The sequence below is a fragment of the Paraburkholderia sp. SEWSISQ10-3 4 genome (assembly GCF_030464785.1).
GTDB lineage: Bacteria > Pseudomonadota > Gammaproteobacteria > Burkholderiales > Burkholderiaceae > Paraburkholderia > Paraburkholderia aspalathi.
This window is the reverse complement of record NZ_JALPRI010000015.1, coordinates 1-56,595: the sequence shown is the minus strand read 5'-3', so window position 1 is coordinate 56,595 and position 56,595 is coordinate 1. Positions and strand designations below refer to the sequence as shown.

The window sequence follows — 56,595 nt, the reverse complement described above, 5'->3', positions numbered from 1 at the left end:
GCCTGCGTCAGCCGCCGAACCGCACCGCGCGTGCTGAAGACGAAGCACTCAAGCTTGCTGAAGAAATCGGCTACCCGCTGGTGGTGCGTCCGTCGTACGTGCTGGGTGGCCGCGCCATGGAAATCGTCCACGAGCCGCGTGACCTCGAGCGCTATATGCGCGAGGCCGTGAAGGTCTCGAACGATTCACCGGTGCTGCTCGACCGCTTCCTGAACGACGCGATCGAATGCGACGTGGATTGCATCTCGGATGGCGAAGCCGTGTTCATCGGCGGCGTGATGGAGCACATCGAACAGGCAGGCGTTCACTCGGGCGACTCGGCTTGCTCGCTGCCGCCGTACTCGCTGTCGAAGGAAACGATTGCCGAGCTGAAGCGTCAGACCGGCGCAATGGCCAAGGCGCTGAACGTGATTGGCCTGATGAACGTGCAGTTCGCGATTCAACAAGTGCCGCAGGCGGATGGTTCGAAAGAGGACGTGATCTACGTGCTCGAAGTAAATCCGCGTGCTTCGCGTACCGTGCCGTATGTCTCGAAGGCGACCAGCCTGCCGCTCGCCAAGATCGCCGCGCGCGCGATGGTCGGCCAGACGCTCGCGCAACAGGGCGTGACAAAGGAAATCGATCCGCCGTACTTCAGCGTGAAGGAAGCCGTATTCCCGTTCGTCAAGTTCCCGGCAGTCGATCCGGTGCTCGGACCGGAAATGCGCTCCACCGGTGAAGTGATGGGCGTGGGTCAAACGTTCGGCGAAGCGCTGTTCAAGTCGCAGCTCGCCGCAGGGTCGCGTCTGCCGGAGTCGGGCACGGTGCTCCTGACCGTGATGGATGCCGACAAGCCGAAGGCCGTCGAAGTCGCGCGCATGCTGCACGAACTCGGCTATCCGATCGTCGCGACCAAGGGCACGGCAGCCGCAATCGAAGCGGCCGGTGTGCCGGTCAAGGTCGTCAACAAGGTGAAGGACGGCCGGCCGCACATCGTCGACATGATCAAGAACGGTGAAATCGCGCTGGTCTTCACGACCGTCGACGAAACCCGTGCCGCGATCGCCGACTCGCGTTCGATCCGCATGAGCGCGCAGGCGAACAAGGTCACGTACTACACGACGATGTCGGGCGCACGGGCCGCGGTTGAAGGTTTGCGCTATTTGAAGGACCTGGAAGTCTATGATTTACAAGGTCTTCACGCTCGCCTAAACTAAGGCTTCGAATACCTGTCCAAGATGTAAGTGCCGCGGTTAAGCGGCGTTCCGCAGGTGCTGGGTCCCGGGCTTTGTCCGGCGCTCTGGCCCCCGCGGAATGCACTTAACCGCGGTGATTTTTTTTACGGCTGTTTTTTGCATAGAGTTGTTTATGAGCACTGTTCCATTGACTAAGCGCGGCGCGGAAATGTTGCGCGATGAATTGCAGCGCCTGAAATCGGTTGAGCGTCCCTCGGTGATCAATTCGATCGCGGAAGCGCGTGCCCAGGGCGATCTGTCGGAAAACGCGGAATACGACGCGGCGAAGGAAAAGCAGGGCTTCATCGAAGGCCGTATTGCCGAAATCGAATCGAAGCTGGCCGGAGCGCAGGTGATCGACCCGGCGGCGGTCGAAGCGGACGGGCGCGTGGTGTTCGGCGCGACGCTCGAACTCGAAGACCTCGATTCGGGTGCAAAGGTCAAATACCAGATCGTCGGCGACGATGAAGCGGACATCGACCACGGTCTGATCTCGATCAGCTCGCCGATCGCGCGCGCATTGATCGGCAAGTCGGAAGGCGACGTTGCATCGGTGCAGGCGCCGGGCGGCGTGCGCGAGTACGAAATCATCGCGGTTAGCTACGTTTGAAGGCGGCCCCGGTGTCCTTGATGCCGCATCGACTGTTCCGTCTGCTGACGGTTGTTTGGGTCGGTAGTCTGTTGACTATCGGCTATGCCGTCGCGCCGGTGTTGTTCACGTCGCTCGATCGCATGACGGCGGGCGCCGTGGCGGCGCAACTGTTTCGTATCGAGGGCGTGCTGGGTGCGGTGTGCGGCATTTTGCTGCTGGGCCTCGCGAACGTACTGGTACGCCGGGGCAGCGACGCTTATCGCCGTTTGCGCTGGTTGATCGTCGGCATGCTGGTGTGCGTGCTGGTGGGTTACTTTGCGCTGCAGCCGTTCATGAATGCAATGCGCATTGCCGCGCTGGAAGCGGGCAGTGATGTCGGACATTCGGCTTATGCGACGCGCTTCGGCATCCTGCATGGCGTATCGAGTCTGTTTTACCTGATCGAGAGCCTGCTGGGTGTGGCGCTGGTGTGGAAACTGCCGGCGAGCCTCGGTGTCGTGAGCACGGAGCAGGGCGCTCGCAGCGCTGCGGGGAAAGTAACCAGTTGAGTGGTATGGTTCTACCTTGCTTGAGCGGGTCTGCCCATTGCGTTACCCAGATGGGCATCAAATAGTCATCACCCGGGCCCGCTGAGCAGTTCACCCCAAGGTGCGGACACCGCCCGCACCCTCATCATTCGCTTACTTCGACGACTGATGCGCGCGCTTCGCGCTGGTCTGGCGCTTCTTGGCGCGTTTGATATTGCCGCCTTGCGTGACGCGTTCATTGCCGCGCACCACGACCGCTTTTGCCTTCGGCTTGCGCATCGGGATTTCGCTGGGCTTCACCACCGTGACCACGCGCGGTGCGCGGCCTTTGCCCGGTTTGGCTTCGACAGCCGCTTCGCGGGCGCTCGGCAGGGCGCCGCGCTTGGCCTTGACAGCCGGTTGCACCGCGGCTTCCGGCTTCCAGATCACCAGCAGCTTGCCGATATGCTGGATCGGCGCGGCGTTCAGCGTGTCGCAGATCTGTTCGTAGATGGCAATGCGTTCTTCGCGTTCGTCGCCGAACACGCGGATCTTGATCAGTTGATGCGCGCCAAGGTGGACCTTGATTTCCGACAGCACAGCGTCGGTCAAGCCTTCGGCGCCGACGAGCACGACCGGTTTGAGCGCATGTGCCTGGGAGCGCAACTCGGCGCGTTGGTCGGAAGAGACTTTAAGGGCTGGCATGGAAAGTGGGAGACTCGACTAAAATGGCGGCACCTGCATTTCCGAGAGATTCGGCCAATAGCGCAGGGCGGCGCGTCAGAACAACAGAATCGCGGATGACTGCCAGTTTTGGCGGTGGCCGCGCGAATTAACCGCGTATTATCCCCTAAAGCGCCACATTTCGCAGCAAGAGTTCACCTTTAATGGCAAAAAACAAGTTCAACACGGCGTGGTTGCATGATCACATCAACGACCCGTACGTCAAAATGGCGCAGCGGGAGGGCTATCGCGCCCGCGCAGCCTACAAGCTGAAGGAAATCGACGAGCAGGACAAGCTGATCCGGCCAGGCCAGGTAATTGTCGACCTCGGCTCGGTGCCGGGCAGCTGGAGCCAGTACGCCCGCAACAAACTCGCCAAGGGCTCGCAGCGCGACGCCGAGCGCGAGGGCGGCATCGACGGCACGATCATCGCGCTGGACATGCTGCCGATGGAGCCAATCGCCGACGTGCATTTCATCCAAGGCGACTTCCGCGAAGACTCGGTTCTCGAGCAACTCGAAGAATTAGTCGGAGAACGCCAGGTTGATCTTGTAATTTCGGATATGGCGCCCAACCTGTCGGGAGTGGCGGTGGCGGATGCCGCGCGAATCGAGCATCTGTGCGATATCGCGATGGAATTTTCGCAAAACCACCTGAAGCCGGATGGCGCCCTTTTAGTCAAATGTTTTCATGGCAGCGGTTATAGCCAGATTGTCGAAAAGTTCAAGCGCCAGTTCAAGGTGGTGGCGGCCCGCAAGCCGAAAGCCTCGCGGGACAAATCGTCAGAAACGTTTATTTTGGGTAAGCATCTGAAGCGCCCCGCGTAGGTGCGCTGCAGGAAGGTTCCGCATCTGCCGATAATGTGCCGACAGCACCGGAAATTGGCGCTGAAATGGCCCGCTGCGCTATTTGTGTGGTAGCGAAACCTTATGGCAGGGGTCTGCGGACTGGATTAGAATGCTTTCGTGGTGCCGCAAGGCAAATGTAGGCGCCCGTCTAAGTGAAGGAGTGGTGCTTTGAACAACAATATGTTTTCGAAAGCAGCAGTGTGGCTGGTTATCGCACTGGTGCTGTTTACGGTGTTCAAGCAGTTCGACAAGCCCCGTGTCCAGGAAGGCGTTTCCTATTCGCAGTTCATGGACGACGCGAAGAACGGCAAAGTCAAGAACGTCATTGTCCAGGGGCGGAACCTCACGGTCACTCCAGCAGACGGCCAGAAGTACCAGATCGTGTCGCCCGGCGACATCTGGATGGTCGGCGATCTGATGAAGTATGGCGTTCAGGTGAGCGGCAAGGCTGATGACGAACCGAATGCGCTGGTGTCCGCGCTGTACTACCTCGGACCAACGATCCTGATCATCGGCTTCTGGTTCTACATGATGCGACAGATGCAGGGAGGCGGGAAAGGCGGTGCGTTCTCGTTCGGTAAATCCCGTGCACGTCTGATCGACGAAAATAACAACGCTATCAATTTCACCGACGTCGCCGGTTGCGACGAAGCCAAGGAAGAAGTCTCCGAACTGGTCGACTTCCTGCGCGATCCGCAGAAATTCCAGAAGCTGGGCGGACGCATTCCGCGCGGCGTGCTGCTGGTGGGCCCTCCGGGAACGGGTAAGACCTTGCTGGCGCGCGCTATCGCCGGTGAGGCGAAGGTGCCGTTCTTCAGCATTTCGGGTTCGGACTTCGTGGAAATGTTTGTGGGTGTTGGTGCGGCTCGTGTGCGCGACATGTTCGAGCAGGCCAAGAAGCATGCACCGTGTATCGTGTTTATCGACGAAATCGACGCGGTCGGCCGTCATCGCGGCGCCGGCATGGGTGGCGGTAACGACGAACGCGAACAGACCTTGAACCAGATGCTGGTCGAGATGGACGGCTTCGAAGCGAACTCGGGCGTGATCGTGATCGCTGCCACGAACCGTTCGGACGTGCTCGACAAGGCGCTGCTGCGTCCGGGCCGTTTCGACCGTCAGGTGTACGTCGGTCTGCCGGACATCCGTGGTCGCGAGCACATCATGAAGGTTCACCTGCGCAAGGTGCCGATTTCGAACGACGTCGACGCAGCGGTGATCGCACGCGGCACACCGGGCTTCTCGGGCGCCGATCTGGCGAACCTGGTCAACGAAGCAGCCTTGTTCGCGGCTCGCCGCGGCAAGCGCATCGTCGAGATGAACGACTTCGAAGACGCGAAAGACAAGATCTTCATGGGTCCGGAGCGCAAGTCGGCCGTGATTCGCGAAGAATCGAAGCGTGCTACTGCGTATCACGAGTCGGGTCACGCGGTCATCGCCAAGCTGTTGCCGAAGGCCGATCCTGTGCACAAGGTCACGATCATCCCGCGCGGCCGTGCGCTGGGCGTCACGTGGCAGTTGCCGGAGCATGACAACGAAACGTATTCGAAAGACTATCTGCTGGACCGCCTCGCGATCCTGTTCGGTGGCCGTGTCGCGGAAGAGCTGTTCCTGAACCTGATCAGCACCGGCGCATCGGACGACTTCAACAAGGCAACGGCTACGGCCCGCGCCATGGTGGCTCGCTTCGGTATGACGGACGCACTCGGACCGATGGTCTACGTCGACGACGAAAACGACGCAACGCCGTTTGGCCGTGGCTTCACGCGCACCATTTCGGAAGCGACGCAACAGAAGGTCGACGCGGAAATCCGCCGCGTGCTCGACGAGCAGTACAACCTCGCCAAGCGCCTGCTGGACGAGAACCGCGACAAGGTCGAAGCGATGACCGCCGCACTGATGGAGTGGGAAACGATCGACGCCGATCAGATCAACGACATCATGGCAGGCCGTCCGCCGCGTTCGCCGAAGAGCTCGCCGCCGTCGGCAAGCGACGCCTCGTCGGGCGGCAGCCCGGGCACCGAGGTCAAGCCGGGCAGCGCGACCGCGCCGGCCTGATCGGCGACCAGTAGAAAGTGCGGGCCGGTGTGATTCACACCGGCCCGTTTTGCATTTATTCGTTTTACGTGATTGACCGCTACGTGTCGAAAGTCGAATTTCCCTCTCTTCCCATTCCCGAACCGCTGCAATGCGGCCGCTTCAAGCTGACCTTTGAACGCCCGTTAGTCATGGGCATCCTGAACGTCACGCCCGATTCGTTTTCCGATGGCGGCCAGTACGCGATGCGCGGCGACGCGTTACGCCAGGCCGAGCGCATGCTGCTTGATGGCGCGGACATCATCGACATCGGCGGCGAGTCGACCCGTCCGGGTGCGCCGCCCGTGCCGCTCGACGAAGAGCTGGAGCGGGTGATCCCGCTGGTCGAACTACTGCATGGCGCGAACGTGCCGCTGTCGGTCGACACGTACAAGCCGGAAGTGATGCGTCACGCACTGACCGCGGGTGCGGACCTGATCAACGATATCTGGGGCTTCCGGATGCCCGGTGCGATCGACGCCGTTCGCGACAGCGAGTGCGGTCTGTGCGTGATGCATATGCTCGGCGAACCGCAGACCATGCAGCTCGGTGAGCCTGCCTATGACGACGTGGTGGGCGAAGTTCGGCAGTTTCTTGAAGAACGGGTGGCCACCCTGAAGCAGGCGGGCATCGCTCGTGCTCGTATCAGCGTGGACCCGGGCTTTGGTTTCGGCAAGGCGGTGATCGAACACAATTACGCACTGCTCGCGCATCTGCCGGACACGGCGCCGCGGGCCGAGCCGCCGTACCCCATTCTGGCCGGCATGTCGCGCAAGTCGATGGTCGGCGCGGTCGTCGGACGCCCGGCGCCGGAGCGCGTCGCGGGCAGCATCGCCGCCGCGGTGTGTGCCGCCGGGCGCGGTGCGGCAATTCTGCGCGTGCACGACGTCGCGCAAACAGTGGATGCATTGAAAGTATGGGCGGCCATGCGCGACGCGGCGAATCACAGCCGCGCGCGCGGCTGAACCCACAAGCCAAGGAGGAACATAAAACATGGCACGTCGTTATTTCGGAACAGACGGGATTCGGGGCAAGGTCGGCGAAGGGCCGATCACGCCGGAGTTTGTATTGCGGCTCGGCTACGCGGCCGGCAAGGTACTCGCGGGCGCGGACCGCTGGGCGAGAACGGGCGCACGGCCCACGGTGCTGATCGGCAAAGACACCCGGGTGTCGGGCTATATGCTCGAAGCCGCGCTCGAAGCGGGCTTTTCCGCGGCAGGCGTCGACGTCATGCTGGCCGGGCCGATGCCGACCCCGGGTATCGCCTATCTGACGCGTGCACTGCGGCTCGCCGCGGGCGTCGTGATCAGTGCGTCGCACAATCCGTACTACGACAACGGCATCAAATTCTTCTCCGCCGACGGCAACAAGCTGCCCGACGAAGTGGAATTGCAGATCGAAGAACAACTCGATCTGCCGCTCGCATGCGCCGCCTCCGAGCAACTCGGCAAGGCGCGGCGCCTCGACGACGCAGCCGGCCGCTATATCGAGTTCTGCAAGAGCACGTTCCCGGCGGCGTTCGACTTGCGCGGCCTGAAGCTGGTGGTCGATTGCGCGCACGGTGCCGCGTACGACGTCGCACCGCACGTGTTCCATGAACTCGGTGCCGACGTGATTCCGATCGGCGTCGCACCGAACGGTTTCAATATCAACGACGGCGTCGGCGCGACCGCGCCGGACGCGCTGGTGCGCGCGGTGCGCGCAAATCACGCGGACCTCGGCATCGCGCTCGACGGCGACGCCGACCGGCTGCAGGTCGTGGACGCGGCAGGCCGCCTGTATAACGGCGACGAGCTGCTCTACGTGCTGGTCAAGGACCGGATGGCGACCGACGGCAAAGTGGAAGGCGCGGTCGGCACCTTGATGACCAACATGGCGGTCGAAGTCGCGCTGCAGGAAGCCGGCGTGAAGTTCGTCCGCGCGGCGGTGGGCGACCGCTACGTGCTCGAGCAATTGCGCGAACACGGCTGGCAGCTGGGCGCAGAAGGCTCGGGCCATATTCTGTCCCTTGACCGCCATTCGACCGGCGACGGCATCGTGTCGGCCCTGCTGGTGCTGGCAGCAATGAAGCGCAGCGACAAAACGCTCGCCGAGCTGCTCCACGGAGTGACGCTGTTCCCGCAGAAGCTGATCAACGTACGGATGCAGCCCGGCGCGGATTGGAAGGGCAGCGACGCGATCCGCCGAGCCATCAGCACGGCCGAGGCAGCGCTGAACGGCCGCGGCCGCGTGCTGATCCGGGCCTCGGGCACCGAGCCCGTTCTGCGCGTGATGGTGGAGGCGGAAAAAGTCGACGACGCCATTCGCCATTCCGAAGCGATCGCCAACGCGGTCAAGCTGGCCACTGCCTAAACTGCGCCTTGCCCACGGCGGCGAGGGACGACAATGAGCGCGTCCCCGCCGCCGCACCCCTTCGCCGTACCCCCTCGAAGCACACGCAAACGTTCGCGTCCCATTTTTTTCGCCTAATCTGTAGAACGGCGCCCGCGACGCCGCCAAAGAGGCGATTTGTCCGCGCTGACGCCTTTCACCTTAGTAATCTCACTGTCACATCCGTTTCACGGTTAGTCACGTTACTGTCACAAAGAGACCCTAAGCTTCGCGGTGTTCGTGTTATTCGCTTACACCGCTCACACCCTTGGAGGTCTCATGAAATTGATGCAAACCGTGTTCGCTGGCGTCGCTGGCGCGCTTTTCGCGATCGCAGCGCAAGCCGCAGACATCACCGGCGCGGGCAGCACCTTCGCAGCACCGATCTACACGAAGTGGGCCGATGCCTACCAGAAGTCGGGTGGCGGCAAGGTCAACTATCAAGGTATCGGTTCGTCGGGTGGCGTGAAGCAGATCGTCGCGAAGACTGTTGACTTCGCTGGTTCGGACGCTCCGCTGAAGGACGAAGAGCTCGCGAAGGAAGGCCTGTTCCAGTTCCCGACGGTTGTCGGCGGCGTGGTGCCGGTTGTTAATGTGCCGGGCGTGACGCCGGGTGAACTGACGCTGTCGGGCGAAGTGCTCGGCGACATCTACCTGGGCAAGATCAAGAAGTGGAACGATCCGGCGATCGTTGCACTGAACCCGAAGGCTAAGCTGCCTGATACCGACATCGCCGTGGTTCGCCGCGCCGACGGTTCGGGCACCAGCTTCATCTGGACGAACTACCTGTCGAAGGTCAACGCAGACTGGAAGTCGAAGGTGGGTGAAGGTTCGACGGTCAACTGGCCGACGGGTACGGGCGGCAAGGGCAACGACGGCGTCGCAGCTTTCGTGCAACGTCTGCCGGGCGCAATCGGCTACGTCGAATGGGCGTACGCGAAGCAGAACAAGATGACGTATGTCGGCCTGAAGAATTCGTCGGGCACGGTGGTCGAGCCGAAGACGGAAACGTTCAAGGCAGCGGCAGCGGGCGCGGACTGGTCGAAGTCGTTCTACCAGATCCTGACGAACGAGCCGGGCAAGAACGCATGGCCGATCGTCGGCGCAACGTTCGTGCTGCTGCACACGGCGCAGGACAAGCCGGCACAAGGCACCGAAACGCTGAAGTTCTTCGACTGGGCGTTCAAGAATGGCTCGCAAGCTGCGAACGATCTGGACTACATTTCGCTGCCGGATTCGGTTGTGTCGGAAATCCGCACGCAGTGGAAGTCGAAGGTGAAGGACGCTGCAGGCAAGCCGATCGCTGACTAAGCGACGTAGCATGCAGTAAGCAGCAATACATTGGCCGTCCTCATTCGAGGACGGCCAATGGCGTTACCCCGGCATTAGCCAGCATTGTCCGCCGCGCGACAAGTGTCGTACGGCAACTGGAAACAGGTCCATCAGGCTCTCATGTCCGATATCCAATTAGCGTCTGGCGCGGCGAAATCGACACCGCCCGGCAGCACGTCGCAGCAGAAAGCGCCCAGCCGCGCCGGCGACGTCATCTTCGGCGGCCTTGCCCGTCTCTCCGCCATCATCACCTTGTTGCTGCTCGGCGGCATCATCGTTTCGCTGATCGTCGCTTCGCTGCCGTCGATCAAGCAGTTCGGCCTCGCGTTCCTATGGACCGCCGACTGGGATCCACCAAGCAAGCAATTCGGCGCATTGGTGCCTATCTACGGCACGATCGCGACCTCGCTTATTGCACTCATCATCGCGGTGCCGGTCAGCTTCGGCATTGCGCTTTTCCTGACCGAACTCGCTCCCGCCTGGCTGCGCCGTCCGCTCGGCGTCGCCATCGAACTGCTTGCCGCGATTCCGTCGATCGTCTACGGCATGTGGGGTCTGCTGGTGTTCGCGCCGATCTTCGCGACCTGGTTCGAAAAGCCGCTTGGCACGCTCCTCGGCGGTATTCCTATCGTCGGCGCGTTGTTTCAGGGGGCGCCGATCGGCATCGGCATCCTGTGCGCCGGGGTCATCCTCGCCATCATGATCATTCCGTACATCGCTTCAGTGATGCGCGACGTGTTCGAAGTCACGCCGGTCCTGTTGAAGGAATCGGCCTACGGCATCGGCTGCACGACGTGGGAAGTGATGTGGAAGATCGTGCTGCCCTTCACCAAGAGCGGCGTGATCGGCGGCGTGATGCTCGGCCTCGGCCGCGCGCTCGGCGAGACCATGGCAGTCACGTTCGTGATCGGCAACACCAATCTGCTCGATAACGTCTCGCTGTTTTCGCCGGGCAACAGTATTACCTCGGCGCTCGCCAACGAATTCGCGGAAGCGGATCCGGGCCTGCATACGTCGGCGCTGATGGAACTCGGGTTGATCCTCTTTGTGATTACTTTCATCGTGTTGGCGATCTCGAAGGTCATGCTGCTTCGCCTCGAAAAAGGGGAGGGCGCGAAATGAGCCAGCCCACTTTGAATATGCCGGGTTCGAACGACGCCGTCGCGCTCGAAGCAATGCGCGTGCGCCTGCAAGGTCGCCGCCGCGCGAAGAATGCCGTTGCGCTGACCATGTCGCTCGCGGCTATGGCGTTCGGTCTGCTGTGGCTTGTGTGGATTCTTTATACGACGCTGCGCCTTGGCATCGGCGGGCTGTCGGTCGAATTGTTCACGCAGTCGACGCCGCCGCCGAATACCGATGGCGGTGGTCTCGCCAATGCGATCGTCGGCAGCGTGATGCTGGTTGCGCTCGCAACTTTCGTCGGCACGCCGATCGGTATTCTGGCGGGCGTGTATCTCGCCGAGTATGGTCAGAAGGGCTGGCTCGCCAGTCTCACGCGTTTCATCAACGACATTCTGTTGTCGGCGCCGTCGATCGTCGTCGGTCTGTTCGTCTACGCGCTCGTCGTGGCGAAGATGGGCCACTTCAGCGGCTGGGCCGGCGTATTCGCGCTCGCGTTGCTGCAGATTCCGATCGTGATCCGCACCACCGAGAACATGCTGAAGCTGGTGCCGAATGCGCTGCGTGAAGCCGCTTTCGCACTCGGCACGCCGAAGTGGAAGATGGTGATGTCGATCACGCTGAAAGCTTCGATCGCGGGCATTATCACCGGCGTGCTGCTCGGCGTCGCGCGCATTGCCGGTGAAACGGCGCCGCTGCTCTTCACCGCGTTGTCGAACCAGTTCTTCTCGTGGAACATGGACCAGCCGGTTGCGAACCTGCCGGTCACGATCTACAAGTTCGCGATGAGCCCGTTTGCGCAGTGGCAATCGCTCGCATGGGCCGGCGTCTTCCTGATCACGCTCGCGGTGCTGGGATTGAACATCCTCGCGCGCACGATCTTTTCGAATAAGTAAGGGCGGAGTGTAATCCGATGAATATGGCAGAAACTCAACTCAATCCGGGCACGCGTCCCACGGCGCCGGCCGGTTTCGATCCCGCCCAAAGCGGCCAGGCGCAAGCCCAGTCGCGTCCGAAGATCGAAATCAACGACCTGAACTTCTTCTACGGCAAGTATCACGCGCTGAAGAACATCAATCTGCGGATTCCTGAAGGCAAGGTCACGGCCTTCATCGGCCCGTCGGGTTGCGGCAAGTCGACCTTGCTGCGCACGCTCAACAAGATGTACGCGCTGTATCCGGAGCAACGCGCCGAAGGCGAGATTCTGATGGACGGCGAAAACCTGCTGACCTCCAAGCGCGATATTTCGCTGCTGCGCGCGCGGATCGGCATGGTGTTCCAGAAGCCGACGCCGTTCCCGATGTCGATCTACGACAACATCGCGTTCGGCGTGAAGATGTTCGAAACGCTGCCGCGCTCGGAAATGGACGACCGCGTGGAATGGGCGCTGACCAAGGCCGCACTGTGGAACGAAGTCAAGGATAAACTGGGCCAGAGCGGCTACGGTTTGTCCGGCGGCCAGCAACAGCGTCTGTGTATCGCGCGCGGTATTGCGATCCGCCCTGAAGTGCTGCTGCTCGACGAGCCGTGTTCCGCGCTCGACCCGATTTCCACGGGCCGCATCGAAGAACTGATCGCCGAGTTGAAGAGCGATTACACGGTTGTAATCGTGACGCACAACATGCAACAGGCCGCGCGCTGTTCGGACTACACTGCCTATATGTACCTCGGTGAACTGATCGAATTCGGCGACACCGAAAAGATCTTCATCAAGCCGGTCCGCAAGGAAACCGAGGACTACATCACTGGCCGCTTCGGCTAAGCCGCCGCGCAAAACAACGGAGTACGACATGTCCGATAAACATCTGTCCAGCCAGTTCGACGCCGACCTGAACCTCGTTTCCTCGAAGGTGCTCGAAATGGGCGGCCTGGTCGAGTCGCAGATCGTCAACGCGATGATCGCGCTCAACAACTTCGACCTCGATGTATGCGAGCAGGTGATCGCCGCTGAAGACCGTCTGAACACGATGGAAGTCGAGATCGACGAAGAGTGCAGCAACATCATCGCGCGCCGTCAACCGGCCGCGCGCGACTTGCGCCTCCTGATCGCGATTTCGAAGACCATCACGAATCTCGAGCGCGCCGGCGACGAAGCTGAAAAAATCGCCAAGCGCACCAAGCGTCTGATGGAAGACGGTGCTTCGCGCAGCATCAATATCGCCGAGATCAAATTGTCGGGCGAAATGGCGGTGTCGATCCTGCGCCGCGCGCTGGACGCCTTTGCGCGTCTGGACACGGTTGCCGCCGCGCAGATCATGCGTGACGATAAGGCGATCGACGAAGAATTCCGCGCTTTCGTTCGCAAGCTGATTTCGTACATGACTGAAGATCCGCGTTCGATTTCGGTGGGCCTCGATTTTCTGTTCATCGCCAAGGCGATCGAACGGATCGGTGATCACGCGAAAAACATCGCTGAATTCATTATCTACATCGTCAAGGGCACCGACGTGCGGCACAAGTCGCGCGACGCGCTCGAACGCGAAGCACTCAGTTAACCAGTCATAAGGACCAGAGGTGCCGATGCCCAGCAGCATTCTCGTCATTGAAGATGAGCCCGCCATTTCCGAACTGATTTCGGTCAATCTTCAACACGCCGGACACTGCCCGATTCGCGCGTACAACGCGGAGCAGGCGCAGAACCTGATCAGCGACGTATTGCCCGACCTCGTGCTGCTCGACTGGATGTTGCCGGGCAAGTCGGGCATCGCGTTCGCTCGCGATCTGCGCAACAACGAGCGCACCAAGCACATCCCGATCATCATGCTGACCGCACGTGGCGATGAGCAGGACAAGGTGCTCGGCCTCGAAATCGGCGCGGACGACTACGTCACCAAGCCGTTTTCGCCGAAGGAACTGATGGCGCGTATCAAGGCGGTGTTGCGCCGCCGTGCGCCGCAGTTGACCGAAGACCTGGTCGCGATCAACGGCCTGAAGCTCGATCCGGCAACGCACCGCGTCGCCGCACACGCCGAAGGCAGCGAGATCAAGCTCGATCTCGGCCCGACGGAATTTCGTCTGCTGCACTTCTTCATGACGCACCCGGAGCGCGTGCACAGCCGTACGCAGTTGCTCGATCAGGTGTGGGGCGACCACGTGTTCGTCGAAGAGCGCACGGTGGATGTGCACATCAAGCGTCTGCGCGCGGCACTGAAGCCGGCCGGGTGCGATGCTATGATTGAGACGGTACGCGGCAGCGGCTACCGTCTCGCGAAGAGCGCGTGACTTTGCGGTAGCACTTTTCTCTTCGATCGCTAGAACATGAACATCATCTGGGCGCGCTCCATCGTGTCGGTCGTGCTGCTGGCTGTTCTGTGCGTGGTGGTCGGCGCACTTCTGAACGTCAAGGCAGGGCTGGCCCTCGCGATCGTCATGCTGCTCGCGCAGAGCTTCTTTAGCACCTTCCACAAGCAGCGTTTGTGGCGCCTGCTCGACGCGCCGGTCTACGGCGAAGTGCCGAGCGCCCCCGGCATCTGGGGCGAAATCTACTACCGTCTGCATAAGCTCGCGAAGCGCTGGCATGCGCAGGTGCGTCAGGTCGAGCAGCAGCATTCGCGTTTCATCCAGGCGATCCAGGCGTCGCCGAACGGCGTGGCGATGCTCGACGACCACGATCAGATCGAGTGGTGCAACGCGATCTCCGAACTCCATTTCGGGCTCGATGCGAAACGAGATCTGCGTCAGCACATCACGCATCTCGTGCGTCAGCCCGATTTCGTGCGCTATCTGAATTCGCAACGCTACGAGCAGATGCTGATCATGCGCGGCATGGGCGAGAAGCGCCAGAACGTGCTGTCGGTGCAAGTGTTTCCGTATGGCGAGAATCGCAAGCTGGTGCTGTCGCAGGACATCACCGAGCTGGAGCGTACCGACGCGATGCGGCGCGACTTCGTCGCGAACGTGTCGCATGAATTGAAGACACCGTTGACCGTGTTGTCGGGTTTTCTCGAGACGATGCGGGAACTGCCGCTAAGCGAAGCCGAGCGCGGACGCTACCTTGAGTTGATGGAGCAACAGGCCTCGCGCATGCGCCATATCGTCAACGACTTGCTGGTGCTCGCGAAGCTCGAAGGCGACAACAAGCCGCCGAGCGATCAGATGATCGATATGCGCGCGGTGCTGCGGCATCTGAAGGACGACGCGCAAAGCCTGTCGAGCGACCATCACAAGATCGTGTTCGACGCCGACGAAGGGCTCACTGTCACCGGCGTCGAAACGGAAATTCTCAGCGCGCTGGGCAACCTCGTGACCAATGCGATCCGCTATACGCCGGATGGTGGTGCGATCAAGGTAAGTTGGCAGGCCAACGGCGGTTGTGCAGTGTTTTCGGTTACGGACAGCGGCCTGGGCATTCCAGCCGCGGACATTCCACGTCTGACTGAGCGCTTCTATCGCGTCGACCGCAGCCGCTCGCGCGATACGGGTGGGACGGGTCTCGGGCTCGCCATCGTCAAGCATGTGCTGCAACGGCACGATGCGCAGCTCGACGTGAAGAGCGAAGAGGGGCGTGGCAGCACGTTCACTGTGCGCTTCCCGGTGTTTCGCACGGCGCGTCGGCAACCGGCACCGGTTTGAAAACGTTGGTCTGAAAAAAAGCCCGCCTGGAGCAAGACAAGGCGGGCTTTTTTATGCGCAGCGCCGCTTGCTTCAGCGGAGCGTGAACGCAATCAGGCAATCACAAACTCACGAACAGAATTTCCCTAGCAGACTCATCTGCGCATTGCGCGAGGATTTGCCCGGCCGGCGGCGCCGATAGTGGCCGTCGCTTTGCATCAGCCACGCGGACTGGTTGTCGCCGAGAAAGGCCGACAGCCCTTCAGCAATCACACGCCGCTTCAAGCGACGGTTGTTGACCGGAAACGCCACTTCCACACGGCGGAAGAAGTTACGGTCCATCCAGTCGGCGCTCGACAGATACACCTGTTCCTTGCCGCCGTCGTAGAAGTAGAAGATGCGGTGATGCTCGAGGAAACGCCCGACGATCGAGCGCACCGTGATGTTCTCCGACAAACCTGGCACACCCGGTTGCAACGAACACACGCCACGTACGATCAGATCGATCTTCACGCCCGCCTGTGACGCTTCGTACAGCTCGGCAATCACGGTCGGTTCGAGCAGCGCGTTCATCTTCGCGACGATGCGCGCTTTCTTGCCGGCGCGCGCATGCTCGGCTTCCGCGCGAATCGCTTCGACCAGTTTCGGATGCAGCGTGAACGGCGACTGCCACAACTCGTGCAGCGACAGTTCACCACCGATACCGGTTAGTTGCTGAAACACGTGGTGCACGTCTTCGCAGATCTTCTGATCCGCGGTCATCAGCGCGAAGTCAGTGTAAAGACGTGCGGTGCGCGGGTGATAGTTGCCGGTGCCCAGGTGCACGTAACGCTTGAGCGTGGTCCTGCCGCCCGACGAGACACGCCGCACGATCAGCATCATCTTCGCGTGGCACTTGTGGCCCACCACGCCGTACACGACGTGCGCGCCCACCGCTTCAAGCTGCGACGCCCAGTTGATGTTGGTTTCTTCGTCGAAGCGCGCGAGCAGTTCGACCACCACCGTCACTTCCTTGCCGTTGCGCGCCGCTTGCATCAGCGCATCCATCAGCGGCGAGTCGGTGCCGGTGCGATAGATGGTCTGCTTGATGGCCATCACGTTCGGGTCTTTAGCTGCCTGCAGCAGCAACTCGAGCACCGGTTGAAAGCTCTCATAAGGATGATGCAGCAGCACGTCCCCCTGATCGATCACGTCGAACATGCTGGTGCTGTTGGCGATCTGCGGCGGGATCGCTGGAATATGCGGAACGAATTTCAGGTCGGGCCGGTCCACCATCTCCGGCAATTGCATCAGCCGCACGAGATTGACGGGGCCGTCGGCGAAATAGCAATCCTTGGTGGTGAGGCCGCTTTCGTCGAGCAGGCGCCGCACGACATGCGTGGGCGTCTCCGCCGACACTTCGAGCCGCACCGCGTTGCCCAGATGGCGCGCCGGCAGTTCGCCCTGCAGCGCGACACGCAGATTGGTGATTTCGTCTTCGTCGACGAACAGTTCGCTATTGCGTGTGATGCGAAACTGGTTGCAGGTGCGCACCACCAGATTCGGGAACAGCTCGCCGACAAAGCGTTGCAGCAACGAGCTCAGCAGCACGAAACCATGCGGATAGCCCGACAGTTCCTGCGGCATGCGCACGAGCCGGGGCAAGGCACGCGGCGCCTGCACGATGCCCATCATCGCCTGGCGGCCGAACGCATCCTTGCCTTCGAGTTCGACGACGAAGTTCAGGCTCTTGTTGAGCACGCGCGGAAACGGGTGAGCCGGATCGAGGCCGATCGGCGTGAGCACCGGCAGCAGTTCGTCGAAGAAGTAATTGCGCGCCCATTCGGTCTGCGCTTCGTTCCACGCTTCAGTGCCGTGAAAATAGATGCCTTCGGCTTCGAGCGCGGTGAGCACCGTGTCGTGCAGCATGGTGTACTGGCGATGCACGAGCCTCTGCGCTCGCTCGACCACGAGGTCGTACACGTGCTGCAGCGACATGCCGTCCGGCGACAGCGCGCCCGGGTTGTCGCGCATCTGTTCCTGCAGTCCGGCCATGCGGACTTCGAAGAATTCGTCGAGGTTGCTACTGGTGATGCAGATGAAACGCAGGCGTTCGAGCAAAGGGACGGCAGGGTCGGCAGCTTGTGCCAACACACGCTCGTTGAAACCCAGAATGCCCAGCTCGCGATTCAATAAGGGGTAGCGGATGGACATCGGCAGCGAGAATGGAATGTCAGGAAGGGAGACGTAAAGACGCTCGGAAATTCTCACAGTATGATGACGTTGTTATGACATTCTCGAAGTTATAAATTCTACGCCGTATTCATTGCGTGTCGTAATTATGACGCAGTGTGTGTGGGACCATAGGGCACCCCCATTACTGCGAGGCGACATCGTGAGGTCCGGTACGCTTAGAATGGCGTCTTTGAACAGCGCGGCCGGCCACAAGGCGCCCAAGGCATCGGGTGGGCATCCGGCACCTTTCGCATCCACCGCCGCCGCGCTCGCGCGCATGGAGTCCGCTTACTCGATGGTCACTACTCCACAACTCCTCGCTGCAGTCGATCTCGGCTCGAACAGCTTCCGCCTGATCGTGGGCCGGGTCGAGGAAACCGACGCGGGCAGCCAGATTTATCAGGTCGACGCCTTGCGCGAGCCGGTGCGCCTTGCGGCCGGCCTGTCGCGCGACAAGATGCTCGACCGCGCCTCGCAAGTGCGCGGCTGGGACGCGCTCAAGCGCTTCGGCGAACGCCTGCGCGACTTTCATCCCGATCATGTTCGCGCCGTCGCCACCAACACGCTGCGCATCGCCAAGAATGCGGGCGAGTTTCTCGGCGAGGCGCAAGCCGCGCTGGGTTTTCCGATCGAAGTGATCGCCGGGCGTGAAGAAGCGCGCCTGATTTATGCAGGGGCTGCACACTCCGTGCCCGCGAGCGCAGGCAAGCGTCTCGTGGTGGATATCGGCGGCGGCTCGACGGAATTCATCATCGGTTCGCACTACACGCCGATCAAGATGGAGAGCCTGTATATCGGCTGCGTGAGCCACAGCCGCGCATTCTTCCCGGCGGGCAATGTCGACGAATACACGATGCGCCAGGCCGAACTTGCCGCGAGCCGTGAAATTCAGATCATTTCCGCCGAATACAAGAAAACCGGGTGGGAGCAGGCGATTGGCTCGTCCGGCACTGCGCGGGCGCTCGCCGAGCTCGTCGAGGCCAATGGCTTCAACGATCCGGGCGTCACGCACGGCATCTCGCGCGGTGGGCTGGAGCGCCTCAAGCGCGCGCTGATCAAGGCGGAAAACGTCAATCGTCTGAAGCTGGTCGCGTTGAAGGGCGATCGTATTCCGGTGCTGGCCGGTGGCCTGTCGATCATGATCGCGGTGTTCGACGAACTCGGCGTCGACTACGTCGATACGACAGACGGTGCGCTGCGCCTCGGCGTGCTGTACGACTTGCTGGGCCGTTCGCAACACGAGGACATGCGCACGGTGACGGTGGAAGGCTTCATGCGCCGTTACGGTGTGGACCGCGCGCAGGCCGGGCGTATCGGTGAACTCGCGGTGCGTTTTTACGACCAGTTTGCCGAACCGGATGAAGAACGCCGCGCCGAGAACCGCATGTTCCTCGGCTGGGCCGCGGCCTTGCATGAAATCGGCCTGTCGATTTCGCACAGCGCCTATCACAAGCATTCCGCCTATATCGCCAGCAACGCCGACATGCCGGGCTTTTCGCGCACCGACCAGGCGCGGCTCGCCGCGCTGGTGCTCGGCCACGCGGGGAAACTCGGCAAGCTGTCGCAAACGCGCGAAGTGGAATGGCCGCTGCTGTTCTGCCTGCGGCTCGCGGCGCTGCTGTGCCGCCGGCGTGCGGATGTCGGCTTGCCGGGTATCGCGGTTGCGCAGGTCAACGGCGGCTACGAAGTGCGTTTGCCGAACGAGTGGGTGGCTAACAATCCGCTGACGGATTACAGCCTGATCCAGGAAGCCGCGGAATGGGAGAAGGTCGGCATTCCCTATCGCGTGGTTTATACGGACGATTGAGCATCATGCGCGGTAAATGAAAAAGCCCGGCGGATTAGCCGGGCTTTTTTTATGCGCTTCGGTTTTCAGTCGCTCAGCCGCCGGTTGAATCTGCCGGGCGGCTCGCGTGTGCCACTCAGTTCAATTCAGCGCGGTGTTGCGTCGCCGAGGAAGTGCCGCGCATAACGCGCGTTGATATCCGTCAGACGCAACAGCGTCAGAAAGTCGGCCGTGTTGAAGTCAGGATCCCAGGCCGGTGCGCCGCAAATCTTCGCGCCGAGGCGCAGATAGCCCTTCACCAGCGGCGGCGGCGCGACGTCGGCGCCCGTTTGCAATTCTTCCACCGGCAGCGGCGTGTGCGGGAACGCGCGATATTCCGGCGCCGTCATCGCGTTGTCGCGCAGCGAGCAGTAAAGATTCGCCGCGTAGTGGCCGCCGTCGACCATCGCGACGCTCGCGCAGCCGAGCATCGTCTCGTAGCCGTTGTGCTTCATGTACGCGGCGAGCCCTGCCCACAACGACATGATCACCGAGCCGCTGCGATAGTCAGGGTGCACGCACGAGCGGCCCACTTCGACCATCTTGGCGCGCAGGTGCGTGAGACGTGACACGTCGAATTCGCTTTCGGCATACAGGCGGCCGATACGGGCGGCCTGGTGCGGCGGCAGCGCGCGATAAGTGCCGACCACCTTCAGCGTGTCGAGATCGCGCACCAGCAGGTGATCGCAGTACGAATCGAACACATCGACGTCGAGGCCGGCCGGACCCGTCAGACGGGCGCCCATTTCATCGGCGAATACACGGTAGCGCAGACGCTGGGCTTCGCGCAGTTGCTCGTCGGTGCGTGCCCACGTCACTTGCAGGCGATGCTGGGCGGTGACTGTCTCTTCGGCGCGCGGCAGGCGGCGCGTTTCGAAGATCGAAGCCAGGGGCAGGGTGGGCGTCGGCAGTTCTCGCATGTGGCGTCCTGGTCGAAAAAAGGGAGATTTCTTTTTTCGCCAATGTAGTAACGCCTGGTGACGCTCGCATGGCAAAGCTGTGACGATTGGATGACTGCCCGTAAGCTGCGTGCGCGCGGCTTGTAATGTCGTGGGTAGGGCAGGTCATGTGTTGTTTCCGCGCGACCCGTGGGACTGGCGGGCGCAACGGGGCCTCTTTGAGTACCAGGTTGCGTGAGCTGATCGCCTCAGTTCAGCTCAGATCAGATCGGGGCTCATCGCCGCGCGCAGCACGGCCTGGTCGTCGCCGTCGCGCTCACGGCTTTCGATCCACCACAGGCCGGCTTTCTTCAATGGCCAACTCGCCCCGCTGTTGCCGAGCAAACGTGCCGCCACGTGGCCGAGCGTCGGTTGATGGCCGACGATCACGACAGTCGGTGCGATACCTTTTGACCAGCCAGCGGCCTCGAGCACATCGTCTGCGCTGGCGTTAGGCGCGAGCTCGCGCACCACGCGATATTGGTCGCTCAAGGTTTCCGCGGTCTGGATGGTGCGCACCGCAGGACTCGCGAGGACCACAGCGTCTTCGGGCAGGCGGGTGCGCAGCCATTTGGCGACGTTTTGCGCCTGTTTGCGGCCCCGCGTGGTGAGTGCGCGGGCGAGATCGCTAGCGGCGAAATCTTCGGCTTCGGCGTGACGCCAGAGGATCAGATTCATGTGTGTCTCCTTGACTCTGGTTGCGGCGTGGATAACAGCGCCGGGTTTTCAATCACTGTCGCATGCGAGCTTGTGAGGGCGCAAGGCGATGGCGCGTGCCGAACGGTCACATCAGTTCGCGTGAACCTCTCGCGCCCAAAAAGCAAAAACCCGCGAAGCCGAAGGCTACGCGGGTCTCGTATTGCTTTTCGTGGTCGGAGCGAAAGGATTCGAACCTTCGACCCTCTGATCCCAAATCAGATGCGCTACCAGGCTGCGCTACGCTCCGACGAATCCGAGATTCTACGTGGCATTGGGTGCCAGAGTCAATCACGAATTGCGTCGGGGTGAAAAAAGGTGCCAGTGTGGCGCGCCGGTTTATCTGTTCAATGCCGGCGACGCATCCAGTGCGGCATGTGCTGGTGCGTGATCCAGTGATGCAGCATGCCTTCGCCGTCATGTTCGCGCCGGTAGGTTCTCGATTCGAAAATCGACAGTGCGAGCAGCACGAGCAGGCCTATTGCAAGTCCGACCAGACCTGCGATCGATTCAGCGTCCATGGCAGTCTCCTATGACACGCAAGCTGTGCCTCTATAGTAGGACACGCGTAACAAAATGGCAGGGATAGCAGGTTGACGCGGCCTGCCGCGACATCGTCGAATGCGAATTGCAGGTAGACTCTCGGCGCTTCGTTGCCGTTATTGTCATTCTGTTTCGAGAGTCTATGAACCGCGTTTTGTTGATTGTATTGATGCTGGCTGCAGGGCTCGCCGGCTGTGCCAACGATCCTTCCGGCCATCATGGTGGCCCGCCGCCGAAAGATCCTGTCGACTATCACGGTGTGCCTACCGACGACCGTCCGCCCGTCATGGCGCCCGCGCCCTGAGCGCTTGTAGGGAATGAAAGCGAAGCACCGGCGCGGGCACGTCGGCGCTTCTGACCCGCGCAGAGAATTCGCGCGAACGGCGCGGGCTGCAATCATTCTAGGGCGACGCGCACGCGTGATATGTGTGCGCTTGTTTCAAGCCGTAACGATGTGCTGCGTGTGCGGCGTTGTCGTTCAGACCGCCGCCACCGCCATGCCCCGCATGACACCCGGCAAAAAGCGCGCGAGCGTCACACCGCGCGCGGCCATGAAGATCAGCATCGCGGCCCACAAACCGTGGTTGCCGTACAGCGCCAGCAAGGCCCACGAGGCCGCCACGAACACCGCGAACGAGACCACCATCGACGTCATCAACTCATGCGTGCGCGTCGCGCCGATGAACACGCCGTCGAGCAGAAAGCCCCACACTGAAATCACCGGCAAGAGCGAGGCCCATGGCAGATAAGTTTCGGCCGTGGTGCGCACAAGGGCCTGATTGGTCAGACCTTCGATGATCCATGAGCCCGCGCCCCAGTACACCAGCGAGAAGCCCAGCGCGCCGAGCGCGGACCACAGTGCCGTCACCTTGATGGCCTGCGCGAAAGCGTGCCGGTCGCGCGCGCCGATCGCAGCGCCTACCAGCGCCTCCGCCGCGTGAGCGAAGCCGTCGAGTCCATAAGCCATGAAGGTCTGAAAGTTGAGCAGCAGCGCGTTGGCGGCGAGCGTGGCGTCGCCTTGCTTCGCACCGAGATGCGCGAACCAACCGAACGACGACAGCAGACAGAGCGTGCGTACGAAGATATCGCGATTCAACACCACGAGGCGCTTGAGGGCGGCAGCGTCGAAGAGGGCCGCGCGGTTCAGCGCAGGCAAACCGCGCGGCCGGCCGTGCCACAACAACGCGGCGCCGAGCAGGAAGCCGAGTGCGTCGGCGGTGGCCGTGGCCGCGCCGATGCCGGCCACGCCCCAATCGAATACGTACACGTACAACAGCACCGCCGCGATGTTCACACTGTTGATGAACACTTGCGACAGCAGCGCAAGCCGCACCTGCTGCGTACCGAGCAGCCAGCCGAGCACTACGTAGTTGCCGAGCGCGAGCGGCGCGGCCCAGATACGCGCGTGGCAGTAGATTTGCGCGTGGCGCTGCACCGCGTCGCTGCCGCCGATCACGCGCAATGCGTAATCGATCAACGGCGCCTGCAGCAGAAGCACCGCAGCGCCGATCGCCGCCGCCAGCAACAATGCACGTACGACGTTATTGCGCAGCTCGGCTTGGTCTCTCGCGCCGTGCGCCTGCGCGACGAGGCCGGTGGTGCCCATGCGCAGGAAGCCGAAGCCCCAGAACACGAAGTTGAAGAACAGGCCGCCAAGCGCGACGCCGCCGAGATAGGACGCGCCGTCCAGATGACCGGCGACGGCGGTGTCGACTGCGCCGAGAATCGGCTGGGTGAGATTGGCGAGGACGATGGGAAACGCCAGCGTCATCACCCGGCGGTGCCAGTGCACCGGGACGGCGGGAGCCGTCGCGCTCGCACCGTTCCCCGAGGGGACTTCCTTCGGGGCGTGCGCGGGGTCGCTCAATTACGTTCCTGCACACACACCCATGGCGAGACGACTACTGCCCAGAGGTCGGGATCGCGCGCGGCGAAATCGGCGGCGGTTTCCGCCTGCACGCGTTCGACGAGGCCCGACGACAGCCATTGCGTGACCTGCGTGGTGTCGTCGCTGGCGATGGCTTCGGCGACGCTCACCAGATCGAGGTCGCGTGCGACGCGCAGCAGCATGCCGCGCGCGAAAAAGCGTTCGAGTTCGGTCCAGCCGATTTTGGCGGTTTCGGCGAGCAGCTGGGCGTACAGCGGGCTATGGGTGGCGTCGTTGGAAGTCATCGTGAGCGGGTTCTGACGGGGCCGTTACTATAAACCATCGGCGCGGATCGCCAGGGCGGCGCGCGTTCCGGTACGCTTGAGGTCTTTCGCCAAAATTCATTCTGAACCTTCATGTCACTGGATTCAACGGCGCGCGCTGCGAGCGCGCAAGCTCATGTGGTGGCCGACGCCACACTCACGCGTACCGATGTGGAGCGCCTCATTGCTGCGAGCCTGGCGGGCAATAGAGAGCCGCTCCATTTCACCGACTGCGATTTCGAAGGCGCCGATCTGTCGCGACTCGATCTGCGCGGCGCTGAGTTTCATCGCTGTACGATCGTCGAAACGTCGTTTTTCGGCGCGACGCTGTCGCACACGCGCTGGGTTCGTTGCCGCGGCCGCCAGGCGGATTTCGCGTCAGCCGATCTGGTCGATGCGGCGTTCCAGTCGAGCGATCTGAACAACACCAGCTGGCGGCGCACCAAGCTTGCCTCGGCGTCGTTCCACAGCTGCAAGCTGACGGGCGCCAATTTCGAAGCCTGTACGGCGCTCGGCTTGAGCTTTGTCGAGACCTTGCTGGTGGGCGCGCATTTGCGCGGCTTGTCGTTTCGCAAGGCCACTCTCCAGCAACTCGATTTCTCCGACGCCGATCTGGCCGGCGTCGATTTCCGCGAGGCGATCTTCGACGGCGGCAGCTTGAAGGATGCCCATCTGAAAGGCGCGCGCTTTGACGGCGCGGACCTGCGCGAGGCGGATCTGAGCGGCGTGCGGCTCGTCGATGCGGCACTGTTCAAGGGCGCGACGATTTCGCATCAGCAGGCGGCGGTGCTCGTGACCGAACTGGGCCTGAGAGTGATGTGATTGCGCTGCAAGCTGGCCGATTTTAGCCATTAGGCCAGCTTGAACGAATCAGGACCTGTGCATATCATCCAATCTTTGATTCATTAACAGTGGTCGATTTTCAAGTTCGCAATTTGTCGGCGGATTTGAAGATTTTTAATGTATTCGCTATTCGCGAATTTGTTATGAGGAAATGCGATTGCTTATTAGCGTCTCTCAATAATCGCTAATACACCGGTATGGTGCGTTGGCGCACTAAAGGTTCGCAATACATAAAGCGTCCGGATCATGCTGGGCGGGGCTCACGGGAATCGACCCACCGGCTTTCGTCAGGCTTTTCTGGTGGCGGGTGGTAGGTGCTTGATTTATAAGGCCTCGCGAACCACGCGCGCGACTTTGACTTGCCGCTTTTATGAGGTTTCATACGGGGCCGGCAAGGCTATTTACCTCGCTTATTTCCGACATTTTCTCTTCACGTAATGCGGACTCCGTACGCCGCGTCACATTACCCGCGAAATTAATAGATTGCGCTTGTAAAAGGGGGTTGTTAGATTTCCTTCTGGCGCATGGTGAACCGGTCCTTTGCCGATATGCGCCGAACCCCCGTTAGCCCGGCCTCGTGCCGGGCTTTTTTTTTTCTCTGGCCAATTGCGCTCGGCGGGCTGTTCGCATTCGCCGCACGCGTCAATCCGCGCTCTGGCCGCTGGCGCCGCCGCCAGATCGAGCGGCCTTGGCGCCTGCGTTATTGCGTTACCGGTTTGCTTTCTACTGCTTGCAGCGAACCACCATCGACCGGTTCTTGACGTTCGCACCGAAAATTCCGCCGACCGAGCCGCCCGAGGTCGCGCCGTTGTCGACGTCCTTCGAAACGACGTCGTAGCCGTAGTTGCCGCAGACCTCACCCGCGCGTTTGTAGCACTCGGCCCAACTGGAGCTCGCGTCACTGCCGCTGCAGTTGATCGCAAAGCCCGTATCGCCGCTCGGCAGGTAAGTCATGGTGGTGGTGCTGGAACAGCCGCCGAGGCTGCCGAGCGTCAGCAGGCCGAGGCCGATCGCCGCGGCCGTTGTTAAAGACGCCAGTGCGCTCTTCATTGCAGATTCCTTACAGATAACAGGGGAAGACGCGGCGTGTAGCCGCGTCATGCATAGGATTGGGCGTTTTATAGCACGCGCGGTTCCCTTGACTGCTGTTGCAGGGCGCGTGCCCGAAGCCGGGCGGCTAGCGCGCCGGCAGTGCCCGCGACGGGTCGATCGAGCGGCCCTGATAGCGCAGTTCGAAGTGCAGCATGACACGGTCGGTGTCGGTGTCGCCCATTTCGGCGATCTTATCGCCGCGGGCGACCGACTGGCCTTCCTTCACCAGCAGCACGCGGTTGTGCGCGTAGGCCGTCAGATAGTCGGCGTTGTGTTTGAGGATCAGCAGGTTGCCGTAACCGCGCAAGCCGTTACCCGCATAGACCACCGTGCCGGATGCCGCGGCAACCACCGGGGTGCCCGCCGCCGCCGAAATATCGATGCCCTTCGAATTGGAGCCGTCGAAGCGCCGGATCACCGTGCCGTCAGCGGGCCAAATCAGCGAGATCGACGGAGCCGGTGCCGACGACGGCGCACTATCGGCGGGTGCCGCGCGGGGCGCCGCCGAAGCGCTCGCGCTTCCTGCACCGCTGCTACGCGTTGCACCACCCGCGGCGCCACCTGTGGACGCCACATTGCCCGGCGGCGCGACACGCAGCACCTGTCCAACCTCGATGCTGTCCGGGTTGGTCAGGTTGTTCCAGCGCACGATGTTTTGCACCGGTTGCCGGCTGCTGCGCGCGATCTTCGACAGCGTATCGCCCCGTTCGACGCGGTAAAACCCTGGCCCCACCGGAGCGGACCCGCAGGCGGCAAGCACCGCCAGCAACGACGCGCAGGCGAGCCGTTTCATTCTTGTTGTGTTAAGCATTGGACCTCGCAAAGCGCTGCCACGCGCCGATCCCGATCACGCGGCAGGTAGATGCAAAGCGTCCGATTCTAACGGTTTTGCGCTGCAGCATCCGAAAAACGGATGTCGAGGCGGGCGCACAAGGCGGGAACGCGGCGAAAAGCCGCGTAACCCGTTACGTCGCGACGAGTGGAAAACCTGCCATCAGCGCAGCTTGCTGACGTTGATACGGAGTACGGCTGCCTCGGTTTGTCCCGGTTCGAGCCAGCGCAGTCCCAGGCCGTTGTGGATCGCATCCGGCAGACCCAGCCACGGCTCGACGCAGTAAAAGTCTGACTCAGCGGCTTCGGTCCACGTCGTGACCGCGTACCAGGGCACCGAATCCGGCCGTTGCAGATCGATCGTGATGACCCGGTTCAGTCCCGGCGCGACGAGTCGCACCGGTTGGTTCGGCACATCGACGAGGCAATGGAAGCGGTCGAGAATCCGCGCCTCGTCGAGCGTGTAGCGGGCCGCGCCCGGCTCGGTCGTGCTGATCGAGCCGTCGCTCTGCTGGTAGCACCGTTCGGTGGGCGGCAGTTCCAGCGAGGTCTCGGCGCGCTGCGTGTGCGGCAGCGTGAAATAGAAGTGATGGCCGGCGTAGTAGGGCAGCCGCGTGTCGCCGGTATTGGCGGTGCTCAGCGTAACTTCAAGCGTATGCGTATCGACGAGCCGGTATGTCGCTTCGAAACGGAAGCCGAACGGGTAGCCGCTGCGCGTCGCGTCGCTGTCGGCGAGGGTCATGCGCAAACCGGCGCCGTTTACGTCGGCGTGGGCTTCGAAGGGCAGGTCGCGCGCGAAACCATGCATCGGCAATTCGCGCACCGTGCCTTGTGCGTCACGCCAGAAGCCGATCTTGCCGTCAACGCGATGCCGGCCCAGAAACGGAAACAGCAGCGGGTTGCCGCCGCGAATCCTGGCCGGCTGGCTCCAGTCGGCGTTCTCCGGCCAATGAATGACCTCTTCGCCGTCGATGATCCACGACAAGAGACGGCCGCCGGCTTGCGGCGAGAAACGGAGCACTGAGGCGTCCTGGGCGATCTCGAGAATGTCCTGTTGCGGGGAGAGGGGCATGGTCGATGGGCTGGTTGAGAAAAGGTTGGGTGCGGTTCAAGCGTGAGTGGAGCGCGGCTCGAAGGCGGGTTGTGAACGTTCGAATGGCGCTGCATAACAGCTCGCGAAGCAACGATTTTGCGCTGCTTTGCGCTACGGGGAAACCCTTCTCGGGAAATTGCGGGTGGCCGGGAAGCACTATCCTTGTCGATAATCCACTGACTGCCCGGTCCCTTCAACGACCGGGAGAGATCGGCTCAGGAGGCTTTATGGATCTCGCAATGGCAATGGGTGTGGCGCTGTTCGGCATGTTCGCGGCAAGCACGGTCTACTTTTTCTACAAGCTCGAGCGCTAGTCCAGCCATCTGCTTCGCCTTCTGCCGGGCCGTCAATGCGGGCCTGGTAACGGGTCTAGTACCACGGACCTGGCGCAACTCTCGCGCATCAGTACATTGAATTTCTCATAAACGCAGGGCGGCCACCGGCGGCGCTCTGTTTCTTTTGCTGCGACGTAACAACCGTTTCCAGTTGTGACGCAGCGCATCAATATTTCCCCGAATGCGGTTCAAACGCTTGGCGCTGACTTTGCAGCCAGGCATAATCGGTGCGCTTTTGACGCGTCGTCGATTTCCTTGTGCGGCGCGCTGTTCCCCGACATTTTCCTTACAAGGACCGCCGCGTGAACCTGTCGTTTCTGATTTTCCTGAGCGTGCTGCAAGGCGTCACCGAACTGTTCCCGGTCAGCAGCCTCGGCCACACCTTGCTCGTGCCTGGCCTGTTCGGCATGCATATCGACAAGCACGCGCCGCAGCTGCTGCCGTTCCTCGTCGCGTTGCACCTCGGTACGGCGTTCGCGCTGCTGTGGTACTTCCGCAAGCGCTGGTGCGCGCTGGTGCGTGGCTTCTTCGCTTCGTTCGGCGGCCGTCGCAACGACGACGCGCACATGATGTGGGCGCTCATCATCGGCACGATTCCGGCGGGCCTCGTCGGGCTGATCCTTGAGAAACGTCTCGAACTGATTTTTCACGATCTGCGCATTGTCGCAGCCGCCCTGATCGTAAACGGCGTGCTGCTGTGGTTTGGCGATCGCCTGCAACGTTCACGCGCGCATCTGGCGCCGGAGAAGCTGACCTTCCGTCAGGCGTTTTTCGTGGGTCTCGCGCAGATCGGTGCGTTGATTCCGGGCTTCTCGCGCAGTGGTCTGACGATGATCGCCGGTAACGCGGCCGGCCTGACGACCGAGAAGGCCGCCGAGTTCTCGTTCTTGCTCGGCACGCCGATCATCTTCGCTGCCGGCGTGCTCGAATTGCCGAAACTGTTCCATGCGCCGGACCAGCTCGCCGATGCCTTGCTCGGCGGTGTGCTGACCGCAATCGCCGCGTATCTCAGCGTGCGTTTCCTGATGCGTTATTTCGAAGGTCGTGGACGTCTGGCTTCGTTCGGCGTGTACTGCGTGATCGCCGGGATCGTGTTCCTCGGCTGGTTCATGCTGCATCCGCAGCCGGTCTGATTGCGCTCGGCATGCCCGCTACAGCCCGCCACGTGCTGGCGCGCGACTGGCGGGTAAGAAGCGATCGGTTATAATCCGGGCCCGGCTCAACGAGTCGGGCCCGTTTGTTTTGTGATGCTGTGTGGTGATTGCCGATCAGCGTTGCCGTGTGCCGGATCGGATTTCCACAGTCCTCGGTCCGGTCAGTTAGAATTTCGGTATCCCATGAACCCTGTGGCGGTCATACAGCACAGGTTCCAATGCCCTCTACGGGTTCTCATTGCGGGCGATGCAGCTTGGTCACGTTTGTGTTTGCATCGCCTCACGTCAATACGGCAGTAGCTCAGCTGGATAGAGCATCGGCCTTCTAAGCCGAGGGTGGGGGGTTCGAGTCCCTCCTGCCGTACTTCAAAAGCCTTGCGCCGCGCATCGAAGCCTCACCGCTGCGATGCGCGCGAGGCCGTTTACTCCGCCGGTTGCACGCCGATGGAATCGACCCGGTTCGGATAGAACGCCAGATGCTGGGCGATCTCTTTCACGGGCGCGTAGGGCGACTCGTAGGTCCAGACCGCATTCACTGCCCGCTCGCCGCCAAGCGGAATGCTGTAGTACGCGCAATCGCCTTTGTATGGGCAATACGTTGCGTGATCGGTACGTTCCAGCAGCGTCATCTCGACGTCATTGCGCGGGATGTAATACACCGGCGGATACGCCGCCTCGCGCAGCACGAGTGCATTGCGCGTGTCCGCGATCACGCGGCCGGCGACCGTCACCACCACGTGGGCTTTGTCCGGCTCGATCGTAATCGGATGGTCGGGACCGGGTACCTTGATGATTTTTTCCGTCATGCTGTCGAGCTCCTGAATAGGTGGGCAAGCCTGCAACACGTTGCTATGGGTTTCGAGCCGCCATCGGCGGGAATGATCGAGTCCTGCGTCGAAGCATACGCCGGTCGTGCAAACGCGTTGTGTCGCTGTTTGCGTCGATAACGAGTCGCGCGCGCCGTGGGGTGATCCGTGCGACGAACACAAAAAAGGGCAGCCGAAGCTGCCCCGTCAAGATCCCACCGTCAGGCGGGTCGTTGCTAGCGGACTACTGCCTGATGTTCAATGCGGCCGTCAGGTCGCCCATCGGCTTGCTGCCGTTGCTGACCAGTGCGGCATCACGCGTCGAGATGCCCGGCAGCGTCGGCAGCGAGTAACGGCGCGTGATGAAACGCAGGATCGACGTCGTGTCGTACTGCGTGTGATCGACGAAACCCTTCTTTGCGAACGGCGAAATGATCAGCGCCGGAATCCGCGTGCCCGGACCCCAACGGTCGGCCTTCGGCGGCGCGACGTGGTCCCAGAAGCCGCCGTTTTCGTCGTAGGTCACGACCACCAGCATGTTGTTCCACTGCGGGCTTTTCTGCAGATGCGAGATCACGTCGGCGATGTGCTGGTCGCCCGAGGCGACGTCGGTGTAACCCGCGTGCTCGTTCAGGTTGCCCTGCGGCTTGTAGAACGACACCTGCGGCAGCGTGCCGGCGTCGATCGCCTTGATGAACTCGGAGCCAGCCAGACCGCCGTCGAGCAAATGCTGCGAACGGTTCGCGGAGCCCGGTGCGAGATCGGCGAAATAGTTGAACGGCTGGTGATGCGGCTGGAAATTCGGCGCCGTCAGGTTCGCGCCGTAGATCACATTCGTCGCGCCGGTTTGCGCCGCTGAGACCGCCGCACCCCACGCACCGCCGTACCACGCCCACGACACCTTCGCGTTGTTCAGCAGATCGCCGATGTGCTGTTGTGTTTGCGCCGGCAATGTGGTGGCTGCGGTTGGGTCGGCCAGGTTGGCGTCGCCGCCCGAAGCTGCCTTGTTGCCGCTCGGCTGATACGGCGGCTGCATCGTGTTGATTGCGTAGAAGTCAGGCGTCAGGTTGCCTGAGAGCACGAATTTCGGCGGGCCGCTCAGCGCCGACGCCGGCGAGTTGGTCGCGAGCTTCAGCGTGACGCCGTCGCTTTCGACCGACGAGATCGAGGCGGCTGCCGGGCTCTTGTCCGCATTCGGATAAGTCGGCGTGCATGAGCAGATCAGCCACTGGTGATTCAGGAACGAGCCGCCGAAGGCGCCCATGAAGAAGTTGTCGGCCAGCGTGTATTGCTGGGCGATTTTCCACAACGGCAGCTTGTCCGCGTTGAGCGTGTAGTGACCCATGACGAGGCCGCCGGAATCCGCCCACGCGGCGAATTTGTCGTTCTTGCCGCCATTGATCTGCATCTGGTTTTCATAGAAGCGGTGATACAGATCGCGCGTCGTGGCGGTGATCGGCGTGTTGAAACCATTCGGGTCGTCGATGGCGAACGGGCTGTTCGGCAGGTTGGCCGTCATCGCTTGCGTCACGACCGGCGTCACGCCGGTTTGGGTCAGACCGTTCCACACTTGCGGCAGCGTCGCGAGCGCCGTACCGTTGCGGTCCAACTGTGTGGCGCTCGCCGCCGTCACGTTCTGCAGACCGTTGGCGCCGGGGAAGTTGCCGTACAGATTGTCGAAGCTGCGATTCTCCGCGTAGATCACCACGACCGTCTTGATCGACGTGATGTCCGGTGGCGCGGTGACATTGTCGCCGCCGCACGCATACAGACTCAACGCTGCCGCGATCGCGATAGGCGCCGCGCAGATCAGTTTCTTGTTCATTTGGTATGTGTTCTCTCTCTCGCGTTGGGGACGGGCCGCGTGCATTGCTTACACGGATGGCCGCGAGCGAAAGTTTGAACAAGGAATTTGACAGAAACATGTAACCAATTACGAATAGCTTGGGTTTCGATATTTTCGTCGGCTGTATGTCATTTAAACGACATGTCGATGAAATACGCTCGCGGACTTCAATATCGCAAACTCACATCATTCATATGCGGCCTGGTCTCGCGGGGATTCGGAAAACGGCAGTTCGGCCGCAGGCATGGCGGCGCGTGGGGACGCTGGGCATTGGCGCGGTGCTGGCGATGGCGCTCGCGGCCATGACCATGACGCTGGCCGCGTGTGATGCAGGTTCGCAGACGGCAGGAGCCAAGGCCGAAGTCGGGACCCAGGCGAGCGCGTCGCCGGCGTCTACGCCCGCGGCGGCTTCTGCCGTCAAGGTGGCGGCCCATGAAGCCGGTCAGACCCGCGCGCAAGTCTACGAATCCGTGCGGCAGATGACGGCCCTCGGCAAGCAACTGTTCTTCGACGCGTCGCTATCCGGCTCGGGCAAGCTGGCCTGCGCGTCGTGCCATAGCCCCGATCACGGTTTTTCGCCGGCGAATTCGCTGTCGGTACAGCTGGGCGGCAACGACATGCACCGCACCGGCATGCGCGCCGTGCCGACGCTCAAGTACCTGCAATCGGTGCCGGCGTTCGCCGAGCACTATCACGAGTCGGACGACGAAGGCGATGAGAGCGTGGATGCCGGGCCGACCGGCGGCTTGACGTGGGACGGGCGGGTCGACCGCGGCTCGGACCAGGCGCGTATTCCGCTGCTGTCGTCGTTCGAAATGGGCAGCACACCGGCGAAGGTCACGGCGGCGGTGAAGGCCGCGCCGTATGCGGAGGCTTTCCGCACGGCATTCGGCGCGCATATTTTCGATAGCGACGAAGCCACCTTCAACGCCGTGCTGCAAGCGCTGGAAACCTTCGAACAGGCGCCGGAGATTTTCTACCCGTACACCAGCAAGTACGACGCGTATCTGGCGGGCAAAACGCAACTGACCAAGGCCGAACTACACGGTCTGGAAGTCTTCAACGACGAAAAGAAGGGCAATTGCGCGAGCTGCCACATCAGCCAGCGCACCATGGACGGTGCGCCGCCACAGTTCAGCGACTTCGGTCTGATTGCGATCGGCGTGCCGCGCAACCGTGCGCTGCAGGTGAATCGCGATCCGCATTTCTACGACCTCGGCGCATGCGGGCCGGAGCGTACCGACCTGAAGGGCCGCGCCGAGTTCTGCGGCATCTTCCGCACGCCGACGCTGCGCAACGTCGCGTTGAAGAAGAGTTTCTTCCACAACGGCATCTATCATTCGCTGGATCAGGCAGTGCGTTTTTATGCGCAACGCGACACAAACCCGGAAAAGTTTTATCCGGTCGTGAAGGGCAAAGTGCAGAAGTTCGACGATCTGCCGCAGCGTTACTGGACCAACCTGAATACCGATCCGCCGTTCGATCGCAAGCCGGGTGACAAACCGGTGCTCGACGAGGCTGAAATCAAGGACGTGGTGGCGTTTTTGAATACGCTCACGGATGGATATAAGGCGGGAAATAAAGCGGGAAATCAAGCAGCCGCGAATTGATCGCCGGGTGATGGGCGCGTGGCCGGTTGAGCGGCATGTGCCGCCGCGGGCGGGGTCAGTAGCCTGCGCCGGCAATGATGTAATAGCAGCCGACCAGCAGAAGCGCGAACGACACGAGGAGGCAGGCAATGCCGGCGCGTGTCAGCAGATTTGGCCAGCGTGCGCGAGGGAGGCTGTCCATTCGCACGATGCGTCGCGCAAGACCCGGATCGCGGCCGATGGCGAACGGCACCAGCGCGACGCAAAAGAGCGCGAGCGCGACGGTGAAGGTTTCGAGAGCAGACGAGATGTCCATAGGGCGGCAGTGGAAGCTTGATCAGCGCTACAGCGCAACAGACCTATCTTAAGAAAACGCTCCATAAGAAGATATGAGACGCGTCCTAAAAAGTCTGAGCGGTCGTCGCGCCAGTTCGTTCCCCAGAGCAGGGAGCTGGTCGCTACACGTTGCCGTAGGCCGTTGCGACGCCGCATCCGGGCGGCTACTTCGAGGGCGACATGCTATGCTTTTGGGGTCCAGATCACGAGCTGCCGTGAGCGCGCTCGAGACCGCCGAACCACTCTTCGAGGAGAACCCTTCATGTCGATGCGACCCCGTGCCCTGTTTCACCTGACCGTCGGTGGCCTGCTGCTTGGCGGCGCCATCGGCGCGCAAGCGGCAAACCTCGGGTTTCTGAACGACACGCCGATCAGCTACATGAAGCAACGTGACGTCGACTCGATCAAGAACGCCGTGTTCGCTGCCTTGAACGACAAGCAGGACGGCGAAAGCGTGAGCTGGGTCAATGAAGGCACCGGCAATAGCGTGAAGATCGACGCAACGATCAGCATCGCCAGCACCGCGAAGGATGGCGAACGCACCTGCCGCGACGTCGGCGTCGTGCTGAATGCGAAAGGGCAGTCGATGAACCTGCGCCCGCAGTTCTGCAAACAGGGCAGCGGCAACTGGCAATTGCAGAAGAAACACTGAGCGTGCGGGCGGGTGTGACAATGCGCGCCGGCTTGCCGCCGGCGCAGCCTGAAGCCGTGTGCCCCTGCGGCGCATTGCGTCGATGAGCGCGCGGGTCGTCTCGTGCGGCATCGTGCTGCTCGACCCGGACGGCCGGGTGCTGCTCGCGCACGCCACCGAAACGTCTCACTGGGACGTTCCGAAAGGGCACGGCGAAGAGGGCGAGGCGCCACACGTCACGGCGTTACGCGAGATGGTCGAGGAGACCGGTATCGTGATCGAAGCCGGCCGCCTGAAGGATCTCGGACTGTTCGTCTACCGGCGCGACAAGGATCTGCATCTGTTCGCGGCGCGTGCGACGGCCGACGAACTCGATCTGTCTTCGTGCATCTGTACGTCGCTGTTTCCGCGCCGCTCAGACGGTACGCTGATTCCCGAAATGGACGCATATCGCTGGACCGCACCGGACGAAGTCGAGCGGTATGCGAGCCGCAGTCTCACACGGCTTTTTCAGACCACGCTTTCACTCGCGGAACTGCATCGAACGCTATAGCGCGGTGGATGGGTTGTTCGGGCTGTGGCGCTGGCATTAGCCGCCACCCGTACCCGCCACGCGCACGGCCGACACGCTCAGTCGAGCGCGCGGTCGTTCGGATGCGCGAACAGCGTGCGGTTCTGTTCCGACAACGGAAAATTCAGATTGATGCCGTGCGGCGGAATCGGCTGGGTGAACCACTGGTTGTATAGACGCTCGGCGTCGCCGGCAAGCTGGCCGCGTGCGATCACTCCGTTCACGAGCGTGCGGAGCGGCTCGTCGCCCTTGCGGAACATGCAGGCGTAGACCTCATAGCCGAGCGGCGTGCCGGTTACCACGAAGTCTTCGGGGTGCGGGTCGGTCGATTTGAAACCGTACACGATCGGCTCGTCCATCACGAAGGCCACGGCCCGGTCGTCCTTGACCGCGCTGAATGCTTCCGCATGGTCACGCGCGCTCGTGATGCGCATGTTCAGATGCTTCTCGGTGTTCAGGCGGCGCAGCAGGCGCTCGTCGGAGGTGCCCGCGGTCGTCACGACCGTCTTGCTGGCCAGATCCGGAAAATCCGCAATGCCGCTGCTCTTGCGCGCGATCATGCGCACCGCGTACTGGAAGAAGCTGTTCGAGAACGCGGCCGCGCTTTCGCGTTCCACCGTATGCGTGGTCGAACCGCATTCCAGATCGATCTGGTTGTTCAGCAACATCGGCGTGCGGTTCGACGAGGTCACGGTGATTTCGTGCACTTTCAGCTGCGGCAGGCCGAGCGTTTTCTTGATTTCGTCGACGATTTGCAGTGCGATGGTCTGCGAGTAGCCGACGGTGCGCGTGCCGTCGAAGTAGGAGAAGGGAATCGACGCTTCTCGCACGCCGAGTACGACCACGCCGTCGTCGTGGATTTTCTTCAGCGTGCCGGTGAGTTCGTCCGCTTGAGCGGCGCAGGCGAGCGATGCCGCGCCAAACGCGACCAGCGCTACGAATACGCTGTGCATCCTATGCGTGGCGCGTGCGGTTCGGGTTGTGTGCGTAACAGGAACGGCACGCGTATGAGCCGCGCCTCGCGCAGTGTCCCATGCACTTACCCCGCGACGGGCTGCAACTTTCATCGGGTCTCCTGGACTCGCACGTGCACGGATGCCGCGCTGTCACTGTCGATGGAACATGATGCAACGAAAACGGCGTGCATCCCGCTTGCGAAATGCACGCCGTAATTGACGTCGGCCAGGCAACGTCAGATGCGCTTCGCGCTGTAGTGGCTCCAGCTTACGCCGGCTTGCCCCAACTGTCGCGCAAGCTGACGATGCGATTGAATACGGGTTTGCCCGGTTTCGAATCGACGCGGTCGGCGACGAAATAGCCGTGGCGCTCGAATTGATAGCGCTGTTCCGGCAGCGCGGCGCGCGCGCCCGGTTCCAGGTAGGCGTTGACCACGCGCTTCGAATCCGGATTCAGCGCTTCGAGGAAGTCACGGCCGCCGGCGTCCGGTTGCGGTTCCTTGAACAGGCGGTCGTAGATGCGCACTTCGGCCGGAACTGCGCCTGCTGCGCTGACCCAGTGAATGTTGCCCTTGACCTTATAGGTGTTCGCGCCTTCCGTGCCCGATTTGCTGTCCGGGAAGTAGTTGCAGTGGACTGCGACGATGTTGCCGTTCTCGTCCTTGTCCGCGCCGATGCATTCGATCACATAGCCGTAGCGCAGGCGCACCTTGTTGCCCGGGAACAGGCGGAAGTAGCCCTTCGGCGGCGTTTCGGTGAAGTCCTCGCGTTCGATCCACAGTTCGCGCGAGATCGGGAATTCTCGAACCCCCATTTCCGGGTGATGCGGATGGACCGGCGCATTGCACGGCTCGGTCACGCCTTCAGGGAAGTTGTCGATGATCAGCTTGACCGGATCGAGCACGGCAGCAGTGCGCGGCGCCTTGTCGTCCAGATCGTCGCGCAGCGCGCCTTCGAACACGCTCATGTCGATCCACGAATCGACCTTGGTGACGCCGATGCGCTCGCAGAACAACTGGATCGCTTCCGGCGTGAAACCGCGGCGGCGCACACCGACGATGGTCGGCATGCGCGGATCGTCCCAGCCCTCGACATGGCCTTCGGTCACCAGTTGCAGCAGCTTGCGCTTGCTGGTGATCGCATAGGTCAGGTTCAGGCGCGAAAACTCGATTTGTTGCGGCAGCGGGCGTGTGAAGATTCCAGCTTCGGCCAGCTCGTTCAGAATCCAGTCGTACAGCGGACGGTGGTCTTCGAATTCGAGCGTGCACAGCGAATGCGTGATGTTTTCCAGCGCGTCCGAGATGCAGTGCGTGTAGTCGTACATCGGGTACACGCACCATGTGTCGCCGGTGCGGTAATGATGCGCGAAGCGGATGCGGTAGATGACCGGGTCGCGCATGTTGAAGTTCGGCGACGACATGTCGATCTTCGCGCGCAGCACGTGCTCGCCTTCCTTGAACTCGCCGGCTTTCATGCGGCGGAACAGGTCGAGGTTTTCCTGCACCGAACGGTCGCGGAAGCGCGACGGCGTACCGACTTCGGAAGCCGAGCCGCGGTTCGCGCGCATTTCTTCGGCCGACTGGCTGTCCACGTAGGCCTTGCCGCGTTCGATCAGCAGTTCGGCGAATTCGTACAGTTTGTCGTAGTAGTCGCTCGCGAAGTAGAGCTGTTCCTTGCCGCCTTTTTCCCACTCGAAACCGAGCCAGCGGACGGAATCGATGATCGAGTCGACGTACTCGACGCTTTCCTTTTCCGGATTCGTATCGTCGAAGCGCAGATGGCACACGCCGCCGTAGCTGCGCGCCACGCCGAAGTTCAGGCAGATGCTCTTGGCGTGACCGATGTGCAGGTAGCCGTTCGGCTCGGGCGGAAAGCGCGTTTCGACGCGCTGCTCCCACTTGCCGGTGCGGTTGTCTTCGTCAATGATGTTGCGGATGAAATTGGATGCCGCTGGCGCGTCGTTGCGTTCGGTATTCATGCGAGAAGGTGAAAGTCTGTCGGGGACGCGCAATGCGCCCACTTATCCGTCAATTCTACCTGACGCGTTCGCTCGCGGCAGGCGAGTGCGGCGCGCAGCCAACGTTTGAGCGGTTTCGGGCGGTTTTTGGGGGCAGGACGAGATCCTGCAAGCTGCGTTTAATGTGCTGTAACAGGAGGTAAAACGTTTTGTTTGCGCGGTCCATGGCGACTTACGATGCGGGCGGCGCACTCTCCACGCGCCGCGCACGGGCAACACGATGTTCGCCCACGGATTTTTCCCCCGGCGCCACTTTGCGCCCGTGCGGCGCAAACCAGACAGCCTCGCCGCACACCCGCGCCCCCGTTCAAGCCATTTCGGATTGCGCTGCCTGTACCCGCCGTGTAGCGCCGAGCGCAGTGCTGCCGGGTGTGCAGGCCGCCTCACCCATTGAGCCGCCCTGGCATGGACGCTTTTCGTTCGTGCAACATGGCGCTCCTAGTTCCCGGAGTTTCTCGGATGTCCGTCCCGTCACATGACGCGCCTCGCGCGCCTTTTGCCCCTTTGTCTTTCGCACGGATCGTGACGGCTACGGCCGTGTTCGCCGCGCTCGCCGGCAGCGTCGTCGCGCCGGCCCCCGCGCTCGCGAAAACGCCGCCGCCAAAGGCCGTGCTGGACGCGTCGGCGGTGGCCGTGCCGGATCGCTACAGCGCCGACACCGCCCAGCAGATCTTCGCCGCCGGCGGCAACGCCGTGGACGCCGCGGTGGCGATCGCCTTCACGCTGGCCGTGACCTGTCCGGACGCGGGCAATATCGGCGGCGGCGGGTTTATGACCCTGTTCATGGACGGCAAGCCGTATTTTCTCGATTACCGCGAGCGCGCGCCGCAACAGGCGACCCGCGATATGTACATCGACGATAAAGGCAACCTCGTGCCGGGTATGAGCCTCGTCGGCCATCGCGCGGTGGGCGTGCCGGGCACCGTCGAGGGTATGTGGGAAGCGCAGCAGCGCTTCGGCAAGCTGAAATGGAAGCAGGTGCTGGCGCCCGCGATCCGTTACGCCACCGACGGCTTCCAGGTCGACCAGGGGTTGCAGCAGCGTCACGACGCGGCGGCGAAGAGTTTCGCCGGCAAGACCAATTTCGACGCCTACTTCTCGAACCTGAAGGCGGGCGTGATGTATCGCCAGCCGGAACTCGCGCAAACCCTCTCGCGCATTGCCAGCGACGGCGGTCGTGAGTTCTACGAAGGCCGCACCGCGGATCTGATCGCGCAGCAGATGTACGGCCACGGTCTGGTCACGAAGCCGGACCTGGTTCAATACAAGGCTGTCTGGCGTCAGCCGCTCACCGCCGACTGGAACGGCTACCAGGTCGTGACCGCGCCGCCGCCGAGTTCGGGCGGCGTCGGGCTGATCCAGATGCTGAAGATGAAGGCAGATCTGAAGCCGGCGTTCGAAGGCCTTGAGTTGAACTCCGAGCCGTATATCCATCTGATCGCGCAGATCGAAGACCGCGTGTTCGCTGACCGCCAGCAATACATTGGCGACCCCGATTCGTACAAGGTGCCGGTCGACAAACTGACCAGCGACGCCTACCTCGCGCAACGCGCCGATGAAGTGAAACCCGACGAAGTGCCGGGCGCCACGCCCGTTAAAGGCGGCCTCGGCGACGTGATGCCGGAGAAAGCGCAAACCACGCATTTTTCGGTGGTCGACAAGTGGGGTAACGCCGTGTCGAACACCTACACGCTGAACGGGGATTTCGGTTCCGGCGTGGTGGTGGACGGCGGCGGCTTCCTGCTCAATGACGCGATGGACGACTTCGTCACCAAACCGGCTGCCGCCGGCACGCCCGGCGCAACGGCTGACGATCTGAACACGGTGGCTCCGGGACGCCGGCCGCTTTCGTCGATGACGCCGACCATCCTGTTGAAGGACAACAAGGTGTCGCTCGTGATCGGCACGCCGGGGGGCTCGCGAATCCTGACGTCGATCTTCCAGGTCATGACTAACCTGTACGATTTCAACATGGCGCCTGCCGACGCTTTGGCTGCGATGCGGTTCCATCATCAGTTGTTGCCGCCTAAGACGATCTATTTCGAGCCGTATCATCCGATCACGGGCGAGTTGGCAGATCAGCTAAAAGCCAGAGGCTACGCGCTGGAAGGGCAGTCGTTTAACGGTGATGTGCAGATGATTCGCGTTGAAGGGACGACGCCTGAGCCGGCGGCTGATCCGCGCGGCGTGGGTGTGGGTCGTGTGATGCATTGAGTGAAAGCGAACTTGAAAAACGAACTGCGACGGGGAACGCAATGAGCGGACAAAAACTAAACGTACTTGTGCTGCCAGGCTATCAGAATTCCGGCACGGGCCACTGGCAGACGCTTTGGGAAGCACTCGATCCCGCCTTCGCGCGCGGGCAGATGCCCGACTGGGACCATCCGACGCGCGACGCGTGGTGCCGCACGCTCGACGCCGCAGTGGCCGCAGCCGAATCGCCGGTGGTGTTCGCCGCGCACAGCCTGGGCTGCCTCGCGACCGCTTTCTGGGCGTCGCAGTACGCGAGCACTGAGCAGTTGGCCAAAGTGGCCGGTGCATTACTGGTGGCCGTGCCCGATCCCTCCGGGGCACATTTTCCGCAGGACGCCAGCGGCTTTGCACCGGTGCCTCTTGTGCGCCTGCCGTTCGCGAGCATCGTCGTGTCGAGCAGCGACGATCCATACGGCGGCGTGCCGTTTTCGCAGACGTGTGCGAGCGCGTGGGGCAGCCGCTGGATCGACATCGGGCCGCGCGGCCACATCAATGCCGACAGCGGCCTCGGCGATTGGGAAGAGGGGCGGCGCTGGCTGGCTTCGTTAGGCGAGCAGCGGTGATCGCCTGATTTGCTGAGATTCGAGCGGCGAGTGAGCTGGCCACCATCGCCAGCTCCGCTGAAAACTGCCACCGCCTCAGCCGACCGCCAGACCACTCGCCCACAACGCAGCCGGCCTCAAATCACCGACTGGTCCCGCAACGCCGCAATCCGTGCCTCGTCATAGCCGAGCACATCGCGCAGGATGCTGTCGGTGTGCTCGCCGAGCGTCGGCGGATGGGACAGCGCTTCGGGCGGCGTGCCGCTCATATTGATCGGATTGCGCACCAGTTTGACCGTGCCGCCCGACGGATGCGGCAGATCGACCTGCAGCCCGCGCGCCACCACCTGCTCGTTCTCGAACACTTCGCCCAGATCGTTGATCGGTCCGCACGGTACGCCGGCTGCTTCCAGGGCGGCAATCCATTGTTGTTTGCCCTGCAGACGCACCATGTCGGCCAGAATCGGCACGAGGATGTCGCGGTTGCGCACGCGCGCCGGATTGGTCGCGAATTGCTCGTCAATGGCGAGTTCGGGGCGTCCGCCCGCCTCGACGAACTTGCGGAACTGGCCGTCGTTGCCGACCGCGACGATGATCCAGCCGTCGCTCGTCTGGAAGGTCTGATAGGGGACGATGTTCGGATGCGCATTGCCCCAGCGCACGGGCGGCTGGCCGCTCGCCAGGTAATTCGAATTCATGTTGGCCAGCATGGCCACCTGCACGTCGAGCAGCGCCATGTCGATGTATTGACCTTCGCCCGTGCGGTCGCGATGCGTGAGCGCCGTGAGCACGGCGATGGTCGAATACATGCCGGTCATCAGATCGGCGATCGCGACGCCGGCCTTTTGCGGACCACCGCCCGGCTGGCCGTCGCGCTCGCCGGTGATGCTCATGAAGCCGCCGATGCCTTGCACGATGAAGTCGTAGCCGGCGCGCTGCGCATACGGGCCGGTCTGCCCGAAGCCGGTCACCGAGCAGTAGATCAGATCGGGCTTTACTTCCTTCAGCGACGCGTAATCGAGGCCGTACTTCTTCAACTGCCCGACCTTGTAGTTCTCCAGCACCACGTCGCTTTGCGCGGCCAGTTCGCGGATGATCCGCTGGCCTTCGGGCGAAGCGATGTCGACGGTGACCGAGCGCTTGTTGCGATTGGCCGCGAGGTAATAGGCGGCCTCGCGTGTGTCGGCGCCTTCCGGCGTTTTCAGGTACGGCGGCCCCCAGTGGCGCGTGTCGTCGCCGACTTCGGGCCGTTCGATCTTGATCACGTCGGCGCCGAAATCGGCAAGCGTCTGCGCGCACCAAGGCCCGGCGAGCACGCGTGTGAGGTCCAGCACGCGGATATGACTGAGAGCGCCCATATTCTTCAATGTCTCCTTTGTCGACCGGAGTTAGCGCTTTAGCGCTTACTCCGGTCCCATGCCAAAGCGGCGCGCGTGGCGCCGCGGATGGGGGCAATCTTAAGCGATTCCCGTGCGCAGGCGCACTCGGCCGAACGGCATAGGACGCGCGGCGCGTCTTGACATGTCACTCGCTACCCGGCCAAACCTGGCCGAATGGCTATCGGGATCAAGGCGGGACAGGGCCGTCGCCGCGCACGGGCCCCGATCCCGTATAATCAGTCGTTTAAGAAACAAACAGTTGGCGCATCCCCATGATGCCGCCGGTAACAGCCAGGGAACTGGCAAACCCGTCCCCCGCACGCTATGAAAGCCGCCGAAATCCGCGAGAAATTCCTCAAGTTCTTCGAATCGAAGGGCCATACGATCGTTCGCTCGTCGAGCCTTGTGCCCGGCAACGACCCGACACTGCTCTTCACCAATTCGGGAATGGTGCAGTTCAAAGATGTGTTCCTCGGCGCGGAATCGCGTCCATATGCGCGCGCCACAACTGCGCAGCGCAGCGTGCGCGCCGGCGGCAAGCACAACGATCTGGAAAACGTCGGTTACACCGCGCGTCACCACACGTTCTTCGAAATGCTGGGCAACTTCTCGTTCGGCGACTACTTCAAGCGCGACGCGATCCACTACGCGTGGGAATTGCTGACCGGCGTGTACCAGTTGCCGAAAGACAAGCTGTGGGTCACCGTCTATCACGAAGACGACGAAGCGCACGACATCTGGGCGAAGGAAGTCGGCGTACCGGTCGAGCGCATCATCCGCATCGGCGACAACAAAGGCGCGCGCTACGCGTCTGACAACTTCTGGCAGATGGCCGACGTCGGGCCGTGCGGCCCTTGCTCGGAAATCTTCTACGACCACGGCCCGGAAATCTGGGGTGGCCCGCCGGGATCGCCTGAGGAAGACGGCGACCGCTACATCGAGATCTGGAATCTCGTGTTCATGCAATTCAGCCGCGACGCTCAAGGCAACATGACGCCGCTGCCCAAGCAGTGCGTCGACACGGGCATGGGTCTCGAGCGTATCGCCGCTGTTTTGCAGCACGTGCATAGCAACTACGAGATCGACCTGTTCCAGGCGCTCATCAAGGCCGCGGGCCGCGAAACCGGCGTGACCGATCTGACGAACAACTCGCTGAAGGTGATCGCCGATCACATCCGCGCCTGCTCGTTCCTGATCGTCGACGGTGTGATTCCGGGCAACGAAGGCCGCGGCTACGTGCTGCGCCGTATCGTGCGCCGCGCGATCCGCCACGGCTACAAGCTGGGCAAGAAGGGTTCGTTCTTCCACCGCATGGTGCCGGACCTCGTCGCGCAAATGGGCGGCGCCTATCCGGAACTGAAGGAAGCCGAGCAACGCGTGACCGACGTGCTGCGTCAGGAAGAAGAGCGCTTCTTCGAGACTATCGAGCACGGCATGTCGATTCTCGAAAGCGCGCTGGCCGATCTGGAAGCCAAGGGCGGCAAGACGCTCGACGGCGAACTCGCGTTCAAGCTGCACGACACCTACGGCTTCCCGCTCGATCTGACGGCAGACGTCTGCCGCGAGCGCGAAGTGACGGTCGACGAAGCCGCCTTCGACGAAGCCATGGCGCGTCAGCGCGAACAGGCGCGCGCGGCGGGCAAGTTCAAGATGGCGCAGGGCCTTGAATACTCGGGCGCGAAAACCACGTTCCACGGCTACGAAGAAATCATCTTCGACGACGCGAAAGTGATCGCGCTGTATGTCGACGGCGCGTCGGTCAAGGAAGTGAATCACGGCCAGCAGGCGGTCGTGGTGCTCGACCACACGCCGTTCTACGCGGAGTCGGGTGGTCAGGTCGGCGACCAGGGCGTGCTGGCTAACGCGAGCGTGCGCTTTGCGGTAGCCGATACGCTGAAGGTACAGGCGGACGTGGTCGGCCATCACGGCACCCTCGAGCAGGGCACGCTGAAAGTCGGCGACGTCGTGAAGGCGGAAATCGATGCGGTGCGTCGCGCCCGCACCGAGCGCAACCACTCGGCCACCCACCTGATGCACAAGGCGCTGCGCGAAGTACTCGGTTCGCACGTGCAGCAGAAGGGTTCGCTGGTCGATGCGGACAAAACCCGTTTCGACTTCGCACACAACGCGCCGATGACTGACGAACAGATCCGTCAGGTCGAAGCGATCGTCAACGCGGAAGTGCTGGCGAACGCGCCGGGTATCGTGCGCGTGATGCCGTTCGACGAAGCGGTGAAGGGCGGCGCGATGGCGCTGTTCGGCGAAAAATACGGCGACGAAGTACGTGTGCTCGACCTCGGCTTTTCGCGCGAGTTGTGCGGCGGTACGCACGTACATCGCACGGGCGACATCGGACTCTTCAAGATCGTCATGGAAGGCGGCGTGGCTGCAGGTATCCGTCGCGTGGAAGCGATCACGGGCGACAACGCTGTGCGCTTCGTGCAGGATCTCGACGCGCGGATCAATGCGGCAGCGGCCGTGTTGAAGGCGCAGCCGTCGGAATTGACGCAGCGGATCGTGCAGGTGCAGGACCAGGTGAAGTCGCTGGAGAAGGAACTGAGCGCATTGAAGTCGAAGATGGCTTCGAGCCAGGGCGATGAGCTTGCCGGTCAGGCAATCGAAGTGGCCGGCGTGCATGTGCTGGCTGCAACGCTCGAGGGCGCGGACGTGAAAACGTTGCGCGAGACGGTCGACAAGCTGAAGGACAAGCTGAAGAGCGCGGCGATCGTGCTGGCCTCGGTCGAGGGCGGCAAGGTGAGCCTGATCGCCGGTGTGACGGCGGACGCCAGCAAGAAGGTCAAGGCTGGTGAACTGGTCAACTTCGTTGCCCAGCAAGTCGGCGGCAAGGGCGGCGGGCGGCCGGATATGGCGCAAGCGGGTGGCACCGAACCGGCGAATCTGCCGGCGGCGCTGGCAGGCGTGAAGGGTTGGGTCGAAGCCCGGCTTTGATTTGAGTTTGATTGGGCCATGCGGGACGCTGGTGGTTTTGGCGTCCCACGTGGCCCAAGTTGTTTCTGGCCTTGGCGTGTCGTAGCGTGTCTTGCCGCGCATCAACCTTGCCGATAGCGTTGGCGGTTAGCGTTCCCAGCCACGCAGACAAAGCATCAAGTAAAAATTCAAGCAACGCCTACCGGTGTAGTGGCAGGCAACTCCACCGTATCCTCCGCCGACACAAGCGTTTGCCGCAGCGCATTGAGCGCGGACGAAAAATGCCCTCGTCGCCAGACGAGCAGTGTCTCGATCACGCCAATATCCGGAAGCTCATGAACCGCGATATTGCTCGCATCCGTTTGCAGATTGAGCACGGATCGCGGCGCCACGGCCACCCCCGCGCCGGCGGCGACACAAGCCACGATCGCATGATACGAACCGAGCTCCAGAACGCGAGCCGGCCTCACGCCATGCTCCAGATACCACTTCTCGATATACGCGCGGTAAGCGCAGCCGCGTTCGAACGCAATCAGCGTCGATAAAGCAATATCCCGTACTTCGCGAATCGGCCGATGGCCTCGCGGCGACAGCATCACCAACTCTTCGCGAAAAACCGGCACCGTCTCGAACAATTCTCCGAGCGCGGCAGGATCCTGCGGCGTCGCCACCAGCGCTGCATCCACTTCGAATTCGCGGACCCGCTCAATCAGCTTGCCGGTCGTACCGGTTTCGAGCTCCAGTGCGACATCCGGCCACCGCTGGTGATAACTCGCGAGCAATCCGGGCAGACGCGTTGCCGCGACGCTTTCCATCGTGCCCAAACGCAGGCGTCCACTCGGCCGATCTTCGCGCACGGCATGGCGCGCCTCGTCGGCGAGCGCGAGCAAACGCTCCGCGTAGGGCAGCAGTGTCTCGCCCGCCGGGGTCAGAACAAGGCGCCGCCCGTCACGGATGAACAGGTCGGTGCCCAGCTGCTCCTCGAGTTGCTTGATGCGCGTCGTGACGTTCGATTGCACGCGATTGAGCTTGGCAGCGGCGCGCGTCACGCCGTTTTCCCGCACGACAGCACGAAAAATGGTCAAGGCGGCCAGATCCACGATTCTCTCCTGGCGATGGTTGATATCCTAATTATTCATTTTTCGTGATTGAAAGGTCAAGCTAATATGGATTGAACAAACCGGCGACTGCCGGCCCGCTTCCACTATCCGTGATGCTCATGATCGATCTCGCTTCCAGCGCGCAAGACACCGCGACCGAACGTCACGCCGCCCGCCGCGCGGCGCTTGCCTGCATGATTACCTTGGCCGTGGTGCTCGGTATCGGCCGTTTTGCGTTCACGCCGCTCCTGCCGCTGATGCTTCACGGCAGCGCGCTCGGGCAGCCGCAGATCGATATCCAGCACGGCGGCTGGCTCGCATCGGCCAACTACGCAGGCTATTTCGTCGGCGCGATCACCTGTGCGGCGCTGCGGGTCGAGCCGGCGCGCATGGTGCGCGTGGGGCTTGTCGCAACGGTCCTGCTGACGCTGGCGATGGGCGTAACAAGCCAATTCTGGGTATGGGCCGTCGTGCGCTTCGTCGCCGGCGCGGTCAGCGCCTGGACCTTCGTGTTCGCCTCGCAGTGGGGCTTGCGGCGCCTCGCCGAACTCGGCGCGCATGGGTGGGGAGGGGTGATCTATACGGGCCCGGGCATGGGCATTGTCGGAACGGGTCTGCTGGTCAGCGCTGCGGGCGGCTATGGCGCGACGGTCGGTTGGATCGGTTTCGGACTCATCGGGGCGGTGCTTTCGATCCTGGTTTGGCCCGTGTTCCGGACCGCCCCAGGAGACGCGACGCGCGCCACAGGCCCGGCAACCACTGCCACTCGGCGAGCCTCGCCCGCAGGTCAGCGCGCCTCTACAAACCACGCCTGGCACCGCGCTGACGCCTTCTGGCTGATCCTGCTCTACGGCGTGCCCGGCTTCGGCTACATCATCACCGCGACGTTCCTGCCGGTGATCGCGCGCCATGCGCTGCCGGGTTCGTCCTGGCCCGATCTGTTCTGGCCGATGTTCGGCGCGGCCCTGATCGTCGGTGCACTGCTCGCGGCGCGCCTGCCGGTGCATTGGGACAATCGCACGCTGCTCGCCGGTTGCTATGTGCTGCAAGCCGCCGGCATTGCGCTCGGCATCGTCTGGCCCACGGCGGGCGGTTTCTCGCTCGGCAGCATCCTGATCGGGTTGCCATTTACGGCCATCACCCTGTTCGCGATGCGTGAGGCGCGGCGTCTGCTTGGCGACGAAGCCGCCGGCCTGATGGGCTATGCGACGGCAGCTTATGGCGTCGGCCAGATCGTCGGCCCGCTGGTGGCCGCGCCGATCGCCGAGCACACGGGGTCTTTTTCACCGGCCTTGTGGCTGGCGGCGGGGACGCTGCTGTTGGGCGCGGTCGGCCTGATCGTCGTGGCGCACATGCCGCGAGGCCGTGGCCGCATGCCCGATTGCGGCTGCAACTAACGGTCTTTCCGGTTGGCGCATGCCTTGGCGTCAACTGATCCGGCAAGCGCAAGCGCCAGCAACGCAAGTTCGTCCCCCGCCTTGCGAGGAACGTATGGGCCCGTTGAACCGCCCGTGTGGCCAATTCCCGGCCAAAAAACAAATAACTCCCCGGCGCACTAAAATGACGGCTTTCCCGTCATCTCAGCGCGCCCGTCGCCGGGCGCGTCGCCAGCCATGCAACATTTCGCGTCCGACAACTACGCCGGCATCTGTCCCGAAGCGCTCAACGCGCTGATCGCCGCCAACAACAGCGGCCACGAACCCGCTTACGGCGACGACTCCTGGACCAACCAGGTTTGCGACCGTCTGCGGGATCTGTTCCAGACCGATTGCGAAGTGTTTTTCGTGTTCAACGGCACGGCCGCCAATTCGCTGGCGCTGGCGTCGCTGTGCCAGTCGTATCACTCGGTGATCTGTCACGAACTCGCGCACATCGAAACCGATGAATGCGGCGGCCCGGAATTCTTCTCCGGCGGCTCGAAGCTGCTGACCGCGCCGGGCGTCGGCGGCAAGCTCACGCCGGATGCGATCGAAGCGGTCGTCACGCGCCGCGCCGATATTCATTACCCGAAGCCGAAGGTCGTCACGCTGACCCAATCGACGGAAGTAGGCACCGTCTACACCGTCGAGGAAGTGCGCGCGATCGCGGCCATCGCCAAGCGGCGTCATCTGAAAGTGCATATGGACGGCGCGCGCTTTGCGAACGCGGTCGCGGCGCTCGACGTGCATCCGTCCGAGATCACGTGGCGCGCGGGCGTCGACGTGCTGTGCTTCGGCGGGACCAAGAACGGTTTGCCGGTCGGTGAGGCCGTGGTGTTCTTCGACCGCTCGCTCGCCGACGATTTCGCCTACCGTCTGAAGCAGGCCGGCCAACTCGCCTCGAAAATGCGTTTCATCTCCGCGCCGTGGCTCGGACTGCTGGATAACGACGTCTGGCTGCGCAATGGGCGTCATGCGAATGCAATGGCGGCCTTGCTGGAAACGCGTTTGCAGGAAATTCCCGGTGTGAGCATCATGTTTCCGCGAGAATCGAACGCGGTCTTTGCGCAATTGCCGGCGCAGGCCGCCAAGGCAATGCGTGCGCGCGGCTGGAAGTTCTACGAGTTCATCGGCGCGGGCGGTTGCCGGCTGATGTGCGCCTGGGACACGCAGCCGGAAACCGTCGAGCGTTTCGCCGCGGAAGTACGCGATTTGTGCCTGGCCTGAAACCGCAATGACCGCGCGTGCGAGCAGCCTGGCATCGTGAGCTTGAACCGGAAGCTGGAACCAGGCGTACAAACAGCATCGCGCAAGAGTTGCTGAACCCGCCGCAGCACGACATTCAACACTGAACAACGCTGCACAGAAACCATAAGAGACGACCCACTCGCCATGACCGAACATCGATTTTGTCCGCGCTGCGCTACGCCTTTGATCGAGCGCGCCGATGCCGAACACGAAGGCGGCCGGATCCGCCAGATCTGCCCTGATACGGAATGCGGCTACGTCCATTGGAACAATCCGCTGCCCGTGGTGGCCGCGATCGTCGAGTACGAGGGCAAGATCCTGCTCGCGCGCAACGCCGCCTGGCCGGAAGGCATGTTCGCGCTGATCACCGGCTTTCTGGAAAACGGCGAGACGCCGGAAGAGGGCATTGCCCGCGAAGTGCTGGAAGAAACCTCGCTGCACGCGGAGACGGTCGAATTGATCGGCGTGTACGAATTCATTCGCAAAAACGAACTGATCATCGCGTATCACGTGAAGGCATACGGCACGGTCGCGCTGTCGCCGGAATTGCTCGAATACCGGCTGGTCGAGCCGGCCAAATTGCGTCCATGGCGTGCGGGTACTGGTCAGGCGCTCGGCGAATGGATGCGGCGGCGCGGCTTGCCGTTCGAGTTTGTCGAAAAACCGGGGCAGTAAGCGATGAACAAACCCGCACCGGCCACGCGCAGCGCCTACCCGCATTTTCTGCCGATCACCACGCGCTGGATGGATAACGACGTCTATGGCCACGTCAACAATGTCGTCTATTACAGCTACTTCGACACGGTGGTGAACGAGTATTTGATCCGCGCCGGCGTGCTCGATTTCGAGCATGGCGCGACGATCGGCCTCGTGGTCGAGACGCATTGCAATTACTTCGCGCCGCTGGTGTTTCCCGAACACGTCGAAGCGGGCTTGCGGGTCGTGCGGCTCGGCACCTCGAGCGTGCGCTACGAGGTGGGCCTCTTCAAGGCGGGCGAAGATCAACCCGTCGCCCAAGGGCATTTCGTGCACGTGTATGTGGATCGCGTCACGCGTCGCCCGGTGAGCTTGCCCGCCGATTTGCGCGCGGCGCTCGAACCGCTGACCGTCGCTGTGCAGGCGGAATAGGCGCGTGCAGTCGTTCGTCATCAATCTGCTGAACGGTGTCAGCTACGGCCTGCTGCTGTTCATGCTGTCGGCGGGTTTGACGCTGATTTTCAGCATGCTCGGCGTGCTGAATTTCGCGCACGCGAGCTTCTACATGCTCGGCGCGTACGTCGGTTTTTCGGTGGCGGCGCATGCGGGTTTCTGGAGTGCGCTCGTAATCGCTCCGCTGATCGTCGGCCTGATCGGTGCGGCGTTGGAGCGCTGGCTGTTGCGCCGCGTGCGTGTGCACGGTCATCTCCCCGAGTTGCTGCTGACTTTCGGCGCAGCGTATCTGCTCGGTGAGCTGGTCAAGCTTGGCTGGGGCTTGAGTCCGCTTAGCGCGACTGTTCCGGCCGTGCTCGACGGACCGTTGTTCACCCTCTACGGCGCCGCTTTTGCACGCTATCGGGCCTTCATGATGGCGGTGTCGCTGGCGATGCTGGCGGTGCTCTACGCGGTGTTGCGCGTATCGAAGGCGGGGCTGATCGTTCGTGCCGCGTTGACGCATGCGAGCGCTGTCGAGGCGCTTGGCCACAACGTGCCGCGCGTGTTCACCGGCGTGTTCGCGGCGGGCACGGCGCTCGCCGCACTGGCCGGCGTGATCGGCGCGCCGCTCTTCGTGATCGAACCGTCGATGGCGGAGTCGCTCGGCTCGATCGTCTTCGTGGTGGTCGTGATCGGCGGCCTCGGCTCGTTGAGCGGGGCGCTGGCGGCATCGCTGATCGTCGGTTGCGTGCAGACCTTCGCGGTAGCGAGCGACGTTTCGCTGGGCGATCTCACAGCCGTATTCGGAGGCGTGCTGCCGGACGCATGGGACACGCTGACGCTGGCGCAACTCGCCCCTTTGATTCCCTATCTGCTGCTAGTCGCCATGCTGGCGCTGCGCCCGCGTGGACTGTTCGGACGGCATGACGATCATGCGTGAGCCGCCCGAGAAGTTTGTTGTGCCGGCAGTCAAGCCGCGCTCGATGTTGCACAGATTCGCGCCGTGGCTCGCGCTTGTTTTGTTCCTCGCCGTGCCGCCTTTTGTCTGGCCGCAAAGCTGGCTCCTCGCCTATCTCGCGCAAACCGCGACGATGATCGTATTCGCGCTCTCGTATAACTTGCTGCTTGGCGAAACGGGTTTGCTTTCTTTCGGTCATGCCGCTTATTCCGGCCTCGGCGCACTCATCGCGGCGCAAGTATTCAATCGCATCGGTGCGCCGTTGGTGCTGTTGCCATTGATCGGCGGCATCGGCGGCGCATTGTGCGGCGTGCTGTTCGGTTTCGTGTCGACGCGGCGTGCAGGGACGGCCTTCGCGATGATCACGCTCGGCATCGGCGAACTCGTCGCTGCGGCCGCGTGGACGCTGCCCGACTGGTTCGGCGGCGAGGCGGGCGTGCCGATCGATCGCGCGAGTGGACCGATGCTCGCAAGCTGGAGTTTCGGCCCGGCGCGCGAGGCCTATGCGCTGATCGCGCTGTGGTGCGTGCTAGCGAGCGTCGCGATGTTCGCGTTGTCGCGCACACCGTTCATGCGGCTCGCCAACGCCGTGCGCGACAACCCGGCGCGCGCTGCCGCGATCGGCTGCTATCCGCGCCGCATCCGCTACGGCGTGGTGGTGATGTCGGCTTTTTTTGCGGGCATCGCAGGCACCCTGGGGCTGATCAATGTCGAACTGGTGTCGACGGAAAGCGTCGGCATGATGCGCTCGGGCGCCGTGCTGATCGCGACGGTGATCGGCGGCACAGGTGCGTTTTTCGGACCGGTCGCGGGGGCGATCGTGCTGACGTTTTTCAGCGTCGCGGTGGCGAGCGTGACGCGGGCGTGGCTGTTCTATCTGGGCCTGTTCTTTATCGTGATCGTGGTGGCTTCGCCGGATGGACTGGCGGGCTTCATGCAGCGGCACACGGCACGCGTCGCTGCTTACGGTTGGCGCGTGTGCGGCAAGGCGTATCTATGGGGCGCGGCTTCGGCGGTGCTATGGACGCTGGCCGTCGTGCTCGCGGTGCAGTGGGCGTATGCCGTGCAATTCGGCGCTGCCGATGGCGCGGCGTTCAGCGTTATCGGCGTGCCGCTGGAGCCGGCCTCGCCGCATCTCTGGCTCGGCGTCGTGGTGTGCATGTTGGCCGCGCCAGGCGCACTTGCCGCGCACTATGCACATCGCGCGCAAGCACGTCTTGCCGGGCGCGCCAGCGCCACGCCGATCACCGGAGACGCGCGATGATCCCGGCCCTCGCGGTCTACGGCGTCGAAAAGCGCATCGGCGCCACGCGGATTCTGCGCGGTGTCGATCTTGCGATCGAGCCCGGTGAGCGTCATGCATTGATCGGGCCGAACGGCGCGGGCAAGTCGACGCTATTCAATCTGATTGCCGGCGGCGCGCGCCCGAACGCCGGGCGCATCGATCTGTTCGGCGCGGAGATCACGCGTCTTGCGCCTGCCGCCATCACGCGCCGGGGCCTCGCGCGCAGCTTTCAGACCACCAGCGTGTTCGCACGACTCAGCGTATTCGACAACCTGCGCTGCGCGGCCATGCTGGCCGAGCGCGACCGCACGCGCTGGTGGCAGCGTTTCAGCGGCTCACGCACGGTCGATGCGCGCGCCGAGCAGGTGCTCGAAGCCGTGGGGCTGAGTGCGCGCAGAGATATCCAGGCCGGCACACTCAGCTATGCCGAGCAACGCGCGCTCGACCTCGGCCTTGCGCTTGCAGGCGGCGCGCACACCTTGCTGCTCGACGAGCCGACTGCGGGGATGAACCGCGCCGAAGCGGCGCGCGCCATCGAACTGATTCGCGCGACCACTGCAGGCCGTACGCTGCTGATGGTCGAGCACGACATGGACGCCGTGTTTGCCCTTGCCGACCGCGTTTCGGTGCTGGTACAAGGCCGGATCATCGCGACCGGCACGCCGGCGGCGATTCGCGCGGATGCGGTTGTGCGCGCCGCGTATCTTGGCGACAGCGTCCACCCATGACTGCCTTGCTCGACATTCAACAGCTGAACGCCTGGTATGGAGCGAGCCAGACCTTGCACGGCGTCAACTTGCGGATCGACGCGGGCGAAGTCGTGGCGCTGGTCGGGCGCAACGGCTCCGGACGCTCGACGCTCGCGCGCGCGATCATGGGCCTCGTGCGCAGCGAGGGCGAGTTGCGTTTTGCCGGTCATGCGCTCGGCGGGCTGCGCACCTTCGAAATCGCTCGCCTGGGACTCGGGTACGTGCCTGAGCATCGCGACGTTTTTCCGACGCTGAGCGTCCACGAAAATCTGCAACTCGGTGTGGCGCCGCAAGCGCGCGGCCGTGCCCCGCGCTTCACCTTTGACGACGCCTACGAACTGTTCCCCGTCTTGCGCGAGAGAAAGCGCACGCGAGCCGGCGTGTTATCGGGCGGCGAGCAACAGATGCTGACGCTCGCCCGGGCATTGCTCGGCGACCCCGACCTGCTGGTCATCGACGAACCCGGCGAAGGGCTGGCTAGCCTGGTGATGGAGCAAGTCGCGCGGTGCCTGCGGATGCTGCGCGATCGTGGCGTGGCGATGCTGCTGATCGAACAGCGGCTCGTCATTGCGCAAGACATCGCCAGCAGGGTTGCGGTGATGGGGCATGGCGAAATTGTCTTCGACGATGCGCTCGCGTCGTTTGTGAAGCGGCCGGACGTTATGCAGGAATGGCTCGGTGTAGGTTAGCCGCGATGCGTAGCGGAGTCGCGCATAGCCGCTAGTTCACCGGCATCACTGCAGCTCACTTAAGGACAGTTCCGAAAGGGCGCCCAAGCCCGGTTTCGCGAAGCCGAACCTAAGCATCCCTGGCAGCCATCCCGCTGCAGTTTTATTGCGGCGCCGCATTCGAATCTGCGGCCGTTTTGTTGTCCTGACATGCGCGTCATGCGCTGTGTAATGTACGCGTCCCTCGTTCCACGTCCGAATCGCGTTCTGAATGCCGTTTGAATCCCGTTTGCGTACAGCGCGCTCAAGCCTGATGCGTGGGGCTTTCCCGTGACTTGTCGTAGCGATTCAAACGCTTGATCGTTTGGTGAGCGTCCTCCAGAAATCTTGTCGGCAGCGCGCTGACAAATCAAGACAATCAGGTCAAAGGCGCGCAACGGCGGCACGGTGTTTAAAGCCGACGTATGTGCGACCGACCATGCCGTGCCGGACGCGCACAAGACGCGCCGCGGCCTCAGGAGGAGACATCATGAAACAGACAGACGCATTGGGCGAAACAGCGGCTGACGGCGTGCAGGCGGAGCCCGCGCTGCGACCGCTTCAAAGAATGTTGTCGCGTCGAGTGGCGCGCTCGCCGCTCGCAGAAACGTGGCGCACGCGAGCTGGCGCCAGTGCCGCGCTGGTGACGGCTGCACTGCTGATGTCCGCGTGCGCCGACGCGAGTTCCACGACCGGCGATGCGGCGTCCGCACCGTCGAGACAAACGAGCGCGGCAGCGAACGCTGTGAGCAACAACGACAGCCTGTTGACGGCAAAATCTCAACCGGATGCTCCGGGACCCACCGCTAACGCCACGAACGGCGTCGCTACTGCTTCGAGCGGCACCTCCGTTGCGAGCACCGATCAACCTGCCTCCGCATCGCGCCCCTCGCTTGAACTCGTCAAGGCCAAACAGCTTGCTGCCGAACAGCGCGTCGCCGCACGCGTGCCGGCCGCGAGCGGCATGACCGAGAAGCGCAGCCGTCCGCTGACGCTGCGCGATTCCGGCATCGACGGCTCGTTGATGTTCGCGCGCGACGTCGACTTTCGCGTGACTGGGGACATCGGCTTCATGATTCACGACATGGCGGCGACGCTGACTCCGGCGCGCGCCGGCCAACCGATCGTGTTCGACGATCCGACCAGCGTGACGATCAATGTCCACCGCGGCGATGTGACGCTCGACAACGCCAAGCTCACCGCGATCTTCAATCGCTATCTGTTCCAGTACCAGGGCTCGCCGTTGCGCAATATGCGAGTGGTGCCGCAAGACGGCGGCACCTTGCGCATTACGGGCGAGATGCACCGCGACACGTGGGTGCCGATCGTGCTGATCGGTTCGCTGTCGATGCGCAACGCCGACGACCTCGTGTTCCATGCCGATCACGTCGAAGTGGCCGGCGTCGGCGCCGACAAGCTGATGCAGGCCGCGCACGTGAAGATGGCCGACCTGTTGAAAGTGGACACACCGATCGCGCGTCTCGACGGCGACGACGTCGTGATGCAGGTGGCCAAACTCACGCCGCCGCCCGCGTTGCGCATGACCATCACGCAGATCAGCATCAGTGCCGCAGGTGTGCGCTTCACGCTCGACGACCGCACGGTGTCGAAGATCGACTGGCCCGCGACGATGCCACCGCGCGGCATGCTGGTGCAGGGCGGCGACGTGAAGTTCATGCGTTCGATGCCGATGAACATCGACATGGCGCTAACCCCGCTTGATACGAACGCGCCCTTCGTGCTCGACCTGTATCACTACCGCGACCAGATGGCGGCGGGCTACTTCACCTTCGACGAAGCGGGCGCACTGGACGTGCACTTGCCGTCATATCCGACGCTAGCCAGCGCGTCGAAAGATGCGCCGACGCAAATGGGCAGCGCGAGCGCACGCTTTAACGACAGTTTCATTCGCGCGCAGCAGGCGTCGCTCGCGCAGGCGCGCCAGGTCTGGCAACACGTGCCGCAGACGTTGCGGACGGCGTCGGTTGCGCGCGCGATCCCGGTCGGCACGCGGGCGGCATTTGCCGGCCAGAGCATGGCGACACCCGGCTCTGCGATCAGCGACGAGCGGCACTCGTCCGGACCTGCACCGTTGATTCACGTCGAGAATGTGGACTTCTACGTATCGGGTCGAATCGGTTTTCATGTGCGTTCGCTGGATGCGCAGATGGTGCCGAAGAAGCCGGGTCAACCGGTCGACCTCGACGATCCGGACCAGTACGACATTCGCATCATTGGCGGCGAAGTGGTCGAGCCGTGGCCCGCGATGGCGGCGTTGTTCAACGACTATCTGCTCGACTATGAGCCGCGTTCGCTGAACGATTTGCAGCTGAAGCCGGTGGACGGCAAGTTGGAAGTGACGGGTGGCATCAAGTTGTGGAATCACTTTCCTGGCGTGTGGTTGCCGACGACGATGAGCGGCACGATCGTGGCTAAGGATGAGCGGCATCTTGTCTATGAGCCGACCTCGGTGAAGGTGTTGGGCGTGCCGCAGGCGGGGTTGCTGCGGGCGCTGGATATTCCGTTGGCGTCGTTGACGCCGTTTACGCGCAAGGGTGTGGCGTTGAAGGGTAACGAACTGGTGTTCGATCAGTACACCGTGTTTCCGCCGCCCGTTTTGCAGGGGCGGCTGGCTAGTGCGACGGTGACTGATGAGGGGTTGGTGTTGAAGTTCAAGCGGGATGCATCCGTTGTTGCTGCGAGGCCGCCTGTTGGGGCGGCGAAGAGTTTTGTGTGGATCGAGTCTGGGGATGTGAAGATGTTTAATTCGTTGGTCACGAATGCCAGGACTTTCATTCGGGATAGTTCTAATCCTGGGGTTATGAGGTTTGATCTTTATAGGTATAGGAGGGACGTTTCTAAGGGGACTGTGAGGATGGGGGGGGATGGGGGATTGGAGGTGGATCTGGCTGCTAGGAAATAGTTAGGGTTTTTGCCTTTTGCGGCGGCATTGGCCGTGTTCTTGGGGCTTTGGCCTTTCCTTGTTTTGTTAGTGGTCTATTAGTGTTCCCCCTGTGCGGGGGGGCACCTACTTTTCTTTGCCGCCGCAAAGAAAAGTAG

The 56,595-nt window shown here is 62.6% G+C and carries 50 protein-coding genes and 2 tRNA genes (1 of these 52 only partly in view); 34 read left to right on the top strand and 18 right to left on the bottom strand.

All coding sequences use genetic code 11. The features are described from left to right. From carB to M0D68_RS24485, 3 genes are all read left to right on the top strand, one after another. Nucleotides 1-1,196 carry the end of a carbamoyl-phosphate synthase large subunit gene (gene carB / locus M0D68_RS24495; RefSeq protein ID WP_266225624.1) on the top strand. 2,059 nt of this gene lie to the left of the window's left edge, so only the last 1,196 of its 3,255 coding nucleotides appear in the window; its start codon lies off the left edge, out of view; its stop codon occupies nt 1,194-1,196. Nucleotides 1,197-1,347: 151 nt separating this feature from the next. Beyond that, on the top strand, nt 1,348-1,824 hold the full coding sequence (greA, locus tag M0D68_RS24490; RefSeq protein ID WP_054036257.1) for a transcription elongation factor GreA: 477 nt from the start codon (nt 1,348-1,350) through the stop codon (nt 1,822-1,824). 20 nt (nt 1,825-1,844) lie between these two features. Further along, on the top strand, nt 1,845-2,354 hold the full coding sequence (locus M0D68_RS24485; protein WP_093640373.1) for a DUF4149 domain-containing protein: 510 nt from the start codon (nt 1,845-1,847) through the stop codon (nt 2,352-2,354). 132 nt (nt 2,355-2,486) lie between these two features. On the opposite strand, the gene M0D68_RS24480 is transcribed toward M0D68_RS24485, so the two are convergent. Continuing rightward, the gene (locus M0D68_RS24480; RefSeq protein WP_093640370.1) at nt 2,487-3,017 is read right to left on the bottom strand and encodes a YhbY family RNA-binding protein; all 531 of its coding nucleotides are present in this window, start codon (nt 3,015-3,017) and stop codon (nt 2,487-2,489) included. A gap of 182 nt (nt 3,018-3,199) precedes the next feature. Here M0D68_RS24480 and M0D68_RS24475 point away from each other — a divergent pair, with 182 nt between their 5' ends. The 11 genes from M0D68_RS24475 to phoR all read left to right on the top strand — a co-directional run bounded on the left by M0D68_RS24475 (nt 3,200) and on the right by phoR (nt 15,352). Then, nucleotides 3,200-3,862 (top strand): RlmE family RNA methyltransferase, encoded by a 663-nt coding sequence (locus M0D68_RS24475; protein WP_054036258.1) that lies wholly within the window; start codon nt 3,200-3,202, stop codon nt 3,860-3,862. Between the two features lie 189 nt (nt 3,863-4,051). Beyond that, nucleotides 4,052-5,941 (top strand): ATP-dependent zinc metalloprotease FtsH, encoded by a 1,890-nt coding sequence (gene ftsH, locus M0D68_RS24470; protein WP_054036261.1) that lies wholly within the window; start codon nt 4,052-4,054, stop codon nt 5,939-5,941. A gap of 83 nt (nt 5,942-6,024) precedes the next feature. Next, the gene (folP, locus tag M0D68_RS24465; RefSeq protein ID WP_266225622.1) at nt 6,025-6,924 is read left to right on the top strand and encodes a dihydropteroate synthase; all 900 of its coding nucleotides are present in this window, start codon (nt 6,025-6,027) and stop codon (nt 6,922-6,924) included. A 28-nt stretch (nt 6,925-6,952) separates the two neighbouring features. Further along, complete coding sequence (gene glmM / locus M0D68_RS24460; RefSeq protein ID WP_093640368.1) at nt 6,953-8,311, top strand: phosphoglucosamine mutase; 1,359 nt, start codon at nt 6,953-6,955, stop codon at nt 8,309-8,311. Between the two features lie 297 nt (nt 8,312-8,608). Continuing rightward, nucleotides 8,609-9,640 (top strand): phosphate ABC transporter substrate-binding protein PstS, encoded by a 1,032-nt coding sequence (gene pstS, locus M0D68_RS24455; RefSeq protein WP_093640365.1) that lies wholly within the window; start codon nt 8,609-8,611, stop codon nt 9,638-9,640. 141 nt (nt 9,641-9,781) lie between these two features. After that, a complete protein-coding gene (gene pstC, locus M0D68_RS24450; protein ID WP_093640362.1) occupies nt 9,782-10,783 on the top strand; it encodes a phosphate ABC transporter permease PstC in 1,002 nt (333 codons plus the stop codon). Next, a complete protein-coding gene (gene pstA / locus M0D68_RS24445; protein ID WP_093640359.1) occupies nt 10,780-11,676 on the top strand; it encodes a phosphate ABC transporter permease PstA in 897 nt (298 codons plus the stop codon). The genes pstC and pstA overlap by 4 nt, the downstream gene beginning before the upstream one ends. 17 nt (nt 11,677-11,693) lie before the next feature. Beyond that, nucleotides 11,694-12,542, top strand: coding sequence for a phosphate ABC transporter ATP-binding protein PstB (gene pstB / locus M0D68_RS24440; protein ID WP_054036269.1), 849 nt, complete (start codon nt 11,694-11,696; stop codon nt 12,540-12,542). Between the two features lie 28 nt (nt 12,543-12,570). Further along, a complete protein-coding gene (gene phoU / locus M0D68_RS24435; RefSeq protein ID WP_054036271.1) occupies nt 12,571-13,275 on the top strand; it encodes a phosphate signaling complex protein PhoU in 705 nt (234 codons plus the stop codon). 25 nt (nt 13,276-13,300) lie between these two features. Continuing rightward, complete coding sequence (phoB, locus tag M0D68_RS24430; protein WP_028199153.1) at nt 13,301-14,002, top strand: phosphate regulon transcriptional regulator PhoB; 702 nt, start codon at nt 13,301-13,303, stop codon at nt 14,000-14,002. Between the two features lie 36 nt (nt 14,003-14,038). Further along, complete coding sequence (gene phoR / locus M0D68_RS24425; RefSeq protein WP_200653111.1) at nt 14,039-15,352, top strand: phosphate regulon sensor histidine kinase PhoR; 1,314 nt, start codon at nt 14,039-14,041, stop codon at nt 15,350-15,352. A gap of 108 nt (nt 15,353-15,460) precedes the next feature. Here the strand turns inward: phoR and ppk1 are convergent, their stop codons facing one another. Beyond that, nucleotides 15,461-17,524: a polyphosphate kinase 1 gene (ppk1, locus tag M0D68_RS24420; RefSeq protein WP_211702281.1), complete on the bottom strand. Its 2,064-nt coding sequence runs from the start codon at nt 17,522-17,524 to the stop codon at nt 15,461-15,463. Between the two features lie 202 nt (nt 17,525-17,726). Between ppk1 and ppx the strand changes: the two genes are divergently transcribed. After that, nucleotides 17,727-19,352 carry an exopolyphosphatase gene (gene ppx, locus M0D68_RS24415; protein WP_093640350.1) on the top strand — a complete coding sequence of 542 codons (1,626 nt, stop codon included), beginning with the start codon at nt 17,727-17,729 and terminating at the stop codon, nt 19,350-19,352. A gap of 125 nt (nt 19,353-19,477) precedes the next feature. Here ppx and M0D68_RS24410 read toward each other — a convergent pair whose 3' ends face one another. From M0D68_RS24410 to M0D68_RS24395, 4 genes are all read right to left on the bottom strand, one after another. Next, nucleotides 19,478-20,290: a GNAT family N-acetyltransferase gene (locus tag M0D68_RS24410; protein WP_054036277.1), complete on the bottom strand. Its 813-nt coding sequence runs from the start codon at nt 20,288-20,290 to the stop codon at nt 19,478-19,480. 237 nt (nt 20,291-20,527) lie between these two features. Next, a complete protein-coding gene (gene sixA / locus M0D68_RS24405; RefSeq protein WP_200618402.1) occupies nt 20,528-20,986 on the bottom strand; it encodes a phosphohistidine phosphatase SixA in 459 nt (152 codons plus the stop codon). A gap of 191 nt (nt 20,987-21,177) precedes the next feature. After that, nucleotides 21,178-21,254: transfer RNA gene (locus M0D68_RS24400), tRNA-Pro, on the bottom strand. A 97-nt stretch (nt 21,255-21,351) separates the two neighbouring features. After that, entirely contained in the window at nt 21,352-21,525 is a 174-nt protein-coding gene (locus tag M0D68_RS24395; protein ID WP_200618403.1) for a hypothetical protein, read from the bottom strand. Between the two features lie 164 nt (nt 21,526-21,689). Between M0D68_RS24395 and M0D68_RS24390 the strand changes: the two genes are divergently transcribed. Continuing rightward, nucleotides 21,690-21,851 carry a hypothetical protein gene (locus tag M0D68_RS24390; protein WP_166618273.1) on the top strand — a complete coding sequence of 54 codons (162 nt, stop codon included), beginning with the start codon at nt 21,690-21,692 and terminating at the stop codon, nt 21,849-21,851. A gap of 174 nt (nt 21,852-22,025) precedes the next feature. Here M0D68_RS24390 and M0D68_RS24385 read toward each other — a convergent pair whose 3' ends face one another. Continuing rightward, nucleotides 22,026-23,318, bottom strand: coding sequence for an MATE family efflux transporter (locus M0D68_RS24385; protein ID WP_266210428.1), 1,293 nt, complete (start codon nt 23,316-23,318; stop codon nt 22,026-22,028). A 92-nt stretch (nt 23,319-23,410) separates the two neighbouring features. Continuing rightward, entirely contained in the window at nt 23,411-23,719 is a 309-nt protein-coding gene (locus M0D68_RS24380) for a DUF2288 domain-containing protein (protein ID WP_093640308.1), read from the bottom strand. 111 nt (nt 23,720-23,830) lie between these two features. Between M0D68_RS24380 and M0D68_RS24375 the strand changes: the two genes are divergently transcribed. Next, nucleotides 23,831-24,559, top strand: a complete 729-nt coding sequence (locus tag M0D68_RS24375) for a pentapeptide repeat-containing protein (protein ID WP_266225619.1) — start codon at nt 23,831-23,833, stop codon at nt 24,557-24,559. Nucleotides 24,560-25,303: 744 nt separating this feature from the next. Here M0D68_RS24375 and M0D68_RS24370 read toward each other — a convergent pair. The 3 genes from M0D68_RS24370 to M0D68_RS24360 form a co-directional block, all read right to left on the bottom strand. Beyond that, a complete protein-coding gene (locus tag M0D68_RS24370; protein ID WP_093640302.1) occupies nt 25,304-25,630 on the bottom strand; it encodes a hypothetical protein in 327 nt (108 codons plus the stop codon). A gap of 127 nt (nt 25,631-25,757) precedes the next feature. After that, nucleotides 25,758-26,483: a peptidoglycan DD-metalloendopeptidase family protein gene (locus M0D68_RS24365; protein ID WP_266210409.1), complete on the bottom strand. Its 726-nt coding sequence runs from the start codon at nt 26,481-26,483 to the stop codon at nt 25,758-25,760. A 183-nt stretch (nt 26,484-26,666) separates the two neighbouring features. Beyond that, on the bottom strand, nt 26,667-27,575 hold the full coding sequence (locus M0D68_RS24360; protein WP_093640297.1) for an aldose epimerase: 909 nt from the start codon (nt 27,573-27,575) through the stop codon (nt 26,667-26,669). 658 nt (nt 27,576-28,233) lie between these two features. On the opposite strand from M0D68_RS24360, the gene M0D68_RS24355 reads away from it, so the two are divergent. Next, nucleotides 28,234-29,064, top strand: coding sequence for an undecaprenyl-diphosphate phosphatase (locus tag M0D68_RS24355; RefSeq protein WP_093640294.1), 831 nt, complete (start codon nt 28,234-28,236; stop codon nt 29,062-29,064). A 311-nt stretch (nt 29,065-29,375) separates the two neighbouring features. Beyond that, a tRNA-Arg gene (locus tag M0D68_RS24350) sits at nt 29,376-29,449 on the top strand. A 58-nt stretch (nt 29,450-29,507) separates the two neighbouring features. On the opposite strand, the gene M0D68_RS24345 is transcribed toward M0D68_RS24350, so the two are convergent. Beyond that, nucleotides 29,508-29,891, bottom strand: coding sequence for a DUF427 domain-containing protein (locus M0D68_RS24345; RefSeq protein WP_200652461.1), 384 nt, complete (start codon nt 29,889-29,891; stop codon nt 29,508-29,510). A 244-nt stretch (nt 29,892-30,135) separates the two neighbouring features. Continuing rightward, nucleotides 30,136-31,716 (bottom strand): acid phosphatase, encoded by a 1,581-nt coding sequence (locus M0D68_RS24340; RefSeq protein WP_200652460.1) that lies wholly within the window; start codon nt 31,714-31,716, stop codon nt 30,136-30,138. Between the two features lie 308 nt (nt 31,717-32,024). Here M0D68_RS24340 and M0D68_RS24335 point away from each other — a divergent pair, with 308 nt between their 5' ends. Then, nucleotides 32,025-33,347 (top strand): cytochrome-c peroxidase, encoded by a 1,323-nt coding sequence (locus tag M0D68_RS24335; RefSeq protein ID WP_266225644.1) that lies wholly within the window; start codon nt 32,025-32,027, stop codon nt 33,345-33,347. Nucleotides 33,348-33,402: 55 nt separating this feature from the next. Here M0D68_RS24335 and M0D68_RS24330 read toward each other — a convergent pair whose 3' ends face one another. After that, nucleotides 33,403-33,642, bottom strand: coding sequence for a hypothetical protein (locus tag M0D68_RS24330; RefSeq protein WP_093640283.1), 240 nt, complete (start codon nt 33,640-33,642; stop codon nt 33,403-33,405). Nucleotides 33,643-33,924: 282 nt separating this feature from the next. Between M0D68_RS24330 and M0D68_RS24325 the strand changes: the two genes are divergently transcribed. Together M0D68_RS24325 and M0D68_RS24320 are read left to right on the top strand one after the other, a co-directional pair. Continuing rightward, the gene (locus M0D68_RS24325) at nt 33,925-34,314 is read left to right on the top strand and encodes an RT0821/Lpp0805 family surface protein (protein ID WP_093640280.1); all 390 of its coding nucleotides are present in this window, start codon (nt 33,925-33,927) and stop codon (nt 34,312-34,314) included. An 82-nt stretch (nt 34,315-34,396) separates the two neighbouring features. Further along, complete coding sequence (locus tag M0D68_RS24320) at nt 34,397-34,846, top strand: NUDIX hydrolase (protein ID WP_093640277.1); 450 nt, start codon at nt 34,397-34,399, stop codon at nt 34,844-34,846. A gap of 77 nt (nt 34,847-34,923) precedes the next feature. Here the strand turns inward: M0D68_RS24320 and M0D68_RS24315 are convergent, their stop codons facing one another. Both M0D68_RS24315 and M0D68_RS24310 read right to left on the bottom strand, forming a co-directional pair. Then, nucleotides 34,924-35,817: a transporter substrate-binding domain-containing protein gene (locus tag M0D68_RS24315; RefSeq protein ID WP_093640274.1), complete on the bottom strand. Its 894-nt coding sequence runs from the start codon at nt 35,815-35,817 to the stop codon at nt 34,924-34,926. Between the two features lie 271 nt (nt 35,818-36,088). Next, nucleotides 36,089-37,798, bottom strand: coding sequence for a glutamine--tRNA ligase/YqeY domain fusion protein (locus M0D68_RS24310; protein WP_093640271.1), 1,710 nt, complete (start codon nt 37,796-37,798; stop codon nt 36,089-36,091). Between the two features lie 498 nt (nt 37,799-38,296). On the opposite strand from M0D68_RS24310, the gene ggt reads away from it, so the two are divergent. Further along, on the top strand, nt 38,297-40,051 hold the full coding sequence (ggt, locus tag M0D68_RS24305; RefSeq protein WP_211702293.1) for a gamma-glutamyltransferase: 1,755 nt from the start codon (nt 38,297-38,299) through the stop codon (nt 40,049-40,051). A gap of 41 nt (nt 40,052-40,092) precedes the next feature. After that, a complete protein-coding gene (locus M0D68_RS24300) occupies nt 40,093-40,653 on the top strand; it encodes an alpha/beta hydrolase (RefSeq protein WP_093640265.1) in 561 nt (186 codons plus the stop codon). 116 nt (nt 40,654-40,769) lie between these two features. Here the strand turns inward: M0D68_RS24300 and M0D68_RS24295 are convergent, their stop codons facing one another. Then, a complete protein-coding gene (locus M0D68_RS24295; protein ID WP_200618428.1) occupies nt 40,770-41,990 on the bottom strand; it encodes a CaiB/BaiF CoA-transferase family protein in 1,221 nt (406 codons plus the stop codon). Between the two features lie 345 nt (nt 41,991-42,335). On the opposite strand from M0D68_RS24295, the gene alaS reads away from it, so the two are divergent. Further along, complete coding sequence (gene alaS / locus M0D68_RS24290; protein ID WP_266210417.1) at nt 42,336-44,960, top strand: alanine--tRNA ligase; 2,625 nt, start codon at nt 42,336-42,338, stop codon at nt 44,958-44,960. Between the two features lie 167 nt (nt 44,961-45,127). On the opposite strand, the gene M0D68_RS24285 is transcribed toward alaS, so the two are convergent. After that, entirely contained in the window at nt 45,128-46,039 is a 912-nt protein-coding gene (locus M0D68_RS24285) for a LysR family transcriptional regulator (RefSeq protein WP_200618429.1), read from the bottom strand. Nucleotides 46,040-46,158: 119 nt separating this feature from the next. Here M0D68_RS24285 and M0D68_RS24280 point away from each other — a divergent pair, with 119 nt between their 5' ends. The 9 genes from M0D68_RS24280 (at nt 46,159) to M0D68_RS24240 (ending at nt 56,458) form a co-directional block, all read left to right on the top strand. After that, the gene (locus tag M0D68_RS24280) at nt 46,159-47,436 is read left to right on the top strand and encodes a YbfB/YjiJ family MFS transporter (RefSeq protein WP_200652453.1); all 1,278 of its coding nucleotides are present in this window, start codon (nt 46,159-46,161) and stop codon (nt 47,434-47,436) included. A gap of 216 nt (nt 47,437-47,652) precedes the next feature. Continuing rightward, a complete protein-coding gene (locus M0D68_RS24275) occupies nt 47,653-48,684 on the top strand; it encodes a low specificity L-threonine aldolase (RefSeq protein WP_054036315.1) in 1,032 nt (343 codons plus the stop codon). Nucleotides 48,685-48,849: 165 nt separating this feature from the next. Beyond that, nucleotides 48,850-49,380, top strand: a complete 531-nt coding sequence (locus tag M0D68_RS24270; RefSeq protein ID WP_054036317.1) for an NUDIX domain-containing protein — start codon at nt 48,850-48,852, stop codon at nt 49,378-49,380. A gap of 3 nt (nt 49,381-49,383) precedes the next feature. Beyond that, nucleotides 49,384-49,833, top strand: coding sequence for a thioesterase family protein (locus tag M0D68_RS24265; RefSeq protein WP_200652452.1), 450 nt, complete (start codon nt 49,384-49,386; stop codon nt 49,831-49,833). 4 nt (nt 49,834-49,837) lie between these two features. Continuing rightward, nucleotides 49,838-50,776: a branched-chain amino acid ABC transporter permease gene (locus M0D68_RS24260; RefSeq protein ID WP_211702302.1), complete on the top strand. Its 939-nt coding sequence runs from the start codon at nt 49,838-49,840 to the stop codon at nt 50,774-50,776. A 43-nt stretch (nt 50,777-50,819) separates the two neighbouring features. Beyond that, nucleotides 50,820-52,058 (top strand): branched-chain amino acid ABC transporter permease, encoded by a 1,239-nt coding sequence (locus tag M0D68_RS24255; RefSeq protein WP_244864107.1) that lies wholly within the window; start codon nt 50,820-50,822, stop codon nt 52,056-52,058. Next, nucleotides 52,055-52,807: an ABC transporter ATP-binding protein gene (locus tag M0D68_RS24250; RefSeq protein ID WP_266210419.1), complete on the top strand. Its 753-nt coding sequence runs from the start codon at nt 52,055-52,057 to the stop codon at nt 52,805-52,807. The genes M0D68_RS24255 and M0D68_RS24250 overlap by 4 nt, the downstream gene beginning before the upstream one ends. Next, entirely contained in the window at nt 52,804-53,517 is a 714-nt protein-coding gene (locus M0D68_RS24245) for an ABC transporter ATP-binding protein (protein WP_266210420.1), read from the top strand. Before M0D68_RS24250 ends, M0D68_RS24245 begins: the two co-directional genes overlap by 4 nt. A 679-nt stretch (nt 53,518-54,196) precedes the next feature. Further along, complete coding sequence (locus tag M0D68_RS24240; RefSeq protein ID WP_266225643.1) at nt 54,197-56,458, top strand: hypothetical protein; 2,262 nt, start codon at nt 54,197-54,199, stop codon at nt 56,456-56,458. The last annotated feature ends 137 nt before the right edge of the window (nt 56,459-56,595 follow it).

What these genes read in the sequence shown, in the direction of transcription:
- M0D68_RS24320 (WP_093640277.1), top strand. Translation starts at nt 34,397, where the DNA reads ATGAGCGCGCGGGTCGTCTCGTGCGGCATCGTGCTGCTCGACCCGGAC.
- phoR (WP_200653111.1), top strand. Translation starts at nt 14,039, where the DNA reads ATGAACATCATCTGGGCGCGCTCCATCGTGTCGGTCGTGCTGCTGGCT.
- M0D68_RS24395 (WP_200618403.1), bottom strand. Translation starts at nt 21,525, where the DNA reads ATGGACGCTGAATCGATCGCAGGTCTGGTCGGACTTGCAATAGGCCTG.
- M0D68_RS24330 (WP_093640283.1), bottom strand. Translation starts at nt 33,642, where the DNA reads ATGGACATCTCGTCTGCTCTCGAAACCTTCACCGTCGCGCTCGCGCTC.
- M0D68_RS24245 (WP_266210420.1), top strand. Translation starts at nt 52,804, where the DNA reads ATGACTGCCTTGCTCGACATTCAACAGCTGAACGCCTGGTATGGAGCG.
- M0D68_RS24385 (WP_266210428.1), bottom strand. Translation starts at nt 23,318, where the DNA reads ATGACGCTGGCGTTTCCCATCGTCCTCGCCAATCTCACCCAGCCGATT.
- M0D68_RS24365 (WP_266210409.1), bottom strand. Translation starts at nt 26,483, where the DNA reads ATGCTTAACACAACAAGAATGAAACGGCTCGCCTGCGCGTCGTTGCTG.
- M0D68_RS24480 (WP_093640370.1), bottom strand. Translation starts at nt 3,017, where the DNA reads ATGCCAGCCCTTAAAGTCTCTTCCGACCAACGCGCCGAGTTGCGCTCC.
- M0D68_RS24315 (WP_093640274.1), bottom strand. Translation starts at nt 35,817, where the DNA reads ATGCACAGCGTATTCGTAGCGCTGGTCGCGTTTGGCGCGGCATCGCTC.
- M0D68_RS24475 (WP_054036258.1), top strand. Translation starts at nt 3,200, where the DNA reads ATGGCAAAAAACAAGTTCAACACGGCGTGGTTGCATGATCACATCAAC.
- M0D68_RS24345 (WP_200652461.1), bottom strand. Translation starts at nt 29,891, where the DNA reads ATGACGGAAAAAATCATCAAGGTACCCGGTCCCGACCATCCGATTACG.
- M0D68_RS24265 (WP_200652452.1), top strand. Translation starts at nt 49,384, where the DNA reads ATGAACAAACCCGCACCGGCCACGCGCAGCGCCTACCCGCATTTTCTG.
- M0D68_RS24250 (WP_266210419.1), top strand. Translation starts at nt 52,055, where the DNA reads ATGATCCCGGCCCTCGCGGTCTACGGCGTCGAAAAGCGCATCGGCGCC.
- sixA (WP_200618402.1), bottom strand. Translation starts at nt 20,986, where the DNA reads ATGAATCTGATCCTCTGGCGTCACGCCGAAGCCGAAGATTTCGCCGCT.
- M0D68_RS24275 (WP_054036315.1), top strand. Translation starts at nt 47,653, where the DNA reads ATGCAACATTTCGCGTCCGACAACTACGCCGGCATCTGTCCCGAAGCG.
- M0D68_RS24270 (WP_054036317.1), top strand. Translation starts at nt 48,850, where the DNA reads ATGACCGAACATCGATTTTGTCCGCGCTGCGCTACGCCTTTGATCGAG.
- M0D68_RS24335 (WP_266225644.1), top strand. Translation starts at nt 32,025, where the DNA reads ATGGCGCTCGCGGCCATGACCATGACGCTGGCCGCGTGTGATGCAGGT.
- M0D68_RS24485 (WP_093640373.1), top strand. Translation starts at nt 1,845, where the DNA reads ATGCCGCATCGACTGTTCCGTCTGCTGACGGTTGTTTGGGTCGGTAGT.
- M0D68_RS24340 (WP_200652460.1), bottom strand. Translation starts at nt 31,716, where the DNA reads ATGAACAAGAAACTGATCTGCGCGGCGCCTATCGCGATCGCGGCAGCG.
- M0D68_RS24370 (WP_093640302.1), bottom strand. Translation starts at nt 25,630, where the DNA reads ATGAAGAGCGCACTGGCGTCTTTAACAACGGCCGCGGCGATCGGCCTC.
- M0D68_RS24390 (WP_166618273.1), top strand. Translation starts at nt 21,690, where the DNA reads ATGAACCGCGTTTTGTTGATTGTATTGATGCTGGCTGCAGGGCTCGCC.
- M0D68_RS24325 (WP_093640280.1), top strand. Translation starts at nt 33,925, where the DNA reads ATGTCGATGCGACCCCGTGCCCTGTTTCACCTGACCGTCGGTGGCCTG.
- M0D68_RS24295 (WP_200618428.1), bottom strand. Translation starts at nt 41,990, where the DNA reads ATGGGCGCTCTCAGTCATATCCGCGTGCTGGACCTCACACGCGTGCTC.
- ppx (WP_093640350.1), top strand. Translation starts at nt 17,727, where the DNA reads ATGGCGTCTTTGAACAGCGCGGCCGGCCACAAGGCGCCCAAGGCATCG.
- greA (WP_054036257.1), top strand. Translation starts at nt 1,348, where the DNA reads ATGAGCACTGTTCCATTGACTAAGCGCGGCGCGGAAATGTTGCGCGAT.
- alaS (WP_266210417.1), top strand. Translation starts at nt 42,336, where the DNA reads ATGAAAGCCGCCGAAATCCGCGAGAAATTCCTCAAGTTCTTCGAATCG.
- M0D68_RS24300 (WP_093640265.1), top strand. Translation starts at nt 40,093, where the DNA reads ATGAGCGGACAAAAACTAAACGTACTTGTGCTGCCAGGCTATCAGAAT.
- M0D68_RS24280 (WP_200652453.1), top strand. Translation starts at nt 46,159, where the DNA reads ATGATCGATCTCGCTTCCAGCGCGCAAGACACCGCGACCGAACGTCAC.
- M0D68_RS24375 (WP_266225619.1), top strand. Translation starts at nt 23,831, where the DNA reads ATGTCACTGGATTCAACGGCGCGCGCTGCGAGCGCGCAAGCTCATGTG.
- pstA (WP_093640359.1), top strand. Translation starts at nt 10,780, where the DNA reads ATGAGCCAGCCCACTTTGAATATGCCGGGTTCGAACGACGCCGTCGCG.
- glmM (WP_093640368.1), top strand. Translation starts at nt 6,953, where the DNA reads ATGGCACGTCGTTATTTCGGAACAGACGGGATTCGGGGCAAGGTCGGC.
- M0D68_RS24310 (WP_093640271.1), bottom strand. Translation starts at nt 37,798, where the DNA reads ATGAATACCGAACGCAACGACGCGCCAGCGGCATCCAATTTCATCCGC.
- M0D68_RS24360 (WP_093640297.1), bottom strand. Translation starts at nt 27,575, where the DNA reads ATGCCCCTCTCCCCGCAACAGGACATTCTCGAGATCGCCCAGGACGCC.
- M0D68_RS24240 (WP_266225643.1), top strand. Translation starts at nt 54,197, where the DNA reads ATGTCCGCGTGCGCCGACGCGAGTTCCACGACCGGCGATGCGGCGTCC.
- M0D68_RS24380 (WP_093640308.1), bottom strand. Translation starts at nt 23,719, where the DNA reads ATGACTTCCAACGACGCCACCCATAGCCCGCTGTACGCCCAGCTGCTC.
- pstS (WP_093640365.1), top strand. Translation starts at nt 8,609, where the DNA reads ATGAAATTGATGCAAACCGTGTTCGCTGGCGTCGCTGGCGCGCTTTTC.
- ggt (WP_211702293.1), top strand. Translation starts at nt 38,297, where the DNA reads ATGTCCGTCCCGTCACATGACGCGCCTCGCGCGCCTTTTGCCCCTTTG.
- ppk1 (WP_211702281.1), bottom strand. Translation starts at nt 17,524, where the DNA reads ATGTCCATCCGCTACCCCTTATTGAATCGCGAGCTGGGCATTCTGGGT.
- phoB (WP_028199153.1), top strand. Translation starts at nt 13,301, where the DNA reads ATGCCCAGCAGCATTCTCGTCATTGAAGATGAGCCCGCCATTTCCGAA.
- M0D68_RS24410 (WP_054036277.1), bottom strand. Translation starts at nt 20,290, where the DNA reads ATGCGAGAACTGCCGACGCCCACCCTGCCCCTGGCTTCGATCTTCGAA.
- phoU (WP_054036271.1), top strand. Translation starts at nt 12,571, where the DNA reads ATGTCCGATAAACATCTGTCCAGCCAGTTCGACGCCGACCTGAACCTC.
- pstC (WP_093640362.1), top strand. Translation starts at nt 9,782, where the DNA reads ATGTCCGATATCCAATTAGCGTCTGGCGCGGCGAAATCGACACCGCCC.
- M0D68_RS24255 (WP_244864107.1), top strand. Translation starts at nt 50,820, where the DNA reads ATGTTGCACAGATTCGCGCCGTGGCTCGCGCTTGTTTTGTTCCTCGCC.
- pstB (WP_054036269.1), top strand. Translation starts at nt 11,694, where the DNA reads ATGAATATGGCAGAAACTCAACTCAATCCGGGCACGCGTCCCACGGCG.